The 57,671-nt window shown below is 46.0% G+C and carries 50 protein-coding genes and 1 riboswitch (2 of these 51 only partly in view); of the genes, 13 read left to right on the top strand and 37 right to left on the bottom strand.

Features of this window, described 5'->3' with window-relative positions:
- The 9 genes from MKY73_RS03450 to MKY73_RS03410 form a co-directional block, all read right to left on the bottom strand.
- Positions 1-3,412, bottom strand: the 5' portion of a protein-coding gene (locus MKY73_RS03450; protein ID WP_339305672.1) for an S-layer homology domain-containing protein. It extends 716 nt beyond the left edge of the window; only the first 3,412 of its 4,128 coding nucleotides appear in the window; it begins with the start codon at positions 3,410-3,412; its stop codon lies off the left edge, out of view.
- A 223-nt stretch (positions 3,413-3,635) separates the two neighbouring features.
- Positions 3,636-4,019 (bottom strand): hypothetical protein, encoded by a 384-nt coding sequence (locus tag MKY73_RS03445; protein WP_024631336.1) that lies wholly within the window; start codon positions 4,017-4,019, stop codon positions 3,636-3,638.
- A 217-nt stretch (positions 4,020-4,236) separates the two neighbouring features.
- Positions 4,237-4,470 carry a sigmaY antisigma factor component gene (locus MKY73_RS03440; RefSeq protein ID WP_339305670.1) on the bottom strand — a complete coding sequence of 78 codons (234 nt, stop codon included), beginning with the start codon at positions 4,468-4,470 and terminating at the stop codon, positions 4,237-4,239.
- On the bottom strand, positions 4,463-4,798 hold the full coding sequence (locus tag MKY73_RS03435) for a DUF5345 family protein (protein WP_339305668.1): 336 nt from the start codon (positions 4,796-4,798) through the stop codon (positions 4,463-4,465). The genes MKY73_RS03440 and MKY73_RS03435 overlap by 8 nt, the downstream gene beginning before the upstream one ends.
- A gap of 2 nt (positions 4,799-4,800) precedes the next feature.
- The gene (gene sigY / locus MKY73_RS03430) at positions 4,801-5,415 is read right to left on the bottom strand and encodes an RNA polymerase sigma factor SigY (protein ID WP_339305666.1); all 615 of its coding nucleotides are present in this window, start codon (positions 5,413-5,415) and stop codon (positions 4,801-4,803) included.
- A 21-nt stretch (positions 5,416-5,436) separates the two neighbouring features.
- Positions 5,437-5,682: a hypothetical protein gene (locus MKY73_RS03425; RefSeq protein WP_339305665.1), complete on the bottom strand. Its 246-nt coding sequence runs from the start codon at positions 5,680-5,682 to the stop codon at positions 5,437-5,439.
- A 561-nt stretch (positions 5,683-6,243) separates the two neighbouring features.
- Positions 6,244-6,876: an MBL fold metallo-hydrolase gene (locus MKY73_RS03420; protein ID WP_036607016.1), complete on the bottom strand. Its 633-nt coding sequence runs from the start codon at positions 6,874-6,876 to the stop codon at positions 6,244-6,246.
- A 6-nt stretch (positions 6,877-6,882) separates the two neighbouring features.
- Positions 6,883-7,452, bottom strand: a complete 570-nt coding sequence (locus MKY73_RS03415; protein ID WP_339305664.1) for a thioredoxin family protein — start codon at positions 7,450-7,452, stop codon at positions 6,883-6,885.
- Between the two features lie 2 nt (positions 7,453-7,454).
- Positions 7,455-8,069, bottom strand: a complete 615-nt coding sequence (locus MKY73_RS03410) for a DedA family protein (RefSeq protein WP_339237691.1) — start codon at positions 8,067-8,069, stop codon at positions 7,455-7,457.
- A 160-nt stretch (positions 8,070-8,229) separates the two neighbouring features.
- On the opposite strand from MKY73_RS03410, the gene MKY73_RS03405 reads away from it, so the two are divergent.
- A complete protein-coding gene (locus tag MKY73_RS03405; RefSeq protein WP_339305662.1) occupies positions 8,230-8,577 on the top strand; it encodes a dehydrogenase in 348 nt (115 codons plus the stop codon).
- A gap of 659 nt (positions 8,578-9,236) precedes the next feature.
- Here the strand turns inward: MKY73_RS03405 and MKY73_RS03400 are convergent.
- The 5 genes from MKY73_RS03400 to yyaC all read right to left on the bottom strand — a co-directional run bounded on the left by MKY73_RS03400 (position 9,237) and on the right by yyaC (position 15,774).
- Positions 9,237-11,852, bottom strand: a complete 2,616-nt coding sequence (locus tag MKY73_RS03400) for an O-antigen ligase family protein (RefSeq protein WP_339305661.1) — start codon at positions 11,850-11,852, stop codon at positions 9,237-9,239.
- A gap of 194 nt (positions 11,853-12,046) precedes the next feature.
- On the bottom strand, positions 12,047-13,294 hold the full coding sequence (locus MKY73_RS03395) for an SAM-dependent methyltransferase (protein WP_339305659.1): 1,248 nt from the start codon (positions 13,292-13,294) through the stop codon (positions 12,047-12,049).
- A gap of 96 nt (positions 13,295-13,390) precedes the next feature.
- On the bottom strand, positions 13,391-14,095 hold the full coding sequence (locus MKY73_RS03390; protein ID WP_339305657.1) for a DUF6483 family protein: 705 nt from the start codon (positions 14,093-14,095) through the stop codon (positions 13,391-13,393).
- Positions 14,096-14,364: 269 nt separating this feature from the next.
- Positions 14,365-15,156 (bottom strand): alpha/beta hydrolase, encoded by a 792-nt coding sequence (locus MKY73_RS03385; RefSeq protein WP_339305656.1) that lies wholly within the window; start codon positions 15,154-15,156, stop codon positions 14,365-14,367.
- A gap of 60 nt (positions 15,157-15,216) precedes the next feature.
- Complete coding sequence (yyaC, locus tag MKY73_RS03380; protein WP_339305653.1) at positions 15,217-15,774, bottom strand: spore protease YyaC; 558 nt, start codon at positions 15,772-15,774, stop codon at positions 15,217-15,219.
- Positions 15,775-15,932: 158 nt separating this feature from the next.
- Here yyaC and MKY73_RS03375 point away from each other — a divergent pair, with 158 nt between their 5' ends.
- Complete coding sequence (locus tag MKY73_RS03375) at positions 15,933-16,157, top strand: DUF1128 domain-containing protein (protein ID WP_253440906.1); 225 nt, start codon at positions 15,933-15,935, stop codon at positions 16,155-16,157.
- Between the two features lie 106 nt (positions 16,158-16,263).
- On the opposite strand, the gene MKY73_RS03370 is transcribed toward MKY73_RS03375, so the two are convergent.
- Positions 16,264-16,989: a pirin family protein gene (locus MKY73_RS03370; protein WP_339305651.1), complete on the bottom strand. Its 726-nt coding sequence runs from the start codon at positions 16,987-16,989 to the stop codon at positions 16,264-16,266.
- A 139-nt stretch (positions 16,990-17,128) separates the two neighbouring features.
- Entirely contained in the window at positions 17,129-18,148 is a 1,020-nt protein-coding gene (locus tag MKY73_RS03365) for an asparaginase (protein ID WP_339305649.1), read from the bottom strand.
- 175 nt (positions 18,149-18,323) lie between these two features.
- Between MKY73_RS03365 and MKY73_RS03360 the strand changes: the two genes are divergently transcribed.
- From MKY73_RS03360 to MKY73_RS03345, 4 genes are all read left to right on the top strand, one after another.
- Positions 18,324-19,025, top strand: coding sequence for a phosphatase PAP2 family protein (locus MKY73_RS03360; protein ID WP_339305647.1), 702 nt, complete (start codon positions 18,324-18,326; stop codon positions 19,023-19,025).
- A gap of 134 nt (positions 19,026-19,159) precedes the next feature.
- Entirely contained in the window at positions 19,160-19,417 is a 258-nt protein-coding gene (locus tag MKY73_RS03355; protein WP_017692278.1) for a GlsB/YeaQ/YmgE family stress response membrane protein, read from the top strand.
- Between the two features lie 64 nt (positions 19,418-19,481).
- Positions 19,482-19,889 carry a YtxH domain-containing protein gene (locus MKY73_RS03350; RefSeq protein WP_074096444.1) on the top strand — a complete coding sequence of 136 codons (408 nt, stop codon included), beginning with the start codon at positions 19,482-19,484 and terminating at the stop codon, positions 19,887-19,889.
- Between the two features lie 82 nt (positions 19,890-19,971).
- Positions 19,972-20,337 carry a DUF5665 domain-containing protein gene (locus MKY73_RS03345; RefSeq protein ID WP_017692276.1) on the top strand — a complete coding sequence of 122 codons (366 nt, stop codon included), beginning with the start codon at positions 19,972-19,974 and terminating at the stop codon, positions 20,335-20,337.
- 20 nt (positions 20,338-20,357) lie between these two features.
- Here MKY73_RS03345 and MKY73_RS03340 read toward each other — a convergent pair whose 3' ends face one another.
- The 11 genes from MKY73_RS03340 to MKY73_RS03290 form a co-directional block, all read right to left on the bottom strand.
- Entirely contained in the window at positions 20,358-21,383 is a 1,026-nt protein-coding gene (locus MKY73_RS03340; RefSeq protein WP_339308471.1) for a magnesium transporter CorA family protein, read from the bottom strand.
- A gap of 149 nt (positions 21,384-21,532) precedes the next feature.
- A complete protein-coding gene (locus tag MKY73_RS03335; RefSeq protein WP_047841571.1) occupies positions 21,533-22,306 on the bottom strand; it encodes a sigma-70 family RNA polymerase sigma factor in 774 nt (257 codons plus the stop codon).
- Positions 22,303-22,755, bottom strand: a complete 453-nt coding sequence (gene rsbW, locus MKY73_RS03330) for an anti-sigma B factor RsbW (protein WP_339237721.1) — start codon at positions 22,753-22,755, stop codon at positions 22,303-22,305. Before rsbW ends, MKY73_RS03335 begins: the two co-directional genes overlap by 4 nt.
- An 18-nt stretch (positions 22,756-22,773) precedes the next feature.
- The gene (locus MKY73_RS03325) at positions 22,774-23,112 is read right to left on the bottom strand and encodes an STAS domain-containing protein (RefSeq protein WP_036606989.1); all 339 of its coding nucleotides are present in this window, start codon (positions 23,110-23,112) and stop codon (positions 22,774-22,776) included.
- An 86-nt stretch (positions 23,113-23,198) separates the two neighbouring features.
- Complete coding sequence (locus MKY73_RS03320; RefSeq protein WP_339305645.1) at positions 23,199-24,875, bottom strand: response regulator; 1,677 nt, start codon at positions 24,873-24,875, stop codon at positions 23,199-23,201.
- A 16-nt stretch (positions 24,876-24,891) separates the two neighbouring features.
- Positions 24,892-25,764 (bottom strand): protein-glutamate O-methyltransferase CheR, encoded by an 873-nt coding sequence (locus MKY73_RS03315; protein ID WP_017692270.1) that lies wholly within the window; start codon positions 25,762-25,764, stop codon positions 24,892-24,894.
- Between the two features lie 86 nt (positions 25,765-25,850).
- Positions 25,851-29,576, bottom strand: a complete 3,726-nt coding sequence (locus tag MKY73_RS03310; protein ID WP_339305643.1) for a response regulator — start codon at positions 29,574-29,576, stop codon at positions 25,851-25,853.
- Entirely contained in the window at positions 29,573-30,742 is a 1,170-nt protein-coding gene (locus MKY73_RS03305; protein ID WP_339305641.1) for a fused response regulator/phosphatase, read from the bottom strand. Before MKY73_RS03305 ends, MKY73_RS03310 begins: the two co-directional genes overlap by 4 nt.
- 350 nt (positions 30,743-31,092) lie before the next feature.
- A complete protein-coding gene (locus MKY73_RS03300; RefSeq protein WP_339305640.1) occupies positions 31,093-31,437 on the bottom strand; it encodes a general stress protein in 345 nt (114 codons plus the stop codon).
- A gap of 94 nt (positions 31,438-31,531) precedes the next feature.
- Complete coding sequence (locus MKY73_RS03295) at positions 31,532-32,065, bottom strand: hypothetical protein (RefSeq protein WP_339237732.1); 534 nt, start codon at positions 32,063-32,065, stop codon at positions 31,532-31,534.
- A 68-nt stretch (positions 32,066-32,133) separates the two neighbouring features.
- Entirely contained in the window at positions 32,134-32,643 is a 510-nt protein-coding gene (locus MKY73_RS03290) for a DUF948 domain-containing protein (protein ID WP_339305638.1), read from the bottom strand.
- A 219-nt stretch (positions 32,644-32,862) separates the two neighbouring features.
- Between MKY73_RS03290 and MKY73_RS03285 the strand changes: the two genes are divergently transcribed.
- Positions 32,863-33,027, top strand: a complete 165-nt coding sequence (locus tag MKY73_RS03285; RefSeq protein ID WP_017692264.1) for a DUF1328 domain-containing protein — start codon at positions 32,863-32,865, stop codon at positions 33,025-33,027.
- A 373-nt stretch (positions 33,028-33,400) separates the two neighbouring features.
- A complete protein-coding gene (locus MKY73_RS03280) occupies positions 33,401-33,910 on the top strand; it encodes a hypothetical protein (RefSeq protein ID WP_339237736.1) in 510 nt (169 codons plus the stop codon).
- 91 nt (positions 33,911-34,001) lie between these two features.
- Here the strand turns inward: MKY73_RS03280 and MKY73_RS03275 are convergent, their stop codons facing one another.
- The gene (locus tag MKY73_RS03275; protein ID WP_339237738.1) at positions 34,002-34,889 is read right to left on the bottom strand and encodes a cation diffusion facilitator family transporter; all 888 of its coding nucleotides are present in this window, start codon (positions 34,887-34,889) and stop codon (positions 34,002-34,004) included.
- A gap of 289 nt (positions 34,890-35,178) precedes the next feature.
- Here MKY73_RS03275 and MKY73_RS03270 point away from each other — a divergent pair, with 289 nt between their 5' ends.
- Positions 35,179-35,367: a hypothetical protein gene (locus MKY73_RS03270; RefSeq protein WP_017692261.1), complete on the top strand. Its 189-nt coding sequence runs from the start codon at positions 35,179-35,181 to the stop codon at positions 35,365-35,367.
- A gap of 114 nt (positions 35,368-35,481) precedes the next feature.
- Here MKY73_RS03270 and MKY73_RS03265 read toward each other — a convergent pair whose 3' ends face one another.
- From MKY73_RS03265 to MKY73_RS03245, 5 genes are all read right to left on the bottom strand, one after another.
- Positions 35,482-37,107, bottom strand: coding sequence for an ATP-binding cassette domain-containing protein (locus MKY73_RS03265; protein WP_091038559.1), 1,626 nt, complete (start codon positions 37,105-37,107; stop codon positions 35,482-35,484).
- Positions 37,108-37,322: 215 nt separating this feature from the next.
- Positions 37,323-38,372 (bottom strand): MBL fold metallo-hydrolase, encoded by a 1,050-nt coding sequence (locus MKY73_RS03260; RefSeq protein WP_339305636.1) that lies wholly within the window; start codon positions 38,370-38,372, stop codon positions 37,323-37,325.
- Positions 38,373-38,649: 277 nt separating this feature from the next.
- Entirely contained in the window at positions 38,650-39,684 is a 1,035-nt protein-coding gene (locus MKY73_RS03255) for a cytochrome d ubiquinol oxidase subunit II (protein WP_339257415.1), read from the bottom strand.
- Positions 39,681-41,027, bottom strand: coding sequence for a cytochrome ubiquinol oxidase subunit I (locus MKY73_RS03250; RefSeq protein ID WP_339305634.1), 1,347 nt, complete (start codon positions 41,025-41,027; stop codon positions 39,681-39,683). The genes MKY73_RS03255 and MKY73_RS03250 overlap by 4 nt, the downstream gene beginning before the upstream one ends.
- Positions 41,028-41,410: 383 nt before the next feature.
- Positions 41,411-44,257 (bottom strand): ATP-binding protein, encoded by a 2,847-nt coding sequence (locus MKY73_RS03245; RefSeq protein ID WP_339305632.1) that lies wholly within the window; start codon positions 44,255-44,257, stop codon positions 41,411-41,413.
- 346 nt (positions 44,258-44,603) lie between these two features.
- Between MKY73_RS03245 and MKY73_RS03240 the strand changes: the two genes are divergently transcribed.
- Positions 44,604-45,302, top strand: a complete 699-nt coding sequence (locus tag MKY73_RS03240) for a response regulator transcription factor (RefSeq protein WP_339305631.1) — start codon at positions 44,604-44,606, stop codon at positions 45,300-45,302.
- 47 nt (positions 45,303-45,349) lie between these two features.
- On the opposite strand, the gene MKY73_RS03235 is transcribed toward MKY73_RS03240, so the two are convergent.
- Positions 45,350-45,769, bottom strand: a complete 420-nt coding sequence (locus MKY73_RS03235; protein WP_339305629.1) for a hypothetical protein — start codon at positions 45,767-45,769, stop codon at positions 45,350-45,352.
- A 242-nt stretch (positions 45,770-46,011) separates the two neighbouring features.
- On the opposite strand from MKY73_RS03235, the gene MKY73_RS03230 reads away from it, so the two are divergent.
- The 3 genes from MKY73_RS03230 (at position 46,012) to MKY73_RS03220 (ending at position 49,995) form a co-directional block, all read left to right on the top strand.
- Complete coding sequence (locus MKY73_RS03230) at positions 46,012-47,154, top strand: virulence factor (protein ID WP_339237754.1); 1,143 nt, start codon at positions 46,012-46,014, stop codon at positions 47,152-47,154.
- A gap of 147 nt (positions 47,155-47,301) precedes the next feature.
- A riboswitch (Lysine riboswitch) is annotated at positions 47,302-47,517 on the top strand.
- A gap of 116 nt (positions 47,518-47,633) precedes the next feature.
- On the top strand, positions 47,634-49,112 hold the full coding sequence (locus MKY73_RS03225) for an amino acid permease (protein ID WP_339237756.1): 1,479 nt from the start codon (positions 47,634-47,636) through the stop codon (positions 49,110-49,112).
- A gap of 232 nt (positions 49,113-49,344) precedes the next feature.
- A complete protein-coding gene (locus tag MKY73_RS03220) occupies positions 49,345-49,995 on the top strand; it encodes a class D sortase (RefSeq protein ID WP_339237758.1) in 651 nt (216 codons plus the stop codon).
- 134 nt (positions 49,996-50,129) lie between these two features.
- Here the strand turns inward: MKY73_RS03220 and MKY73_RS03215 are convergent, their stop codons facing one another.
- The 3 genes from MKY73_RS03215 to MKY73_RS03205 form a co-directional block, all read right to left on the bottom strand.
- Positions 50,130-54,653, bottom strand: a complete 4,524-nt coding sequence (locus MKY73_RS03215) for a collagen binding domain-containing protein (protein ID WP_339305627.1) — start codon at positions 54,651-54,653, stop codon at positions 50,130-50,132.
- Positions 54,654-54,816: 163 nt separating this feature from the next.
- A complete protein-coding gene (locus MKY73_RS03210; RefSeq protein WP_339305626.1) occupies positions 54,817-55,944 on the bottom strand; it encodes a transglutaminase domain-containing protein in 1,128 nt (375 codons plus the stop codon).
- Between the two features lie 429 nt (positions 55,945-56,373).
- Positions 56,374-57,671, bottom strand: partial view of an S-layer homology domain-containing protein gene (locus MKY73_RS03205; protein WP_339305624.1) — the 3' portion only. It continues 1,096 nt past the right edge of the window; 1,298 of the gene's 2,394 nt are visible here — the last part of the coding sequence; its start codon lies beyond the right edge, outside the window — the gene reads right to left on this strand; its stop codon occupies positions 56,374-56,376.

The raw sequence follows: 57,671 nt of genomic DNA, 5'->3' as shown, positions 1-57,671 counted from the left end.
CATTAGGCAGTATTATTGCTCGTTCCACATACTCGTTAAATCGGTCTACACTCACAGATTTACCCTCATATGTGGCTGTGATATTGAATTCTAACAGCGAACCAATCAAGCTAAAGCCGTTTATACGGCCTGCTTCCTCCACTTCGGATACGCGATCTGCAGAAGCAGGAGAAATTTGCAAATGAAGAATCATATCTTCAAGGTGGTTATTCGCGCCAAGTTGTTGGGCTAGCATACTAACATCCACCAAGCGGGAAGGGAAGGAATACGTAGCCGCATCTGTCTGCAGCACAAGTACAGCTTCTTGATCTGCCATGAACTTCACTAATCTTCCGGTCAATTCACCATTAACCCGGGCCTTATCGCCGCTTTGCACAGGAAGGGTCACTACGGCACTCTTGCCTTCAACCTGCAATTTTTGCATGACAGCCTGCTCGTCGACGGTCAAAGTCAACACATTCTGCCCATTCAATTGAGTTTTACTCAAGGTTCCAACTGTTTCTGGCTTTCCATTCACCAAGATCGTGACACCCGAGTTGGTTGTTCCTCCGCCTGATGGTGATGCACCTGTCGCTCCACCTCCCGAACCTCCCGAACTTCCAGAACCTCCAGATCCACCTGAACCCCCAGATCCATCAGAACCTCCGGAACCTCCTGACCCATCAGATCCACCATGATTTGAAGCAGTCCACTTCGCATACAAGGTTACATTAGATTTTCCTACGAGCAGAACATCCCCTGCACCATAGCTATGTCCACTACCATCCGCAGCCGTATTCCATCCTGCAAAAGCATATCCTGTCTTCACTAGATTACCTGTGTTACCGAGAATGGTAACCTGCGATTGTGACTTATACATCTGGTCATCTAAAGGTACATTTCCTGATGAAGCCCCGTTACTGTCATATCGAATTTGATAACTCTTAGATGGAACATAGGACATCACTGTAGATTTGGGTGCACTAATTCCATCTCTAAAAGAAAGGTAAAGGGCCCCATCTTTGTTAATCGCCAGTCTGGTATCCATTGCAATTCCTTCTGATACTCCAGCTCCCCCTAATGGTTCCCAGCCATTCACCTCGTCATATTTCATAACGGTTGCTTTATTACCAGTGGCAAAGTCCATATACGCCACATACGGACTTCCTTCTTGGTCAACCACCATGGAAAGAAAAGTGGCTTGGTTTTCAGAGAAACGGGGCTCTCCAACCGCTGTCCATGCTCCCGAGCCCGTGTATTTTACTACGGTTGGCTTAAGTCCATCGTAGCCACCCGTATATGTAGCATACACCGTTTCGTTCTGATCCACAGCGAGCGCAATTTCAGCCACATTTTGTTCAGTAAACGCACGATCGCCAACCAATGACCAAGAATCATCCGCTTCGTTATATCGAGTAACAGATAATTTGAAGCCTGCATTAGTGTCACTGTATGCAGCATACAGAATACCGTTTGGACTCATTGCCAGTACGCCGCCCGCCGCGCCTGCCAGATTGTAACCCGTGTTACCGATGTAGTCCCATTGATCTGACTCGCCATTATACTTCATCACCTTAAGTTCATAACCCGTATTAGGTGCAACATAAGGCTCACCGTTAAGATCGAGTTTCAAATCAAGACTCCTTAAACTATTTTGAGTGAAACCTGTCGATCCTACAATATTCCAGCCCTCCTGCTCCGTGTACTTCATAACGGTGGCACTGCCAATATGATTTCCATCACTAAAGGCAACATATATTGTTCCATTCTGGTCAATTGCTATTTTATTTTTGGATGCAGGACTCTGTGTAAAGCCAGGTTGTCCTACAGGCACCCATCCACTATCTTTGCTATATTTCATTACAGTCGCTCTAAAGCTATTAGCACTATCCGTAAATACAACATATGGCGTGCCATTCGCATCTACTGTAATATCCTGATCAAAAGCCATTTCCTCCGAGAAGCCTGCTTGACCAAGAATATTCCATTTGTCTTCATCTAATTCCGGGTCTGTACCTCCAGAAGAAGAAGGTGTCCAAACCGCATATAGTGTTACGTTAGAAGAACCCATTATTAACGTATCGCCAGCACCATAGCTCGTTCCGCTTCCATCACTTGCTGTGTTCCAGCCAGCAAATAGATAACCCGCTTTTTCCAAAGCCCCTAAGTTATCTTGAACGGTTACGTCTGCTTGTTTATTGTATTGCTGATTATCAATTGGTGCACTACCCGCCTGAGCTCCATTCCCATCGTACGTGACTGTGTACGCAGGTTTCGATCCAAATTTCATTACGGTCGCTTTGGATTGGTTAGATGCATCCTGATAAACCACATAGGGTTTTCCATATTGAGGATCTAGTGCCAGGGCAGGCGTAGATACTACTCCCGCTGAGAAACCCGCATGTCCCACATACTGCCAACCTTCTTGCAAACTATAACTCATAACGGTTGCTTTATAACCGTTTGCATTATCCTTAAAGGCAACATAAATTACACCCATTTGATCCACAACAATTGACGGTGAAGAAATCAAATCTGGAGAGAACCCCCGGTCACCAACGGTTTCCCAGCTTTCTGTCTCACTCTTGAATGTCATTACAGTCAATTTAGATGTTTCGTCACTAAATGCGATAAACGGCCTGCCTGAGGGGCTTAGTGCGAGCACGGGAGAGGATGTAGATCCGGGCGATATCCCTGCTTGTCCTAGCACTTCCCACGTATCAGAGCTATATCTCATCACTGTCGTATTGGAGGAACTGTCCTGAAAAGCTACATATGGTATACCTGCTTGATCAAGAACTAACGATACCGCGTTTTCAACTTCCGGGGAATCATCGTTAATTCCTACCAAACCCCATCCTGTTGATTCGTTGTATGCCATTACTGTTGCCTTACCACTGGCTCCGTCCTTAAAAGCAACATACGGATTGCCTGCCTGGTCTAACGCTAGTGAAGGGTAGTTTGCCCTGTCTGAGGTGAATCCTGCTTGTCCAACCAATTCCCAACCATTTGTTGCACCATATCTCATGACTGTCGCTTTACCATCAGCACCGTTGTCCTGATAACCGATATATGGAGTACCCTGTTGGTCCAGCACGAGTGTAATTCCACTTGCTGATCCGCTCGATAAACCTCTCTCACCAACAAGCTGCCAGCCATCGGAGACACTATACTTCATCACCGTAGCTTTGTAATCTGCACCTATATCCGTATAAGCAATATATGTATTACCTGATTGATCAACCGCCAACTTGGGAGCAGAGGCTTCTCCTTCAGAAAAACCAGCATTTCCGAGCGCTGCCCATTCTTCATCAACAGAAGCATAGGCCTGATCTGCAAACCATGTCGGTAAGATTGGAACCCCTCCCAACATGACTAAACAGGCTAACAACATCACAATAAATTTTTTCCCATTTTGATGAATCCTTTTCATTTTAATATCTACCTTCCTCTCCTAAGTATGATTGATAGGGATTCCCCCTCTGCAATACAAGATATTCTAGCAATTGTCTCTGAACCGATTCTGAACATCATGTAAACGGCCTTAATAATATTGATTTTTCTCTGTTATCGTATTATGTAAGTAAAGAACCTTAGTGATTTACCTATTATTGTAGAAATAAAAAAGAGCCGGCATCAGCCGACTCCTCAAAATTCTAAATCCATGCACGCAGATTAACCTGCTTTATAAAATCCGCCTGAGACATAACATCGTTCGCGGTTTCCTCTTCCTCTTCCACAGCTTGAAAATCTCCGTTCATCAAATGATGAAACAGCTTCTCATTGTGTGTCGCAAGGGCGTAATCTATCAACGCTTCTCGCTCGACCCGCTCAGCTTCCTGCTTCAGCAGAACCTCTTCCAGATCGACGTCGCCGGATGGAACAAAAAAGTTCCGATTCACCTGCGGCACTCGAAGCACGTAATCGAACGCATTGTCCGGATTCCGGTCATAAGCGATGATGAAACCATATTCCCCCACAGGAAGATTCTGCTCAAACGCATCCGCGACGATGACAACCTTCTCTCCTAATCGCAGCATCGTCTAACCTCCTGGTAGTCTATCTTAATATTTATTTGTATAGTCTACTAGAAAAGAATAACGATGTCTAGGAATACTAGAATTAAACAACATATTTGTGCAAAATCTTTTTCCTCTCTATTAATATGTGTTCAAAAAGAACAGTACACAGTACCGAGAAGATGGATAAAGCTAGAAATGGAGTAGCGATTTCTTCTAAATAACCTCTATTAAACAATCATGTTTTCTTTGTGGATCCACCTGGCTTGCGTTGTGATCGAATCACGACAAACCAATATATGATGAGCGGTGTGGGAAATCCGGTGATCCCCCATAATCCCCATAACCAAGGGAAACGTCCACGTCTACGTGCGTCCTGAAAGATCCAGGTGCCTTGAACCAAGAGAAATATGCCAAGCAGTATAAGCCACAATGGAGAAATTTCATGCAATGAATAATGCATTTTATTCATGACGAACCTCCTTCCGGCGCCGTCCTGCCCAGATCACAACTAAAATCACGGCAACAACAGTACCAAAAGCTTGAATACCCAAATATAGAGCTGGAGCAGATACGAGGAATAATGCCCCGAACGTAACGGCTAGCAATCCCACCAACCAGAAACAGATCATCTCGATCCAATTGGTTCGGCGTCTGATCTGTCTTCGTTCTCTGACTTGGGCTTCAAGTGAACCTAATGAAGGTATGTTTGCCGGCTCAAACGCATCATCAAGTACTCTCATGTGTTGCTGCAATCGCTCTACAACCTCTTGTTCCTGTTCATCATCTGATCTGCTCATCCTTATTCCAGCTCCTTTCTTAACTGACGGAGACCGTAGGCTGTTCGTGACTTCACCGTTCCGGAGGGAATACCCAACATTTCGCCAATTTCGTCATATCCGTATCCATAATAATGCTTCAACAGTACTGCCACACGATGTTCAGGCGTCAGCCTTGTCATCGCATCCATGACATCTGTCCATTCTTCATTCCGACTCTCAAGCTGCCAGCGGAATCGACGTACAGCCTGATCACGGATAAGACTAAGCCAGCTCTGCTCTCTCTTCCTGCGTCTTGTCTTGTCGATATAGATTCGGGTCGCAATGGTAATCATCCATGATGAAAAGGCAGACGTGCCATCATATCGATGGATATTCTCCATACAACGAACCATCGTATCCTGCACGGTCTCTTCCGCAAGATTCGCGTCCATTGTAACTTTGACAAGATACTTATACACAAACGTGTAGTTACGTTGTAACAAAGCTGCGAGTGCACTATCATCTCCCGATACCGCTCTGCGTACTTCTTCAAGTTCAGCTGCCTTGATCATGGTCATCACCTGCTTCCCGTTCAATCTGGAGTTAATACGACAGGCTCTGCGGAAACGTTCAATAAAATTTTTAAAAAAAATCAAACCCGACAATTTCCCGGGCAATCAGACTTGATTCCGGTAATCTTGCAGCTTGTCGAACCACGGTTGCTTGTGGGCTCCATTTCTTAACACACGGCTTGTCCATATATTCTGCTGAGACTTCATCACTCCACCGGTCACGCTAGGGTTATGTATTAAAGTTCGCTTGGTACTAGTTTCTCTTTTCACACTTTCCAATATGCGACGGTTTTCATCCATAATCGAATGCTCGACACGCTGTCCCAACGGAATAAATCTTGTTTTCTCCACTTTGATATTCCCCGCTCTCATGATCTATATAAGTTGAACTAAAGATTATTTACACTGACACTACGATGACAGAATAACCTTCCAATCGCTGTTATCCCCAGATTTTTTGATTCCCTTTTCTTAAAGGGAAAATCCGGGGAAAGCGTATGCTTACGAGGCAGCTTTCTTCCAGAAAGCTTTTAGGCGAACACTTCGCTTTTTCAGGCTCTTTCTGTCCTCTCCGTTATTATGTAAATGATTAGCTCAAATTATATATTATTTTCTTTAAAATTCATCAATCTGTGCTTGTTGCTAACTTACTATTGGTCTCAAACTGGATTGTGATAAAGCTCATCATGCATCTCTATGTAGGGTGAAACAGGCTAAATCTGTGATGAAAAAGGGGCTGAAAACAAAAAAAGAACGCAAACCGGGTATAAACCGCAGTCTGCGTGCTTCGCAAGGTTGGGTGTTTCTTGGTAATGCTTCAGTTAGATGATGCCTTAACGCTTGTAACAACTAATTGCTATTCTAATGAAAAAGTTGTCACTTGTCCAGACTTTCTTTACATATCATGTCGGATTATCTTGCGGACACGTAAGGATTGTTCTGTTTCTCATAACCAATGGTCGTTTTGGGGCCATGTCCTGGATACACTTTAACCTCATCAGCAAAGGTATACAGCTTGTTCTGAATCGAATCAATCAGATCCCGTTCACGTCCTCCTGTGAGGTCCGTTCTGCCTACACCCATGCGGAACAGTACATCACCGGCAAAGAGATCGTTATCACAGAGCAAACTTACACTGCCTGGTGAATGTCCAGGTGTATGGAACACTTTAAACGTATGTCCAATCAGATTCAGCTTCTGCCCTTCATCCATGGCATATTCAGCAGGATCTGTCGAAAGTGGTGGTGTCGCCTGCGGCCAATTCAAAGATCCATTTAATTTTGGGGTCGTGAGCCAGTCACTCTCCAAATCATGAAGATAAACGGGACAGCCCTTCAATTTACGGATCTCATCTACCCCGCCCATATGATCAAAGTGTGCATGTGTCAAGAGAATAGCTTCGATCTCCAAATCTTGAATCGCCTTAAGTAGCGGCCCTGGATTCATGCCCGGATCGATAATGACGGCTTTGCCCGGATCATCTCCTTGTAAGAGATACGCATTGGTCTGAAGCGGGCCGAGTGTAAACGTGCGAATGTTAAGCATATTGGCTTAGTAACCCGAAATCAGTTCACGCAGCTCACGGATAATGGCGGCATGTGACTCCGTTCCTTCCCCATAACGTTTGCCAATCTCTTGACGCGCTACAGCCAAATTCTCTTGATAATCTGCTGCTTCACGATCCGGATTAAGGCGTTTGAATTCAACCATGACTTCCTGTACATGCTGCGGACGAGGTCCCCACTGACCAAGCACATGACCACCTGTATCTGCAAAAATAACGACTGGCACGGAACGGCCACCCATCGTCAGGAACTCATCCATCACTTCAGGGTGGTGCTCCATAATCAGAACTTCAGTTGGGATTCCTGAGATTTCAAGCGCCTGGAATACAACCGGAATATTACGCACAACATCCCCGCACCAGTCAGCAGCCAGAATTAACACACGCAGGTCGTCGCGGTGGTTCAGGCTTTCAAAGAACTCACGATCGTCTTCGTTCGACCAAGTAAAGCTATCATAGTTGGCCTGGAATTCACTTTGGTTCTTGGTCATACTCTCGATAAATTCCTTCGGTGGCAGACCTTTACCGAATTTGTGAGACAAGTTGGGTTTACCCATAACTAGACACTTCCTTTCTTTTTGCGAGCATTCATCCATTTAATAAGTACATAAACGATCATAAGGGCGAGAGCGACAAGCAAAATAGGCATAACATATGGCGCCGCTTTCTCATCAATATGCTTCCATTGATCTCCAAGGATCATCCCTAAATATATAAACAATGCAGTCCAAGGTATAACAGCGAGTGTAGTAAGCAAAATGAATTTACCTACGTGCATTTTTGTGATGCCAGCCGGGATAGAGATGGCATGCCTTACCACCGGAACAAAACGCGCCGTGAAAATGACACCTGCACCATACTTGCGAAACCACTCCTCGGAATGGTCGATGTGTTTTTTCTGGATGAGTATGTATTTACCGAAGCGTTCAAGTACAGGTCTGCCGCCATAACGGCCAATCCAGTAAATAAATAACTGGGCAACCACACCGCCCACCGTACCAAAAATCATAGCACCGAAGAAGTTGATATTACCTTGTGAAACGAGAAACCCTCCATACGCCAGCACAATTTCGCTCGGAATAACTTCTAACATTAATCCAAGCATGATTCCAAAGTACCCGAGACTTTGAATCCAATCGAACAATTGGCCGACAAGGTTATGAATAAAGTCCATCTCAACCCTCTTTCTCCATCCTGATTGGCGGTGCCCCTCCGCACCATGGATGTTCGTCCCTATTTTATCACAGGCCTGTATACGTTGCTACTTCAAGAGGTTGGGATAGTGTCCCGTTCGCAGCACTCCGCATATGGTATGGGGAGAGGAGCGTGAGAAGATGTCACACAAGTCAATACCCGGTTCTCCGCCGGTCAAACATACGCAATCCGGTCAAAATCTTCCTTCCGCCAGGGGAATTCGGAGGGCATGCAGCAAGGAATTGTACCGGACAGCCAAAAGGCTAAAGGTATATGTCTCTCCCGAACGGATGAAACAGGCGGAAGAATATTATTACAGTAAGGTAATTGCGAATCTGATCTGGATTGGGGAAAATCGCGACAACCGCAAGAAATTATGTGAGTGGTGGAACTCGGATGTCAGTGCAGAAATTTCCGCGCTGTGGGAAGTAGAGGTCGAACCATTAAAAGATGCGTTTCAGCATGCATTTGGCGGATATCGCCTGTAAATAAGCAGGAATAAAAAACTTCTCTTATAGGTGGAGTCAGAGGATGTCTACTGGGTTAGGGGTACGGTTACGGTTGGAACGGAGCATGGAGCCAATGAACACCACAGGGAGTATGAACAACGCTTGAAGTATGAGCCTTAACAGGAGTGCAACAAAGCTGAGAATATGAGCCTAACAGAGAGTGCGAACATAAATAGTGGGTTTGAATAACGCTTAGTGCAGGAACAGAAACAGCGAGTGTGAGCATAAACGATGCTGTGAAAAACGCTGGCAGTATCTTTACATGTTCATGTTCATGTTCATGCTCATGTTCATGCTCATGCTCAAGCCCACGAGCGGTAACGAATCTGAGGCACCTTATTCAAGGATTTGAAACACTCTCAGAAATTTAAGGAATCTGAAACATGTTATATCGGAATTTTCGGCCTATATAGGGTATCTGTCAGGAGATTTATGGAAATAACGTGTCTGAAGTTCCTTACAATTTAAAAAGGAGCAGCTAAAGGCCAAATAAGACGTCCTGTGTTCCTTAGAAAAATGTATACCATCCCCGCGAGGCAGCCAGTTTAGATTTCAAAATTTACAGATTTTTAGAGACTTTAGAGACGCTGACATCCATTGTTATATCGCTCGGGTCAGCGTCACTATTCACCAGTGAGTCAAGGGCTACGCTTGGTCAACTCTGGAGAAAATGGAGGAGAAGAAGCCCCCGCAAGCCTGCGCAGGTTCTCTCCATAGCCTGGAGCAGGTTCTTCCAGTACAAAATGGCGATCATTGCGATCACCCCCTGCTTTCACTTCCTCAGCCAGCAGTTGATATCGTTCATACATCTGTACACCAGCGGCGGCAGTCTGTCGGGCTCGATCTCTATATCCTGCCTTCCATTCCCGCCGCGCTGCCTGCTCCATCCAATACAAAGCCACGGATTGACCAGTGCCATCATATCGATTCAATGCGATCGCTTGTTCAAAGTATTCTCCAGCCTGCTGCCCTTTGCCGAATTGGGCAGCCAATCGTCCCAATTCGATGTAACTCTGAGGGTGCATCGGGGAATGGGACAAGCCGCTTAGAAGGAGTGATGTTGCTTCTTGCCTCGGGAGAGATCGTGCAAGGGATATCATAATATCGGGTCGAGTCGGATTCGATTGAAAAGCAGCCATAAGATGCATTTTATGTGCTGAAGTGCCATCCGGTTCAGTCAACGCCTGACGGTACTGCAATTCTGCTACGGTGTATCGGGAGGTCAGCCACATTGTTCCACCTAGCCAGAAAAGGATGATCATCACTGCGGATGCCCTTATTAACCGAGCAATCACTCGCTGAAGTATACGAAAGAAGGTACGCATCGGGATAGTTGATCGGCTGAATTGAGTTGATAGGTATCGGATAAGACGAGCTCTGGCTCTGAATTTGAATCTGGATCTGGATCCGGATATGGATTCAGATCTGAAAGGTGTGTATTCCGCAGTTCCACCCAATTGCTTGCCTTCCACTGCTTCGGTCTTCAATGCGGATGCCCATGAACCAAGCCAAATAAAGAGCATCCAGAATAAGGTGAAGCTCCAGTCGAAGTCCATCGCCCCATGCAGGCCAAAAACAAGCACGGCTGGCATAAGCTGCGGTGCAAAATAAAAGGTGCTTCGCAGGGTGAGGAGAAACCACCCTGCGACAAGCAGGATGCCGATCATGCCCGTGTCCAGGGCGAGATCGAGCATGCCGTTGTGGACCTCGCCTCCGACATAAGGCGAGGATTGAATGGCGCGGAACATGTTGCGCCATGTGTCCCCCCCGTGGCCAAGCCATGCGGCCTCGGTCCACAACTGAAGGGCATCCCGCCACATCTGCAGGCGGGATACCCCCGTGCCGACACCTGCCGCTAGGCGATCGGCGGTGGAGGCCACGGCCATCAGTGCGGCGGTGGCTCCTGCCAGCATGATGGCCGTTAGGGCAGCGGCGCGCGGAGCCTTGGCGGCGCCGCTGTGCCATAGGCGGCACAGCAGCAGCGTGCCGAGCAGCGCAGCTGCCCATGCCCCGGCCAGTGCCAGCAGGCCGGGCACGGGTGCAGGCGCCAGCTGGGCAGCAGCCAGCTGGCGGTACAGCCAGGCCGCGCACGCTAGTGGCGCGGCCATGGCCAGCAGTAGCGGCAGGCGGGCACCGCGCCGCTGCACAGCAAAGGCGGCGACCGCGGCGCAGCCGGTCGCCAGCCAAGCGCCGCGCGACTCGCTCAGCAGAAGCGCGGCTTGCGCGGGCATGAGCGGCAGCACTGCCGCGATGAGTCGCCCGGCCGGCACAGGCCGGGCCAAGACTCGCGCGGCGGCGGACAGCCGCTCCAATGCGTACATGCCAACAATGGCACCGTACGCATTAGGGTACTGCAATAATCCGCCGAGCCGTGCTCCGGCGGAGCTGATCTCGGGGTCAGCAGTCCGCATTACCCCGAAGGGCAGCGGCAATACTCCGCACACGGCAAGAATGCCGCTTAGCACAAGCAAGCCGCCGGCCATCTGCCAACCGCAAGCCAACCAACGCGCACCATCCGTGCGCGCAGCCAGTATTGCGGTGAGCAGCGTGAACAGCGCAAGCAGGCTCCAACGCAGCATCTCATCCATACTGCCCTGTCTACTCACCGAGCCTGCCCATGCGTGTAGCCCAAAACATGTCATCATCGCTAGCGGCAACAATATCCGCCAAATCTCTGGAAAACGAAATATTTTCTCAACCATTCGTTCCATGTTCCCCTGCCGCTGTACCAATGACATGGGTATCCGTTCACTCGCCTTCTGCGGACGAAAGACTGTAAGAAATAGCACTATCACAATCATAATCAAACTGCTTCCTGCTGCGATCAGAATAATAGGGTACAGATCCACTGAATAATACAGTCCCCGACTCAGACATCCTGCGAGCAGCAAGATAATGGAGAGTATGCCCAGCCCAACAGTCCATCCCGACCCTGAATAATGTTCACATCTCAACCTTCGAGAAGAACTGCCTGACCCCTCCGTTTGCATAACTCTATTTGTATGGTATGTAGCATCTTTTTTATACATATCATCTTCGTTGTATGTATCTTCCCTATTATATGTACTGTCTCTACAGATCCTACTGCCCCTACCGTCTTCTCTACTGTCCCCATCATATAAATCCCTGTTATCTACATATTCTGTATCATTTGCGTAGTGAATCCCCTCAAACGCCCGTTCCATAAGTTCCTCTCTGGCCGCATAACCTCGTTTATACCTTACAACTCCCTTATCTATCGCCCTATTCTTCATCCTTATTATCCACCCTCCTTCCTTCCACCGCTCGATACGCATAACAAAAAGACAGAAGATCCCGATAAGGGGTCCTTCTGTCTGATACATAACTGACAGTTATGGTGTTGCCTGCTACAACGTATGTGCATAATATTGAACTTTACATTCAAGGACCCTAATTGCAGTATGTCCCTGGAATGGCATCGGCACACTCAGCAAATGTCACAATTCGTGGAATCCTGAACGGTTTCTTTGCTCGATTTTGATTTCCCAATAACCTGCTTGCCATCATCAGGGAGCAAATCAGAACAAGCCCGCTCCAAATATGGATCGGCATGAATGAAATCACGGAAAGCCGTATATTCATTCCACATCTCTGACACTTCACCCGCTTGACCGCGAACAGCACGTATCAATATGTTTTTAGGTGTATTCTCCATGTCGATGAATTCAAGTAATTGTGTCTTGTATCCCATCAGATCAAGCAATTTGGCACGAATTCCATCCGTAGCCAGTGCGGAGAAACGTTCCTTGAGGATGCCATGGGACAACAACGGATTCATCACGGAAGCCTCTACTTGGTCGAACAGTTCATGCTGACAGCAAGGAACAGACAGAATAACAGAAGCCCCCCATCGAACCGCTTTCTCCAAAGCAGCATCGGTAGCTGTATCACAGGCATGCAGTGTTACAACCATGTCCACTTCATTCAATTCATCGTAGTCCGCGATGTCTCCAACCAGAAACTTCAGATCACCATAATGTAATCGATTAGCTAGATCATTACAGTGTTCAATGACATCTGCCTTCAAGTCCAACCCAATAATTTGGAGTGAACGCCGTTGTTGTACAGACAGATAGTGATATAACGCAAAAGTCAGATAAGACTTGCCACAACCAAAATCAACAATGGTAAGGGGACGTCCCTCCGGCAGATGCGGAATGACATCCTGCACCATTTCGAGGAAACGGTTAATCTGTCTGAACTTGTCATACTTGCGGGCCAGCACACGACCTTCTTCGTTCATAATACCAAGTTCAACAAGGAACGATACGGGTACTCCCTCTTCCAATACATATTGCTTCTTGCGATTATGCGACAGATCCACCGCAGTTTTGGAAGCCGATTTGGTCAGAATCGATACTTTATATTTTTTGCTGATCAAAATTTGATAGTCTGCATCGGTAGTACAGAGCAGGCCTTGACGAAACGTCTCTTCGCATAGCAAAGTCATGCGCTCTGCCGCTTCAGCCGGAGTCAAATTCTCGTGCAGCACTTTGTTGTTATAATGAAATGCAAATTGATAATGCAGCTGATTCTTCAGTGTCACCGGCTTGACTTGCACTTTGGTATACGAGACATTGTCCCGTCTGCGCAGCTGGCTCCAGGTCGCTGTAATCAGCGAATTCTGTTCAAAGATGTCTTGTATAAGCTTTCGCAATGAATCCACGGGGTACATCTCACTTTCGGTTTGGTTTGGTCAACCGTTACCATACCACAATTCTGTTTCCTCTCCAAGTGAAGGCAGGTAACAAGCATTGATGCAATCCATATTTTATGAGTTCATCTCTTGACGACTTAGTTCGGCTAACCCCTCTTCAACTTCGTTGCGCGGCAAACCGCCTTGCTCCAGTTGTTCATCCGTGAGTTGGCTCAACCTTTGATAGAACGACTGTGCATCATCTCGGTAGCTTACAGGGAATTCCGGACCAAGCTGGAGCAATCTATACCAACTGTTCTCTGCCTGGTCGTAATGTCCCTGTTGCTCACGATACAGGGCAAGCTGTCTTTCGGTCCGGACAGGGAGCTCATATTCTTTGGTAAGTCCCAATACACCCTCCACCCGTTGCGGTGCATCTAATAACTGGGGATTAGCGCCATGATTCAATGCATACAGGTAAAAATGAAGTGATCTCATCAATCGGATGACAGCCTCATCCTCTGCGTCCATTCTCTCCTGATCCTCTATACCTTCCACTTTGGCCTTTTCTTGATAGATATAGGCTTCTTCTTCAATCAGCCTGGCAGCGTGCTGCAGATTGTCCACTTCAATCATCCCGCGAAAACGGAACATTTCAATAACATCCTCAGCTGGTAACGAGTTCAGCAAAGACAAGTTTAGCCCAAACTGCCTGCGCATCAGCTCATCCAGTTCAGACAATGCCTCGGTGTGCTTACGTTGCTGTTTGAGCGTGAACACTTTACCTATTGCTTCAGTCATTTCCTCCATCATGCGGAGCAGATAATCTTTTCTGAACATGCTGTATGCCCCCTCATCATTCGACCTTATCCATTCAATCGCTCTCCTAACGTCCTATTGTAGTTATTTTAATTCATGCCATGACAAAAAGCCAAAAACAAGACGCATGTCTTTACTCTGGCCATGGACGTGACAAAAACCCCTGCTTATCCCAAAAGGACGTTGCAGGGGTTCGAATGATGTGGGAACCGATAATTCTCCAAAAGGAATCAACACTATCCAGGAACCCAACTGTATTTTAATGAAATCAACATAAATCACTTCATTGATTACTTCGATAATCCAGACATAAATTGCTTAATGACCTGAATTAATTCTTCAGGAGCCTCATACATGCTCATATGACCCGCACCCGGGATAACAGCTTGCACGATATGCGGCTTGTCACTTGTAAATGTACGTTCTGGCGGAATAACAGCATCTTTCTCTCCTGCTACCAGCAATACAGGTAAAGGAGTGGCGGATAGCACATCGCGGCGATCCGGGCGTTCACGCATAGCAAGAGCAGCACCAACAGCACCTTGAGGCGCGGTCTGGTAACCAATTTCCTTCACGCGTGTTACGTGCGTAGATAACGAGTCCACATGTTCAGGTGCAAATAAACCAGGAACCAGTCCATCCACAAAATTCACGATACCTTCCGTTTGAATAGTGGAGACGGCACGAAGGCGTTTCTCTTTGGCTTCTTCACTGTCCGGGTAGGCTGTGGAATGGATCAGGCCAAATGCATTCAACCGCTCAGGGTGACGTTGTGCAATCGAGAGCGCAATATATCCCCCCATCGAGTGTCCCAGAAGGACAGCCTTTTCCACATTCAACTCATCCATTAACTGTAATACATCGTTGCCCATCTGTTCGATGGTATAACTTCCTACAGGTGCATCTGTTTTCCCGTGTCCACGCAGATCAGGTACGATACAGCGATAGCTGCGTGCCAGTTCAGGTACGACCTCATCCCAATACGATGAACTGCCACAGTATCCGTGGAGCAAAATGAGTGCTTCTCCCTTACCTTGTTCGGCATAACAAATCGTCGTTCCATCACACATCACTTTTTCCATATGAATCCCTCTCTCTGCGCGAATTAAATAATTCAGGTTGTATATTATTAAGCCTACATCTCATGAATGAAACGTTTGTCTCCATTTCCATGCTTCAATTGCAGCGTCTGCAATCGTTCGGGACATCTCCATGACCGAGTGAAGCGAGGTCATCTGCAATATAGAATAAGGCCTTGGTCCATTGGCATTAACCACAGCTGCCAGACTGTATTGTCCGACAGGAGGGAGCTTACCTCCAACCGATTGGGCTGGAATGAGTGGGTTATTGGAGAGATAATATGTACCTACGGCATTCTTGGGACCCAGACACGCATCGATCGCTATGATGGCATGGTGTGCAGGAATGAGTGCCAATTTCCTCTCCAGCGTGTCTGCATCACAAGGGGAAGACAGCGTGCCTATCACGTTGCCTATTCCATTCTCTTGCAGGATACTCCCTGTCAGCGGGCCCAGGGCATCCCCGGTGGAACGATCGGTTCCGATGCAGACAAACGTGATTTCATCCGGAGCGTGAAGTTTGAGGATATTCTTGAAAAATAAAACCAGATTCTCTGCAGGCACGCCTTTGCGGGCTTCCCTTCCTTGATGGCGAACCATTTCTCGCTTATACGCTGCCAAGCTGTATTCCCTCCAGTACACTCCGTTTTCCATGAAAACCGATTGTTGTATCCATCATTGTAACCGATGCTTGCTTTCCCCGCAAAAGCATTGGCCTGAGCACTTCCAATCATGATACAATAACAAGAGTTTCCGATACGGAAGGGATGAATTTAACGATGGATTTAACACAAGCAACAGCAGCCAATATGGAATATATGATTGAAGCGATCAAAACCAAACTGCGTATGGCAAGCGGTGCTGCCATGCAAGCTTCGTCATTCCCACTTGAGAAATATGAAGATCTGTTTGACCTGTATGAAATGATTTTGGGCAAGGAACATCTCAGTATCTCCGAAGTGGAAGCTGTCGCTTCTGAACTGGGTAAGCTTCGTAAATCCTAGTCCAAGCAAGCAAAAAAAAGGACCTGTCTTCCACATCACCGTGGCAACAGGTCCTTTTCGCCTATTTTTGTTTCAAGACTATCGTTATAGGAAGTACATCTGATCCTTAAGGCAGATCAACCAGAACAAATTCGGCAGGTTCACTGTCTGTACTCGTAATTTGCAGATCGCAGCTTTTACGAATTCGTGCAGCATCCCCCGGCTTCAGGCTGAAGTTGCCATCCGAGCAAAGAATCTCCACATGTCCACTAATCAGGAAAAGATGTGTCCGTCGCTCTTCATGTTGCGGGTACATCAACTTCTTCCCAGACTCCAAATGGGACAGGTAACAGGTTACATCCTGGGAAATAGGCAATGCGCCTTCGGTTCCCTCGCCCCCTTGCCCGGATACAATCGGACATAGACGATTCAAAGGCTCCTTTGGCTCTACTTTCCGATTCGTATAGGATGGTTTCAGCATACGCTCCGATGGCAAAAACCACATCTGAAGGAATCGTACCGGTTCATCCGCTGACGGATTGGTCTCGGAATGTTCCACTCCCGTACCTGCACTCATCACCTGGACTGTACCCGGTTCAAGCAATTGTTCTGTTCCCATACTATCCGTATGTTTGAGTGTACCTGATATGACATAACTGACAAGCTCAAGATCATGATGTGGATGTTTCTTAAAGCCTTCTTGCGGCATCAGCGTGTTTTCATTATGAGCCAGCAGACAGCCAAAATGGGCGTTGCTCGGATCATCATAATCCGCAAAGGAAAAGCTGAATTCACTGTGTATCCAACCTCGATCCGACGTGTGCCTTTCTTCCGATGTCACCACTTTAATCATGTTCATCCACCTCCAAGGGTTTAGAGCTGCCACATTACTGCGGCAGTCCATGCGTGTATATGAATTGTTTAGATAAATACCAGTTGGTATGTCATCTTTACCCGGGGTCCGGCAACTCTAATCACGCCCCTCCTTAAGGTTATACGCTATCTTCAAGTGAGTGGAGAATGAACTCGCTATCTGCATGACCTACAAGGATACCCTCATCATTACGGATGTCGGAAGGGAACACTTCAGCCAATCGTGCAATGGTTCTCTCATTGGAATAACCGATCTGTTTCAAGATGGATTGGGTAATGAAGGCCCACTCTTCCTCGGAACCATCAAGTACCTTGAAGGTGATTCCCAATCGTTCTTTTTTCAGACCAAAACCGAATACCCCTTTGAATCCACCTTTTGCGACAATGTTATCGTCTTCGAGCAGTACTGAATCTACACGCTCTGTGCCCCCTACCATTAACGGATGTTCATTCATGGCTGATGTAATCGTCTCTACAGCTGTTCTTGTAGAAGGATCGGCGATAAGATCCGGACAAGCGAGCTTCAGATAGGCGTTCGACAATGCTGATAACGGCAAAGAAAATACCGGAAAGCCGCAGCCATCCGTCCCAAGCTTAATTTCTTTTTCCTCAATACCTGCCAGGTCGGCAAACGTTTCGAGAATTTCACGTTGTACGGGGTGATCCGGTTCAGCGTAACTGCCCAAATCAACCTGCTTCATCTGACTGTACCCCAGAATTCCCAGATGTTTTCCGGAGCAGTTATGCAAGATGCGGCGTTTCTCTCCTTGTCCACGTATCCATTGATTACGGCTTTCTTCATTAAGCGGGTAGCTTGGTGCACAGATCAGGCACTCTTCACCCAATCCGATTTTACCGGATAACTGCTCCAGTACCCGAATGTGTTCCGGCTCCGAACGATGCGAAGAGCACATAATGGCAATCTCCTGTGCGGATAGGCCATAGTGACTGGCGATCCCTGCCCGGATTCCTGGAATAGCTTGAAAAGGTTTGGCAGATGAGCGAGTGAACGCTCTAAAATGAGGGTCGCCAGCCGAGTATACGATTCGGCCATTCTCATCCGTAATACTTATGTGTCCGTAATGGGCGCATTCCATGACGCCTGCACGGTATTCTTTAATTAACAAGGCACTCTCCATGCGAGTTCTCTCCTTTGTGCTCCCGATTTCATCTCTGCTTTGCGTCACGACGCCGCATGGGATATCTTAAATAGTATAGTACAAAAGCGACGTTTTTACAGTTTTTTCGACATGCATTTCGGGTATAGCTTAATCATCTATGTTCATGACTACCATAATGAAGGAGAAACTCACTATGCCACGCAAAATGTCTACACCATTCTCATCAGGTTCGACTTCTGGCATGTCGTTACGCCCCCTCTTCAACTGGAGTTTGGCTGGTATGGCTATCAGTGCTTCGGTCGTATTCATCCTGGCAGGTCTGGGTGCCTGGTTGGGCGGTGATTCTATTATTCGTCTGGATGCTGAAATTCAGCAATTATTTTATCTGAATTCGGATTCACGTCTGGATCTATTTCCTTACACTGCATTTATAACCGCGCTGGGCTCATTCAAAATCTCTGCTGTAGCCGCAGGAGGTTTCGCCCTTCTTTTCTTCATACAACGCAGCCCAAGGTTTGTTATATATGGATATGCGATCACGGGAAGTTTTGCCATGATGTGGATCCTGAACACGTTATTGAAAGAATTTTTCAGACGAAGCAGACCTGAACTGGATCATCTGCTGGTCGTTCACGGGTATAGCTTTCCCAGCGGACATGCCATGATCTCCATGGGCTTCTACGGCATGCTCTTTGTCATCTGGGCCATTGAGCAACAGCGACACAACTCTTCTAGTATGTGGCTTCCTGTTCTATGCGGCATCATTTTTATTTTCTTGATTGGCCTTAGCCGCATCATGCTCGGCGTACATTATCCTACGGATGTATTTACGGGATTTGCCGCTGGATTGGCATGGATCTTCTGCATCATTAAAGGTATTAAACAAAGTCACTAAAGAAGGAATTCCTCTGATTTCCAGTTCATTCATCCTCATCTTTATTGTTTCACAGGGTTGCACGGCGTTTATATACGAAGTAAGCAAACGCGAACAGACAACATCCTACATCAAGTTTAAAGGAGGCGGTTGTTATGTGGGGCATCATTATCAGCATTGTGATGGCTGTCATCATCGGTTTGATCGGAGATGCACTTGCCGGTCATAACATGCCTGGAGGCATAATCGGTGCAATGATTGCCGGATTTGCCGGAGCCTGGCTGGGAGCACTTTTGCTTGGTAACTGGGGACCCGTTATCGGCAACTTTGCCATCATCCCTGCCATCATTGGTACAGCGCTCTTTGTTTTCTTGCTGGGGCTTGTGTCCAGACTGCTAAGACAGGCTGCCTGATTCGGGCAACAAGGTGTTCGTTGTTTCGTATTTGTTTCTTAATTTGAAGAAGGAGTGATTAGACATGAATAAAGCAGAAGAGCAATATCCTGTACAGACGGGTTCGACTTTCGCCAAAGGGATTTTCATCGGAGGTTTGCTGGGAGCGGCTGCGGCACTACTCTTTGCACCTAAACCGGGACGAGAATTGCGTGGTGACCTTTCCGAGAAAGTAGGCATGGTTACTGACCGCACGAAAGAAGTTGCAACGGTTGTAGGTGATAGAGCTTCCGAACTGGCTAAAACGGTCTCATCCAAAACTTCCGACATTGCAAAAACAGTAAACCAAGGCCGCAATGATGTCATGGAATCTGTGAGAAAAGCATCAGCGGATGTGGCTAATGAAGCATCCCGTGCATCTGAAGAAGTGGCTGCCGCTTCCGTAGAAGCGAAGGAAGATGCGCGTAAAGAACTTAACTCGACTAGCCTGTAAGGCGATATAGATCGAGTGACCAATAGCCAGCTGCACTCCAGCTGGCTATTTTTTATCCAATGCGAGTTGAGGGGGAATAATTATGAGTAAAGTTACAATTAACGGTAATACTCCAATTACGGGGGGAACACCGGCACAGCAGTACGATACAAGTGAGCATCCTTTTGAATTGCGACACGAGGTAAAGCGATTGAACACACGTCTGGACCAGATTGCGGACAGTCTGGAGAGAGCACAGATCAAAGATATTATTGAGAACTACAGCAGTCCCAAAAAGCGGATTATTACCAACTTCACAGCAGGTATGGCACGAGGGCTCGGTCTGACCGTAGGTACCTTTGTTGTTCTGGGTCTGCTCGCGTTCATTCTCAGCCAATTCGTCAATATGCCGATTGTCGGACAATATATCGCTGACTTGCTTGGTTATATTGAAGATTACAAAAACTAAGAGAACTAGCCAACAGCAGGCTATCCTTTACCCTTTTGTATTGCTCCATTTTTCTCTCTCTCTTCAGCTGAAGGCTGTGAGGATTTCACTTTGAGCAAATCTCCTGTCCATCCTTTCATCATCAGCCATACGTACATGCCAATCATGCTTAGGATAATGGCAACAAGGACCAGAACAACTCCCCATGATTTATCGATAAAGGGCAGGTTCTCAAAGTTCATTCCCCATATCGCGCCGGCTGCCGTGGCAGGTATGAACACAGCGGTGACAATGGTCAGTGTTTTCATGATCTCATTCCCACGCACACCGGAGATCGCATTATCAATGGAGATTAATGTATCGATCTCTTTCTCGTAGTGTCTAAACAATCGTTCCATTCGCTCCACGCGATGTTGGAGCTGTTGGAAGTATCGATTTTCATTGATTTCATCAAGGTAAGCCTCATGTGAAGCGGCCATCAGTTCCGAGTAAGGAATGAACAGATTACTCCAATACAATAATTCAAATCGAGCGGCGAGAATCTGGTCCATCAAGGTGCGAGCATTGCGGGATTCCATCTTCCGTTCCAGATCACGCAGGTTCATCTCAAAATGATCCATTCCCACATGGTAGTAATGCAGTATAGCTCGAAAAAGTACAAACATCCCATCCCTGGCCTCGCTGCATTGCTGTAACATATGAGCACGTTCATCTGTCTTCATTATCCCTCGTGTATTGTCATCCATATTCAATGTAACCAGGTTCTTGCGATCAACGTAGAAAAACATCTGATTATCTTGGCGTTGGTCATCTCTCTCATTCTTGATCGCATATAACAAGGAACCAAATATGACTGGCTCTGTACCGTTCACAAAACGGACGGACAAATAATTTGATTCGACTTCCGGAATTTTATGAAGCCAGTACTGCATATCCGGAAATGCCTCTGTCAGTTCCTCCACAGCATTGTTCATGTTAGCGGTGTCAGGTGCAACCCAATCCCACCATTGCCAATGGTCCGAACAAGATAACTTGTCACGGCGAGCTTCCAACTTGATTTGGTTCATAATCACTTTATCCACTCCTGCACTTATGTTCGTTCATGCATACCCATCTTTTTGATCCAAAATTTGATCCCAAAAAGGACACGTATGCATTTCAGTGCAATGACGTGTCCTTATTTATGCCGTACTCAACAAGATTAGGGTTCCATTTTTCATAACATTGAAGCATTCGACATGATCTGTTTCAATTTCTCTGTAGCTCGCTTCTGAATACGAGATACGCTCATCTGTGAAACACCAAGCTTCTGGGCTATAGCCCGCTGAGATTGGCCATCCTGAAAGGCTAAAATAAGTACCTGCTGCTCTTGTTCCTTCAATTGTCCCAATGCCTGTTGCAAGTCCATCCGTTTTTCGACCGAATCATAGTCATTAACATCTGCACTAATCAGTTCACCCAATGTTGCTGCACTGTCGTCCTGAGATAAAGGAGAGTCCAGTGACACATAGTGATAACATTCCCGACCAGCCAGAACTTCAATCGTTTCTTCTGCAGTCAAATCAAGGTATTCAGCAATTTCGTTCACACCGGGTGAGCGCTCCAGCTTCACGGTTAACTCATCAATGGCATGCTGCACAAGTGCTCCCTTTTCCTTGATCCTCCGGGGCACCTGAATATACCAGGATTTGTCTCGCAAATAGTTTTTCATATGACCAATCATACTTTTCATGGCATATGGTTCAAACGGAATACCCAGGTTGATATCGTATTGCTTAAGCAAACGAATCAAGGCCATCTGCCCGGTCTGATACAGATCTTCGTATAGATCGGGGCGATTCCGCGCAATTTTACCTGCTGCCATCTTAACCATCGGTTCATATTTACGGATGAGTACTGTTGCAATTTCATTATCTTGGGTCTGCTGGTATTCCCAGATCAAACCAATAGCTTCAGACATGGACTCTGGGGGAGTCACTTTTTCATTCATACTTTCTCCTCACTTCTTGCAAGACGTTTTACGAGTACTACTTTCGTACCTTTGCCCGTCTCACTTTCCACACTGACATCGTCCATCAAGGCTTGCATCAGGTAGAACCCGAGTCCGCCAATCTGTGCTTCTGTCAATTCTTTGTCGTGAAGACCAGCACGTGATACAGCAGGGTTCATATTCTCGAAGCTTGCACCTTCGTCCTTGACAGTAATGGACAATGTATCGCCATCCACTTCGAATACAACTTCAACCATGCCGCCTTCGTGTGAGTAGGCATACAGTACAGAGTTGTTACAGGCCTCGGATACAGCAACTTTCATATCCTCAATGTCTTCATAAGAAAATCCCATTTTTGATGCTACTCCATAGAGATTGAGTCTAACAATATCAACGTAATCAGCTGTCGCCGGTAAATTAAGGGTGACTCTTTGAACTTCTGCATTCATTCCTTTTTCGATCCTTTCCTATTGGGAATTCTTCTGAGTGACAAAGAATTTGGCGATGCCCGTCATGTCAAAAAGTTTCTGAATTTGCGCAGGAACTTCCTGTACTTCGAAGCGAGCTTCCATTCCATGTCTTGCCTTCAAAACAGATAACAGGATACCAATCCCTGTACTATCGATATACTTCAGTTCTTTCATGTTGATCACGAGATCCTGTTCCTTGTTATCCACCAGCGGCTCCATTACCAAGCGGAAGTCAGGAGCAACCGACAAATCCAGTTCGCCAGTCAGATACACCGTGCACACGCCGTCCTGTGTTTCAGTTCTTGCATTGAATTTTTCATTTTTGTTTGTATTCATTAGACATCTCTCTCCTGATCAATGGTTTCCTTACCTAATAACCCAACTTCAGCACGAGTGAAACAAAAAGGAGTTTGGAATTTGTTTCAATTGGCCTGATTCATAGCAGAAGGGCCTGAATTTAGCCTTTGTCGTTGTTTCTGAAACTGGGATATTTTCTGTTTAACATTGCCCATTTTGACTGGTTTACTAATATAATCATCCATACCTGCAGCCATACAGCGTTGCTGAATACCTTCCATCACGTTCGCAGTCATAGCTATAATGACCGGCTGATCGGACGGGGACAGGCTTTCTCGGATCCGCCGTGTACATTCCAAACCGTCCATAACAGGCATCTGCAGATCCATGAACACATAGTCATAGGGAGATGGGCTACCCTTCACCATATCGAGCGCGCTCTGCCCATCATCAGCAATGTCTGAGAGCAACCCAAGTTTACCGAGCATAATCGACATCAACTTCTGATTAATTGGATGATCATCCACAATCAATACCGTTGGATATTTATTCTCATTCTTCACATCCGTGAGATTCTCTTCCCCACTCCTCTGGACAAGTTCAGTTTCGACATAGCGTTTTGCCTGAATGGTAAATACAAACGTCGCTCCCCGTTGCTCTGTTGTATCCAGATAGATCTGTCCACCCATCATTTCAACCAGAGTCTTGCAGATTGCCAATCCCAAGCCAGTTCCACCGTATTTACGTGTCATTGATGTATCCAGCTGGGAAAACGGCTGAAACAGGCGATCAACTTTGTCTGAAGCGATACCTATCCCGGTGTCTTTAACAGCAAACTCCAATGCCAGGTGTCCATCCTTTTCTTCCTTAACAGACACGATCAGATACACTCCACCGTGATCAGTGAATTTAATCGCATTGGCAATAAGATTCAACAGAACCTGACGCAACCTCGACATGTCTCCGTAAATTAATTCAGGAACAGAATCTTCCAGGAAATAATCCAGTTCCAGATTCTTTTTGCCTGTTTCAGCAGCGAATAATCCCAGCACTTCACGGATACAGGAGACGATTTCAAAAGGATGTTCTTCCAGTTCCATTTTGCCGGATTCCATTTTGGTAAAATCAAGAATGTCGTTGATGACCGTGACCAGTGCATCCGCGCTGCGACGAACGATGTCTGCATATTCCTTCTGATCTTCCTTCAGTTCCGTCTCCATTAGCAGATCCACCATGCCGATAACTCCGTTCATTGGTGTACGAATCTCATGACTCATCATCGCTAGGAATTCGGTCTTTGCATTAGCTGCAATTTCCGCTTCTTCCTTGGCCTGAATGAGTTGTTGATTCATCTTCTCCAGTTCCTGTGTCTTCTGGTGAAGCAGCATCGTCTGAGTCTTCAGTCGTTTATTGGTGATAAACATCTCCACAAAGCCCTCGATTTTGGATTTCAAAATCTGAGGAATAAATGGTTTAACCATGTAATCAATGGCCCCGGCTGAATATCCGGCAAACAAATGCTCCGCTTCTCTGCTATTCGCAGAGATGAATATAATCGGCACATCCTTGGACTTGTCCCGTGCCTTAATTAATTTTGCTGTCTCAATTCCGTCCATTCCAGGCATCTGCACATCGAGAACGATAACCGCAAATTCGTCTTTCAGCAGACAGCGGAGTGCCTCTTCTCCGGAAGTTGCCTTAACGAGTTTATATTGTTCCGATTCCAGAACTGCTTCAAGAGCAAGCAAGTTCTCAGGGCGGTCATCTACCAATAATATGTGGATTGGTTCATTGAGCCCCATGGCTAACCCTAACCCCCTATTTGATCTTCCGGTATATTTTTTCGGTCCGGTCTAACGGCTCATAGGTATCACTGAACTCTGTAAAATGTATCGATTCTTTTGACCCCAGAACCAGAATACCAAAGTGGCTCAAACTCTCATGAAACAGCCCATGCACATGGTTCCGCAGTTCATCATTAAAATAAATCATGACATTTCGGCAAAAGATAACATTAAACTCGTTAAATGACCGGTCTGTTGCCAGGTTGTGCTCGGCGAAAATGATGTTCTTCCTTAGAAAAGGATGAAATATCACCGAATTGTATTTCGCTGTATAGTACTCGGAGAAGGCTCTGGTACCCCCTGCCTCCAAATAATTTGTAGTAAATAGTTTCATCTTCTCAATACCGTATACGCCTTCTTTGGCCTGTTGCAGAGAGCGATCATTCATATCCGTTGCGTAGATTCTCGCCTTGTCATACAGTCCTTCCTCATGCAACATGATGGCCATGGAATAGACTTCCTCTCCGGTAGAGCAACCCGCATGCCATATTCGGATATACGGGTAGGTTCTCAGGATAGGAATAATCTTTTCCCGAAACATTCGGAAAAGCGAAGGATCTCGAAACATTTCCGTTACAGGGATGGATAAGTTCTGTACAAAACGGTCAAACGCGGAACGGTCATGAAGAACGCGCTCCTGCAAGCCGGATATGCTCTTAACACCTTCAGCATGTGCATGATGCCAGATTCTTCGTTTCAGGGACGGCAGTGCATAGTTTCTAAAATCATATCCATACAAACGGTGCATGCCTTCCAACAGCAACTCAATCTCGATCAGCTCGCGTTCTTCATCTTGCGGCATACGGACCAAATCTGCCCCCGTCTCGGTAGGTTCCCACGGTGTCATAAATTCTCTCCACTTCTTCATTTGTTACTTGCGTATTCGTCGTATTGTCTTTCATTACCCAAACAATGAACTTCCGAATAATGAACTTACGAATATAACCATACGCGCATTAAGGATAACAATTGATCTGTCTGAATCGGTTTTTTCACATAATCAGATGCTCCGGCCTCAATACATTTGCCGCGATCCTCTTTCATGGCTTTTGCCGTGAGCGCAATAATAGGCAACTTTTCAAACTGAGGGATCTGTCTGATTCGTGTCATCGCTTCATAACCATCCATTTCTGGCATCATCATATCCATAAGTACCAGATCAAATTCCGGATTTTTCTCTAAAATCTCCAGAGCCTCACGGCCATTTTCTGCAAATGTTACATCCATACGATAGCCTTCAAGGACACTTGAAAGAGCGAATACATTACGGATATCATCATCAACAAGCAATATCTTTTTGCCTTCAAACAACGTTTCCTTGTTGTGTAACTTCTGCAAGATGCGACGCTTGTCTTCCGGCAGATTGGCTTCTACCCGGTGCAGGAACAATGTGGTTTCATCCAGCAGACGTTCCGGTGACTTCACATCCTTGATAATGATGGATTCCGCATATTTGCGCAGCTTCATTTCTTCCTTGGAATCCAGTTCTTTACCTGTATAAATTATAATCGGCAGATCGTTCAGATATTCATCATCCCGAATCTGGTCGAGCAACTCAAAACCGGTCATATCCGTTAACATGAGATCCAGTACCATGCAGTCATAACGCTGGCTGTGTAATTCATTCAATGCCTCGCTACCTGTGGATACTGCTGTAATTGCTACATCATCATGACCAATCAATTCAATGATGGCTTTACGCTGAATTTCATCATCTTCCACAATCAACAGTCGTTTCAACTGATTCTCGGTATATGATTTGATATGCGAGAAAGCTTTATCCAGTGAATCCTTGCTGGAAGGTTTTTTCAGATACGCAATGGCGCCCATCATCAAACCTTGCTTCATATCATCAATGACTGAAATGACATGTACCGGGATGTGACGTGTTGCCGAACTGCTCTTCAGTTCACCCAGAATGGTCCAACCGTCCATAACAGGCAGTTGAATATCAAGGATGATGGCATCCGGCAGATATTGACGGGCCATTTCCAGACCTTTATCCCCTTGAAGGGCAACAAGTGCTTTGAATCCTCTTCCTCTCGCCATATCTATCAAAATATGTGCAAAGTTCACATCATCCTCAATGATAAGAAGAATTTTGTCACCTTCCATAAGATTATGCCGATCATCTTCGATCTGCGTGACATCCGTAGTATGGCTAGGAGACAGATCTGTACCCACGCTTCGCTCCGGATCAGGAGATAGGATCGACTGATGACTTGAGAGCATGGTCCGTGTTTCGATGGATTGTTCATAAAGCTCCTCCGAGGATACAGCTGCTTCTTTTGAAGCCCCATCCTCCGCCAGTGCTTCCTCTTCATGATTATCCGGCAGGTACAAGGTAAAGCAGCTACCCTCGCCTTCGGAAGATTCCACCTGTATTGCGCCACCAAGCAAGCGTGCCAGCTCCCTGCTAATGGACAATCCCAGGCCAGTTCCACCGTATTTGCGACTTGTGGTCCCATCTACTTGCTGGAATGCTTCAAAGATCAGATCCGTCTTATCTGATGGAATACCAATGCCCGTATCTTTCACACTAAATCCGAGATATGCCTGATTGGTGTTCATATATCCCGGCAATTCTTCCGGTTTCATCCGTCGTCCAATCAGACTAACCGAACCACGATTGGTAAACTTAAATGCGTTTGACAACAAGTTCCGCAAAATCTGTTTGACACGATGACTGTCTGTGTACACCCATTCCGGTAAATCGCTGTCGAATTCGATGTTCAAGTTCAGCTCTTTTTTATTTGCCATCGGTCCAAAGTTTTGCTGAACAAAGCTGGTCAGCTCTTCCATTCGAACCGTCTCATAATTGATATCCATCTTACCAGCATCCACTTTGGACAGGTCCAGAATCTCATCAATCATCTTCAGCAGATCCGCACCCGACATGTAGATGGTTTGCGCATATTCCTGCTGTTTGTCAGTCAGGTTTCCACCCTTGTTCTCCGACAATAACTGAGACAAAATGAGTAGGCTATTCAGTGGTGTACGAAGTTCATGTGACATATTCGCCAAAAATTCGGACTTATACTTGCTCGTCATCGACAGTTGCGTAGCTTGTTGTTCCAACTGTGTCTTTGTTTTCTCAATTTCGTCATTTTTCTCTTCGACTTCACGTACCTGCTCTTCAAGTGCCCGCGTTTTGGCAATAAGCTCCGTGTTATAATGCTCCAGTTCTTCTTGCTGACGCTGCAACAATTCCTCCGAGCGTTTAAGCGCCTCTGTCTGCTCCTCCAGATTCTCATTGGAACGACGAAGTTCTTCTTGCTGTGTCTGTAATTCTTCCGATTGAACCTGCAGTTCCTCAGTCAGTGCCTGGGATTCACGCAGCAGCTCCTCCACACGCAAACGACGTCGAACGTTGTTCAAAATTACACCCAGGTTCATAATCAGTTGTGTGAATAACTGCTTGTGCAGTTCATTGAAACCTTCAAAGGAAGCCAGTTCAACTACACCAATCAGTTCATCTTCAAACACGACAGGATAGATCATGATACCCGCAGCACGTGTTGAGCCTGAAGCTGAACCAATATGCACGTAATCTTCAGGCGTATTTTCCAGAATAATCGGTGTCATATCCAGCGCGGCTTGACCAATCAGACCTTCACCGATGCGATACATTTCCTTACCAACATCTTCATTCTCTTCGAATGCGTATGCACCGTAGCGTCTCAGCTCGTCGGGATGTTTCTCCTCATCGACCAGATAGACAACACCCAACTGAGCACCAAGCACAGGTGTGAACTCACTGATAAACATCTGTGAAATTTGGCGAATGGATCCAATTCCACGGAGCAACTCCGGAACTCTTGCAATATTCGAACTCATCCAATTCTGATCCTGTTGGGCCTGTACATAAGCTCTTTCGATCTCCAGTTTTTCTTCCAGATCGCTAGATACATCCTTGAACACCGTCGCAATCTGACCGATCTCGTCCGTAGACTTGACCTGAATGCGCCGGATGGTCCGGTAACGGCCTTTACCAAAGCTGGTTATCATCATGGATACAGTGTTCAGCCCCCGTGTAATACTCGGCAGCACCCACATAATGACACCTAATGCAAGCAACAACCCCGCAATCATGATGCTTATCGTAATCTGCACTGCTCTTGTATACGCTGCGTTAGCACTCTTAATCTCGGCATCAATCTCTTGATCCTGGTATCGGGAGAGGGCATTTAAACTATCCACGGCTTCTTTCTGTACCGCGAGTCCTGTTGAATTACGGTAGTTATTTGCATCTTCTGCCCGTCCTTGAGACATCAGGCTAATCTGTCTCGTGGCATAGTCTGTATACGCACCCCATGCAGTATTCACACGATCCACCAACTGATGTTCAGGTGCACTGTCCGCCCGATTTCTCACTTCTTCGAGGTTACGATCCCCCCGCTCCTTCATGTCTTTCAGGTCACCGTCCGCAGCAGCAGTCGAATTATTGGGATTCAACAACAAGTTAGCCAGCACTTTAGCAATGTCATTAACCTCTCCACGCGCTGCTGAAGTGAACCGTACTTTGAGATAACGTTCCTGATACATCTGATCAATCTGTTGATTACTGCTGTTTAGCCGTTCATAACTCACAAACGTGAGCACGATCAAAATAGCCATCAGAGCGGTAAATCCAACCAGCAGTTTATTTCTAATCTTCATTCAGTAACCGCTCCTTTTTCCAGCGTAATCCAGACCAGACACTTGTCATCATCACGTTCCTGTGAAATCTCGTCGTCAAAAAACAGTGTCTGCATGGCATCTTCATTCCATTGATGTGAACCGCTCAGTTTTCCGACCAGGAATTCATGTTGTTCCTCCTGTCCACCCTGAACAGTTTCCAATAATCCATCTGTATAAAGCGCGATATGTCCATCGCCCTCGTAATGGATCGTTTGTGGCTCAATATCCATTTTGTCAAATAACCCAACTGGACAGCAGACGCTGTCAAAAGTAGTGACGCTGCCGTCATCTCGGAAGAATAATGCAGGCGGATGTCCTGCGTTGACATAATCAATACGCTTCATCCGTGTATCCACAACCAGGTAAATTGCTGTGAAATAGTACTGTACCAATTGTTTCCCTAAATGGAGCTGATTGAAGCGACGGTTCAACTCCTGAATAACCTTCTCTGGATCGACGTAGGTGGTCACTGTATCTTTCAAGACAGAAGCGATAAACATCGTAAATAAGGATGAAGATATTCCGTGTCCCATCATGTCGAGCAGCAATACCCCATAACGCCCTTCCCCTAGCGGATACCATGAATACAGGTCACCCGCAAGCTCAAAAGAAGGTTTATAGATGGCATGCACTTGGAACAAAGGGTCTCTAATTGCCGGAGTTAATACAGCATTTTGAACCATTGCTGCCAACTTGAGTTCATCCTGAATACGCTGATCTCGCTCTTTATGCCAATCCTTCTCCTGTTTCAAACGAAGTGCGAGTCGAATTCTGGCCATCAGTTCGACTTTATTAATCGGTTTGGTCACATAGTCAGATGCACCTGCATCCAATGCTTCGGCAAGTTTCTTCGAGTCTCCGATGGCAGTCACCATAATAATCGGTATATCTTTCAAATTTTCAAATTTCTGCACAATACTGCATGCTTCGATGCCGTCCATCTCGGGCATCATCATATCCAGCAAAATCAGATCAATATCCGACGGTTTTGGACGAACTTCGTTGCTTTCCTCCCCAATTCCCAACACTTCAAACATTTCCATGGCGGAACTCGCCGTTACAATGTCACGATAGTTCTCTTTTTTAAGAATTTCTCGAATGATAATGACATTCGTCGGATTGTCGTCAACAATAAGTATTCTCATTGATATCTCCTTATCTGTGGCGTCCGGGTTTGTCGATTCTTATTAGGTAAAAACGAACGTTAATTATACAATTTTTTCATACAAAACGGCAGTAGACATAATAATTCCTAGTATAACTATAATCGTAAAAACAAAAAAACTCTATCAGTAAATGGCACCATCACGGGTAATCTTCACCGCTTTTCGCCCTGTTTTTGCAGCGTCCTGATCCCGCTTCCAAACTTGCAAAAACATAGATAAGGAATGGGGAAAGCCCCATTCCTTATCTATGTTTTTGATTAAGCATTTTACCTAAGTGATTGAGAAGCTTGTCCATGTTCAGCAAACTTCAACTTCTAACGCTATATTGATTAATCTTTCTTTTTGGCAATGACGAGTACTTTACCTTTGTCCAACTCACTCTCGTAAAAGTCAGCTTCGGCTTCAGTGAATCCCATCGAAACAATTTTGGCCCGGAGTTCGTCACCACGTGAGCGGAACAGATTCGCCAAGGAATCAAATACGCCTTCTTCCTTTATGCCAATTTCTTTGGCATCTGCTGTATCGGCAATTCGATCTGTACGATCCTTCTCATGGGCGAGAACAAAGATATGATCAGCAAGGTATCCGGTAATCTGCAATTCTTTCACCGCTTCTACCGCTTGGACTCCGTTTTCTACCACTTTTGCATAAGCTTGCTCATTGGTTGAATTCATCGTTTCCACTCTCCTCTGATTTCATCTTCTGTATCGAGCTACTTAGTATATAACCATACTATATGGGATTGAAACGATTTGGTATGAACCAATATCAGGATACGGTATCATCAAAAAGATCAATGCCATCAATCTGGCTGGAGCCTGACTTCATATATACCTTTAACGCCTGATCTCCACGGAGAAATACTTCTCCGTCCTCGGCCACATAATATGGTTTCCCAAGAGCATGATGGATCGCTTCAATCTTCATCTCGATCCTCTCTCCGTTTAACATGATGTGATCTTCAGATGCATCGATATGCACATATTGAATGACATCTGTATCTTCACACAAGCCAACCTTCACATCACGAAAGTGATATTCAGGACATCCCAGATAAGGATCTTCCTGTTTATACACCGCCTGGCCCTTCTTGGCCGACAAGTCATCTATGGTGTCATCCAAAGAAATCCCATTCAGAGTCCGAAAATGCTGGAAAGTCTCGGATCGATCAACAGCCAGAGTCACCTCTGATGCCTTCTCTTCCATTGCCGTCCATTGCATATCGTGAGCAGCGGGTACCGCTGCCGGTTGAACGGAAAAGGGAGAAATTACGCTAAACATCACAAGCAGTAGTTTCATCATGATTCTCACCCTTTCATCAGGTTCATCACCGCTCTGAAGGTTTCTTCATGGATTACAAAGCGATCATGTTATTTACGCATTCGTTGCCATACATTCGCGGCAACATCGACATACTTCATCCAGTTCTTCCCGCCCTTAGCATCACCATTATATGTAGCTTCATAGGATTGCAAGGTACGATCTGTTGATGTATCAGGTGGTGGCGTTACATGAGACGGTTCAGCGTGCGTTTTATCTGCGGCATGGTTTCGTTTCGTCTGAAATTTCGCCATCAGTGTCGTGGAGACTTGTTTAGCTGCTGCCGTTACTTCATTCAACACTTCTCCCAGATTCTCAACAGATTCCATAACAGGATCAATTTTTTTCATTTTGTGCTGTACATCCGCGGTAATATCATTGGCGTGTCTTACCGTTTGCTTCACTTCATAACTAAGTTCATCAATGGTCTTCTGTACCTCCTGCAATGTCTGTGAGACATTGTCCAAGGAACCCTGAGCGGATTTCAAGGTACGAATTAAAAAGAAAACAAGGACTGCAAATGCCACTGCAATCAGGGCCACGCTAATTTGATAGATCATAGAAGAACCTCACTTTCCACATGTGCATCAGTTTGTTATTGCTATAGTTACCCGGCGTTTTCCCGGACGAAACAAAATTTCATGTTACTTCAAATATGCTCACGCTTGGAAAAAAAACCAATGTTTCAACTGGATAGCCCTCGGTTAAAGTTAGACTACACAGGGCGGTGAGGTGAACACAACTCACTCCACAATCAAGTTACGAAAGGATGAAACCTTATGTTGAAATGGTCTGTATTATTTCTAATTATTGCACTGGTAGCAGGTATTTTTGGATTCTTCGGTATTGTTGAAGCAGCTGCTTCAATCGCGAAAGTACTCTTCTTCATCTTTGTTGTACTGTTCGTCATCTCCCTCATTACGGGACGCAGCCGAATGCGATAAACTCAGCTCTAATTGGACTGAGTCATATTAACGAATACATACAAAAGCCGATCGTGCTACCAAGCCGATTGGCTTTTGTGCGTTTTTTAGGCATAGGTCAACTTTTCTATATTATGTATTGCACTCCCTCCTGCTTTATTCCAAACTGCACTCCCATGAATTTCATAAAATTAGGACCTTTTTGAGATAGCCAACCCGGTTTTATCCCACCGAAGTATGATATTTACAGGCTTGCTATATACCCACATATGCGCCAGTTGACACTGGAGAATGCAAGAAAATATTGTTATAATTTGTGATTCATAAGGTAGCTCGCTTGGTTACTTTTAACACAGGACAACAAATTACATACCTAACCGAGGAGGAAAAACAAATGAAAAAAATCGTAAGTTTTGCCGCTGCATTAACGTTGATGGGTTCGATGGCTGCTGCTGCTGGTGCTGAGGAAGCGGTTACCGGAACGGTGACTCCCGAAAATGGAACAGAAGCTACAACAACGACAACAACTCCGGCTGTTGAAGTAAACAAACCTGCTGTAGACACCGTAGAAGGTACTGCTGAGACAGTAACCGGTACAACAACAGACACTACAGGCGCAACAGGTACTTCGACAACAACTGAAACTCCAGCTACAACTACAGATGATAAAATGTTTGAAGAGCCACTTGTAAAACCAGGCGATGAAGTTCTGGCACCTACAATGTTGCTGAACCTTCTGGAGCGCACTTGGTTCTATGATGCACCTAACGGTAAACCAATCGGTGCATTGAGCTCCCAAGTCATCGATACAACAGGTGAAGTGGTTGACGGATTCGACGGTGGCGAGTGGGTGCAAGTGTACACTTGGAAAGGCAAAGCGTGGATCCACGTTGCCATTCAATAACATCGTATAATCGTTCTAACGATAAGTAAAGAGGACAGCCCGCACAATCGCGGCTGTCCTCTTTTGATTTTCCAGGATGTTCACTCCCTGTTCAAGGGTTCCCTGTGACTTCTTCTGTCTTTGGTTCAACATGTACATGTACATGCATGATGTTATGCGATCGTTTCAGACGCTCTTCCACTCTGTCACAGATTTGATGGCCTTCAATCAAGGTCAAGCCTCCGTCCACTTCGATAACCACATCCACAAGTACATGACTTCCATGCACACGTGCCTTTACATCCTTGATTTTCTCAACACCGGGAACACGAGCTACGGAGGATCTGAGATCCGTCAGCTCTTTTTGATCAAACCCATCAGTAAGACGATGTGTAGAATCCCGAAAAATCTCCCAAGCCGTCTTGCAGATCAACAGACCTACAGCAATGGCAGCTACCTTATCCAACCATGGAAGTCCAAACTGCGCACCTATAATTCCAACGGCAGCGCCTATGCTGACCCAGGCATCTGAACGATTATCTTTTGCCGCTGCCATCAGAGCCTGACTATTAATCTGTTTAGCCAGACGGTGATTGTAACGATACACGCCTAACATCACCACAGCGCAGACTACAGCCACAGCTGCCGCCCAGAGGTTTGGAGCAACAAAGGCTCCCTCATACCAGGAGCGAACCGCTTCAACCAATACTTGCAGCCCAACCATAGCCATAATAAATGAAGCCACCAAAGCAGCAACAGTCTCCGCTCTAAAATGACCATAGGCATGATCCGAATCAGGTGGTTTCTGGGAGATCCGAAGCCCGATCAATACAGCAACAGATGCCACAATATCCGTAAGGTTATTAAAACCATCGGCCAACAAGGCGCTGGAAGCAAATACATATCCACAGATCAGCTTAAAGGCAGACAAGACGAGATAGGCTACAATACTAACCCAAGCCCCTCGCTCCCCTTTTCGAATTTCTTCATAAGCGTTCAACCGGGCGACACTCCTTTAACGTTTCGTATTACGGTTTTTTCATGTTACCAAATGCGGAGCGTGTGGGTCTACAGAAACAGTGTTGCCAGGCTGCATTGCTGTAGGCAAGCCGAAACAAAGTTGCCAGACGGCAGGGCTGTAGTTAATGAGAAAGAATGTTGGCCTGGGTAAAACCAAAGGTTTTGAGCATTTTATCAGGTTGCCCTTGTGGGGCTTTTATAAAACGTATAAAATAGGTACATCCCGTCCAATTTGGACGGCTCACTGTAAGACCGGGAGGGAAATAACGATGAGCGAAAATAACGAACCGAAAAAGGTCAGTTTGCAGGATGCTATACGCCAAAAGCTGGCGCAAAAGAAAGAACAAGCAAATTCCGGTAACCAATCCAGCGCCTACTTTGAAGGCGGACCCAAAGCGATGAAGAGTCAAAACAACAAGAAGCCTAACAACCAACGTCGCCGTACTGGTGGATCTTAGGTCTTAAGGCCGCAGAGAAACCCATTAGATTACAAAAAGAACCGCAAGCCCTCTTCACAGAGGCTTGCGGTTCTTTCGTATTTCTATGAAAATGCGCCGTAGATGATGCTTCGTTTAAGCTTCTACCGGATACATTTTATTGCGCAGTTCTTTGATTTCATCACTTTCCAGATACTCGTCATAGCTCATTTGGCGATCAATGATGCCATTCGGCGTAATTTCGATAATCCGGTTAGCAATGGTTTGAATGAACTGATGGTCATGGGATGTGAACAGCATAGTACCGTCAAAGTCAATCATACCATTGTTCAGCGCTGTGATGGATTCGAGATCCAAGTGGTTCGTAGGCTCATCCAGAATCAATGCGTTAGCACCCGTCTGCATCATTTTCGCCAGCATACAGCGAACTTTCTCTCCCCCGGAGAGTACACTTGCCTTTTTCAGGGATTCCTCACCAGAGAACAGCATACGTCCCAAGAATCCACGCAGATACGTTTCATCCTGATCTTTGGAATATTGACGGAGCCAATCCACGAGCGTCATGTCTACACCATCAAAATATTTGGAGTTGTCTTTCGGGAAATAAGCTTGAGTTGTGGTTACACCCCAAGTGTATTCGCCGCTATCCAATTCCGTTTCACCCATCAGAATATCAAACAGTAGTGACTTGGCATTCCCGTTTGGTCCAACAAATGCAATTTTATCCCCTTTGTTCACGACAAAGCTGATATCATTCAGCATTTTTACACCATCAATGGATTTGCTGATGCGATCTACGGTCAACAATTGTTTACCGGCTTCACGCTCAGGCTTGAAGTTGATAAACGGATATTTACGGTTCGAAGGACGAAGGTCATCCAGCGTGATTTTGTCGAGTTGTTTCTTCCGGGAAGTTGCCTGTTTCGATTTCGAAGCATTCGCGGAGAAACGTTGAATAAAGGCTTGAAGCTCTTTAATCTTCTCTTCTTTTTTCTTGTTGGCATCACGTTGCAACGCAAGTGCCAATTGGCTGGACTCGTACCAGAAGTCATAGTTACCTACGTACAGCTGGATTTTACCAAAGTCGATATCCGCAATGTGTGTACATACTTTGTTCAGGAAGTGACGGTCATGGGATACTACAATAACAGTACCTTCATAGTCCATCAAGAAGTTCTCAAGCCATTGAATGGATTCGAGATCCAAGTGGTTGGTAGGCTCATCGAGCAACAGGTTGTTTGGACGACCAAACAATGCTTGTGCAAGCAGGACACGAACTTTTTCGTTACCACTTAGTTCATTCATTTTCTTATCGTGCATGTCACGGTCGATACCCAGACCGATCAGGAGTGCCGCTGCATCCGGCTCAGCATCCCAGCCATTAAGCTCTGCAAATTCACCTTCAAGCTCACCTGCACGCAGTCCGTCTTCTTCTGTGAAGTCTGCTTTGGCATACAGTGTATCTTTTTCTTTCATAATGGCATAGAGGCGACTATGGCCCATAATTACCGTTTCGAGAACCGGATACTCATCATATTCAAAGTGGTTTTGCTTCAAAACGGCCATACGTTCGCCCGGGGTGATGTGCACCTCTCCCGAGTTTGACTCAATTTCACCGGACAAAATTTTCAAAAATGTTGATTTGCCGGCTCCATTGGCGCCGATGAGGCCGTAACAGTTTCCTGGTGTGAATTTGATATTTACATCTTCAAAAAGTGCACGTTTTCCGTAGCGGAGCGTGATGCCGCTTGTACTGATCATTAAGCATACCATCCTTTATTGGTTAATCTGCATACTGCATGAATAGCAAGTTGCGTAAATCCTGGATTCAATATCCCGATGCCTATTCTGGCACCATATTATAACACAAAAAAGCGGCAAATTCGAAAATTGGCCGCTTTTTACTGATTAAAGACTTGGTAAAAATACTGTTCATGCGGGTATACCCCTACATTAACATATTTGGCTCCCTTTTGTTAGTCCTGTTTACCTTCTTCATGCCGAATGCGAAGCGTTTCGCCATGGCCAAGCACCCGAATCCGCTCTTTACCAATGCCTAGCCGTTCACGTTCAACTTCCAGACGATCCAGTGCTTCCTTAGGCGTATCATCTGCCAGCTTGAATGTGCCGTAGTGCATGGGCACCATAAGCTGAGAGCCGGTTTCAACGAACCCCTGTAGTGCTTCTTCAGGTGTCACATGCTGAGAAGTCATGAACCATTCCGGATCATAAGCACCGATGGGCATCAGGGTAATACCAATGTCAAAGCGCTCTCCAATCGTCTTAAACCCCTGGAAATAACCTGTATCCCCTACAAAATACAACACAGGCGGGCCACCCGAATCTTTGGGTGATTTGTTCTTCCCTGATTCCACCGTGGATGAATGATCCTGATCGCTCTTTGTTGCAGCACTTTCCGCTGCAGAAGTCGTTGCTAGATGATGCTGTTCCAACACATAACCGCCCCAGTGGGACGTGTTGGTATCGAACAGCGTCCGGCGCGTCCAGTGCTGTGCAGGGACAAAGGTTATTTTGACTCCGCCGAGTGTAATATGTTCCCACCACTTCATCTCATGGCACCGATGGAAACCTTTGCGAATCATCTTGCGCTTCAGACCATCAGGTACGATCAGCAATGTCTTGGCGGTAATCAGCTTCCGCAGGGAAGCCAGATGCAGATGATCATAGTGGGAATGGGATATCAGAATGACATCCAATGGTGGAATATCCTGAATCGGAATCCCCGGGGCACCGAGTCTTCGTTGAAATCCCATTTTTTCGGCCCACACCGGGTCAGTCACGATGTTCAATCCATAATATTGAATGAAAAACGTGGAGTGACCAATCCAGGTAATACTCGTGTCCTCCCGATTGGCATGCAGATAATCCAGTTCAGGCGGGTGTTTGGGCACGGTGTAGGAGTAGTCCTTCACTTTATTGCGCCGCTGCTCCCTCCATTGCTTGAATTCCTTCAGCGTTTTGTCCGTACTTACATTATCAATATTGTTATAACGGATTTTGGGCATGAAAGGGTCATCCTCCCTTCCTGATTTCTTAACAACAGATTACCCCAAACGGGAATGCACGTACCAGTTAATCAATCCTTCGGATTTTTGCATACGGCTAGATATATGAACAGAAAGACAATCGCAGCCATAATAATAAGTGGCGGGGCATACATAATCGTGAATGTCTCAAAAAAACTCAACCCGGTTATACCGGGTATCCCCGTGACACCCTCAGAAGATAGTGGATACAGCAAGGGAGTCATAAGTAGGAACATGTTCAGCAGCATGAACAGACTCATCCTTTCTTTTTACCAGAATTACCACGTACATAATTGGCATCGAACAGGAACAGCTTCATAATCAGCACAAGCGACGGAATCAGCACGAGCAGCCCCAGGCTGAACGCCGTAATCAGCGCAATCCCCATCGTACGATTAGTAAAGCTGTCATAGATATTAATGTAGGGATACAGGATATACGGAAGGTGGGATCGCCCGTAACCATACCAGGCAAAGGCAAACTGAAGCATGACAGCGATAAAACACCAGCCCAGATATTTGCGTTTCCACACCAGCGACACCGCAATGACAAAGCAGATAAACGAAGCAATGAACATCCATGAGATATTCACCATCTGCTCAAAATGTGCGGGATTCTGTTTGTTAATCTGCAGAAATGCCAGAAAACTCGCAAAAATGGTAGGCAAGCTCCACAGCAGTGCATACTCTCGAAGCACCTCAAATGCCGGCTCATCCCCTGCCCTTTTTGCATAATAGGAAAGAAACATCGCCGAGATATACAGCACACTGACCAGTGCAAGCAAAACAACCGACCAGGTATAGGGATTCGTCAAAAATTCACGCCAGCGAAAAAACACCTCTTCGCCCACCTGCTCAATGATTCCGCCCTCGGATATCGCCAAAATGGTGGAGAATACCGCCGGAATGAGCAAGCCCGTCGCTCCGTACAATGCCATGTAGATCCGGCTGTTCTGCCCATGGTTGCCATAAGTATTGTATGCGTAATACACCCCCCGGATGGCAAGCAGTACAATGGCCAAAGAACCCGGAACCAGCAACGCAGTCCCATAGTAGAAGGCGCTGTCCGGATAAAACCCGACCAAGCCGACCACAAAAAAGATCAAGAACACATTCGTCACTTCCCACACGGGAGACAGGTAGCGCTGAATGATGTTATGAATTTTGTTCTCGTGCCCGGTCAAAATACTGTAAAAGCTGAAGAACCCAGCACCAAAATCAATTGAAGCGACAATCAGGTAACCGAACAAAAACGTCCACAATATCGCAATGCCTGCAATTTCGAAGCTCAATGTACAATCCCTCCTTCAAGCCCCAGAGACGCCAGTTCCTTCTCTGCTTCCTTGTTGCGGAACAGCTTGCTGAGCACTCGAATGCACGAGAAACATAGAATCAGATACAGCATAATAAACAACACCAGCATCCATCCTACCGAAGTCGACGTCGTAGCTGCTTCCGACACCTTCATATACCCGCGTAAAATCCAAGGCTGTCTGCCAACTTCAGCGAACATCCACCCTAGCTCGATAGCAATCATGGCCAGTGGCCCTAGCAAGACAATGCCGAGCAACAGCCATTTGGGATATGGCTTGCGCCCTGGCAACCACCGACGCAGTACATATAACACAGGAATCATCAGGATGATCACTCCGGTTGTGACCTTCAGATCGAACATATAATGAATGGACAGTGGTGGCCTCAGATCCGCTGGAAATTCTTCGAGACCTTTCACTTCCGTATCAGGACGATTCCCCGCCAAAATGCTGAGTGCATAAGGAATCTCAATGGCGTATTTCACTTCATTGTTCTCATCCAAAATGCCCCCATAGACAAGCGGTGCCTCTTTCATCGTCTTGAAATGCCATTCTGCGGCAGCCAGCTTCTCCGGCTGATATTTCGCCAGGAATTTACCGGAAGAGTCCCCGATCATGACGGTGCTGATGGCAAAGACAAGCGCAGATACCGTCGTGAGTTTTAGTGCTTTTTTGTAATACACATGATCCCGTCCCCGAAGCAAACTGAAGGCGGCTATCCCCGCCAGGATACCTGCACTTAGAGTGTAGGATGAGGCGAGTACATGGGACACCTTGGTTGGTGTTGCCGGATTCAACATGGCAGCAATCGGATGAATGTCCTTCATGATGCCATTAATCAGGGTGAACCCCTGAGGCTGATTCATGAAGGAGTTCACCGTCGTAATGAAAATCGCAGAGGCAGATGAACCAAGAGCTACCGGAATCAACAACAGCATATGCGTGTATTTTTTTTTGAAACGATCCCATGTATAGAGGTAAATTCCCAGAAAGATCGCCTCGATAAAAAAGGCAAACGTCTCCATAAACAGTGGCAGGGCAATGGCCTGACCCGCTACCCGCATAAACATCGGCCACAGCAGACTAAGCTGTAATCCGATCGAGGTGCCTGTAACGACACCAACGGCAACGGTGATGACAAAACCTCGTGCCCACCGACGTGCCAGCAAGGTGTAATGCATATCATTGGTTCGTAGTCCTCGCCACTCGGCCAAAGCAATCATAAGGGGAACGCCTACTCCGATAGAGGCAAAAATAATGTGTACGAACAGGGTCAGGCCGGTTAGTATCCGGCTGAGCAAAACAGGGTCCAGGGATGACATGGTTACACTCCTCTTTCACATAATCGTTATGTACGACAGCAGTTACTCTGCTTGAACGTGTATCTCAATAACTCATAATTCGGATGATGCTTTTCACAACGGCATATAGCACAACCACAGCGGCAACCAGACAGACGATGATGAGTGTTTTCTCTTGTTTACGGAACATATTCCTGCCGTCCTCCTTTTGCATGGGATGCAAATTATGGCTCTATAGACAGTTTGCAAAAGAAGTTGTTTTTTTATCCGGGAAAATTGAAAAACAAAAAAAGCCTTTCCCTTTATCACGCTTACGCGCTCAAGGGCAAAGGCTCTATCCTAGGAATCATAATTAAATATGGATCATTAAAAAGTGAGACACATCTCTTCATCCATCATTGCATTCAAACCAATACATCCTGCTTGGGCAGTCTTACCTTGAATGTACTTCCCTTGCCCGGTGCTGAGATAAAGGTCAGCGTTCCCTTGTGATCCTCTACAATTTTACGGGAAATGTACAACCCGATTCCTGTTCCACCAATCTGCCGATGGTCCGAATTATCCACTCGATAAAATTTGTTGAATAACATGTCCTTCTCTTGCTCCGCAATCCCTATTCCATAATCACGGACATCAAGACATAGCCACTCCTCTTCTTCCCATAACGTAACATCAATACGATCGGCTCCTGGAGAATACTTGACTGCATTGCCCACCAGATTATGCAGAACCTGAACCATCCTGTTCTGGTCCGCGTAAGCAAAAAAGTCTCCATTAAACGTATGCACGTAGATTCGTTGGGCAGACTTCATATTCCACTGTTCAGCAACCCCTTCTACCAACTCAACCAGCGGTACATACGTCATATGGTAAGTCATGCCCTCATTATCGAGGCGCTGAATATCGAGTACATCATCGAGCAGACTGCTCAACCGCTTGCCCTCGGAAGCGATCGTCTGCATGAATTCCTGCTGCTGAGCTGCTGGAAGGTCGTACATCATCATGAGTTCCACATACCCCATAATGGTGGCTACAGGCGTTCGAAGCTCATGAGATACCACGCTGATCAGTTCATTCTTCATCCGATCCAGCCGTTCTTCTCCCGTCCGGTCCCGGAAGACCAGCAGAAAGCCATGGTTTTTCCCCGGTACATCCATCTGCTTCATATATAACGAGAATACACTTTTCTCCGCATTGTTAAATATAAATTCAGTCTCAATAAATGCTGTTTCACCATCCAGAAATGCTTTGGTCTGTTCCAGCAGATTGAAATTATCCGTTAATACCATCGTATCAATCGCCTGCGCCAAATCTTCAATAGATCTGCCCAGAAAATCACCCAAACCAAACATCTCTTCGATCCTGCGGTTGACGATGGTTATGGTCCCTGTTCGATCTGACATCACGAGCCCCTCCCGTACGGATTCAATGAATTGCTCACTGATATCTCGCTGTTCCTGAATGGCAATCTTTTCATTGAACAACTCCAGGTTCAGCTTCTCCAGCGCAAGGGCATGACGCACACGATCTTCTTCTGCTCTGGTTCGCTCCGTAATATCCTTGATAAACAGGTTATATAACGTCTCATTCTTGCCAAGCTGAATTTCTACAATTTTGTACTCAATCGGAAAGACGGAACCATCCCGGCGAATCCCTGAAATTTCATCTACGATCGTATATCTCTTACCTTCAACATAAGCGAATCGCTCCAACAATTTCTTGATCTCGATGCAGCTTGCCCCCTGGAAAAGAGACGGTGCTTCCTTCTGTTGGATCACTTCTTCCCGACGTAACCCAAACATTCTTTCAGCCTCTGGATTAAACTCAACGATCTGTCCATTGGAGTCCACAGCGATAATGGCATCAATAGAGGATTCAATGATTGCACGTTTGACCTCTTCACTATTCTTGAGTTCCTTGGTGCGTTCTACGACCCTGTCCTCCAGCGTTAACTTGTCATGACGAATCTGTTCGAATTGTTCCAGCAGTACATCGGCCATTTTACGCAAATTACCAATCAGGATCTGTACTTCGGTTACATGGCTGGTGGGCCACTCCAGCTTCCCGTTTCGAAACAATATTCTCGGCAGAGAACCTGTCATTCTGGTCAGTCTTAATAGTGGGCTAACGACTTTTCTACTGAGAGGAGCCGCTACAATCATAGAAGCCACAATGATGATGAACAGGGATTGCAGCGTAGTCAGATATATCGATTCAATTCGGGGGTAATACTTGGACGAGTCAGTCACGATAAATACCCGATAAGGTGTTATATTTTTCATTTTTGCTTCGTAGATAAAGATGGCTTGTCTCCAATGATTCAATACATCGCTGTAATGGATATTAGCAGAACTTTTCAGCATGAGGTTATCCTTCGACTTCAGAATATTGAACCTGTCCATGTCCAGGTACCCACCAGGCTGAAGTGTATTTAAACCAGAAGCGATGGCTGTATCATTCCGATCAAGCAGTATCACATTCACACCCAATAGATGATGATAACGCGCCATATTTTGTTCCATATTCTCGGATGTAACATACTCTTCATCAAGATCCTGTACAACCGCACTCGATGCGTATTTCATCTCACGTAATATGGCATCATTCATTTGACTCAACTGTCTTTGGCTATCGGCGGATAACAATACGAGAGAAACAAATACCACGAAGGCAACTACGTATTTAAACGCAATCCTTGTGAGTGGAATGGTTCCCGTGCGTTTTAATCTTTGCTCACCCATAGTGATCCAGAAATCCACCACAATACCTGCAATTAGAGCATTCACCATGCCAATCACGGCAATATACATATACTCATACTTCAAATCTTCTATATCCAAGCCCAACACATAATGCCCGCAATAGATAACCGGAAGTAACATCACTACCCAGAAGACAGCATTTGCCTTGATTAGGCTTCCGTTCTTCCAACGAATCTGCCAACCAAGCATCCAGAGCAATTCAATGAAATGCGCCATCATTACGGTTAAATTCCGTGGCTCGAAGCCGGCAATGATGTTATTCAACAGATGGATGACTGTAAAGGTGACCAATCCATAGATAGCCCCATGCAAACGAAGAGCAATGAGTACTGCTGCGCTGCCCGCCATAATTTGCACACCATAGAATAACGTCAGTGGAAAAATAGTGCTTAGTGAGCCTAGCATAATTAAAATGCAGGTCCCAATCCAGGGAATCTGCAGCTTCGAGATCACCCAATCCAGTATCTGTGTCTTCTTTATATGATCCATTAGCAGTTACCCTCATGAATCATTTTTTCTTCTTTTTTCAACAACAACGTTAGTTCCCCCTATAAATTTAAGCGGATACAATATTACTTTTTTTCCCCTTAACTCGTTCTGATCTATTATACTGTAATTAGTAGTTGGTGTAGATTTGGGAAATTCTGAGTCATCGGCAACCTAATTGCATTCATGCTAAGATGTTGAAGCTCAATAAAAAAAGTTTATTCCTTCTCTACATATACATCCTATATTTTGGAATACAAACATTAAAAAATTTGCGGCATTTATTCGCAATTCACCTTGTTTTTTTAGTAGTTTCTTAACATATTATTTTCACCAGGAGTGTGACCCTATGACGATCAAAGTACTTCTTATAGAGGATGAGAAAAATCTGGCCGACATGATTGCTTTCTTTCTGGAGGAGGAAGGATACATCACTGAACGGGTTCAACATGCCCGCGAGGCTCTTCAACTGTTTCCACAATTCCAACCGGATATTGTTGTAACGGATCTCATGCTTCCTGAAATGGATGGAAATGATCTCGTAGAAGCCTTTCGCCAGCACTCCACTGTGCCTATTCTGATGATCTCGGCAAGCACTATGCTGAACGATCGACTGCGCGCATTACATAATGGTGCGGATGACTTTCTGTGCAAACCATTTAGTTTGAAAGAGTTGGATGCACGGATTAAAGCACTGCTGCGAAGATCAATCATTTCCTATCAGGATAAACCGACAAAGGAAGACAAGCAGGCAGAGGTTACTGGGCATGTGAATGTGAATGAGTACAGAAGAACCCTGTTTGTGGATGGTGTTGAAATCGAGGTCACTCATATTGAGTTTGAGATTATGAAGGAATTGTACCGAAATCCGGGTAAAGTGTTCACCCGCAATGAACTGATGGATCGAATCAAAGGCTCCGAACGCGCCTATCTGGATCGTACCATCGATGTTCATATCTCAAGTCTGCGTAAAAAAATTGAGCCTGACCCCAAGAATCCACGTTATATTAAGACGGTTTGGGGAACAGGCTATAAATATGTGATCTAATCACGATCATAACAATTGAAGTTAAAACCTATAGCCACATCCCTCTTTTATCTCATGGATAAGATGGGCGGTATGGCTATTTCTGATTTGTGGACAGACGATGAATGAAACCAATTCTCCATATCCTTGATGAGATGATCCGGGTCTTGCTCGTTCCAGAGAAACATCTTCATCTCACCTGTGCCTGTAATCTGTTGCAGGTGTCGCTTCCGAATAAGGGATTTGAAATCAGTAATAACCAGTAACGGAAGTTGTGGCATAAAAGCCCGAATGGCATTTGCTGCTGACACCGCTTCTTCGGCAATCTGATAATCAACAATACAATACCGGGCATTTTCCCAACTTCCCCGATGTGTTTCTATCGCAGAACCAGATGTTGAGTCCTCCATCCAGTTCCTGAACAATTGAATAATATTCTCATATGCAATACGACGTTTACCATCCGAGAGCACGGTAATGGGTTCCATAAGTATAACCTCCAGTTGTTTCTTCCTATTATTGTGCCAATTTTCGTTTAAAAATGTTTGTGAGTGAACATGAAAGAAGTGTTAACAAATTTCGCACTTCTTCACACTAAGTGTCAGATATGCCCATATCGCTTCTGGATAATTTCGCAGATCCCACACATTGATGTAAAATAGAGAAATACCCGTGTGATTTAATTAACGGGAGTTTAAGGATGAATTTGGTATTATAGGAGGTTACACTGATGAATATTGTTTCCATTGAACCAACACCGAGTCCAAATACGATGATGCTGCATCTCGATGAACGTCTGGAGGACGGAATTCGCAGAACATATACACTGGACAACGAACGATCCGCCCCGGCGTTCATTCGCCAGATGCTTCATATTCCCGGCGTGAAGAGTGTATTTCACACGACCGACTTCGTAGCGCTTGATCGCAAAGGAAACGCAGACTGGTCTGTCATTCTGGGCGAAGTCCAGAATCGTCTCGGACAGGAAGGCATCAATCTGGACTGGATTGAGTCTGAGGACGGATCTGGCGAACACTTCGGAGAAGCACAGGTATTCGTTCAGTTCTTTAGAGGGGTACCCATGCAAATCAGGGTTAAGGCCGGAGCCAAAGAAGAACGAATCTCGCTGTCAGATCGTTTTGTCAAAGCCGTTACCGAAGTTGCCAGTGCAACCATGATCAAAGAACGTAAACTGAGTGATTACGGCGTTCGTTACGGCGAATTGCCAGACATCGCACGCGAAGTTGAGCAGGAGCTGGAAGCGGCCTATCCGCCAGAACGACTGGAGCAGGTCATCCAACAGGCGATTGAACATGGCACCAACTCCGAAGAATTTATTGAGCGTCGTCGCGAACTGGATGGTGCCGAACTCGAAGAGGCCTTGCGTAACAGTGACTGGAATGTTCGCTATGCTGCCTTGGACGGCATGGAGCCTACAGCAGAAAGATTGCCGCTTGTAGCTCAAGCTCTGCATGATGACAAAATGCAGATCCGGCGCTTGGCCGTGGTATACCTGGGTGACATTCGTACACCGGAAGCAATGGAACTGCTGTATGAAGCGCTCCAGGACAGTTCACCTGCGGTACGCCGTACGGCCGGGGATACCTTGTCTGATATCGGCGATCCTGCCGCCACACCAGCCATGACAGCAACATTATCGGATAAAAGTAAACTTGTCCGCTGGCGTGCTGCACGTTTTCTATATGAGGTCGGTACAGAAGAAGCAGAGCAAGCGTTGCGAGTTGCAGCCGATGATCCCGAATTCGAAGTCAGCCTGCAAGCCAAGATGGCTCTGGAACGAATCGAATCCGGCGAACAAGCTGCCGGAACGGTATGGCAACAGATGGCCGGCCGCAACAAAAAAGAGGAATAGTCGTCCCTCAAACCTCACATCCAACAATTGTTATTGCACTGGAAAAGCACGCGCGTTATACTGGTTGTCTGTTTACTAAACTGAACACACCGTGTTAAGTTGTGTTGTTCATAATTTCATAGACAATAGATACACCTCATCCATGAATGGTGAGGTAGAGGTCGCGGGTGCGATCAGTACGCTGAAGGAGGCGCTAAGGAGCCGCTTATGAGATCAGCCGAAAGGTGCACCCGCCGAAGCTTACTGGACGTTCCTTATACGGTCCGGTGGGCTGGGGCTGCTGTCGAAAGGCGCAGAACTGTCACGGAAGTACATTTCCTTTGTATAAAGGTATGAATTCTTCTGTGTTGAGCTATCTTAATCATCTGGGACATGGTGCGGACATTGAAATATTAAAGACCGCAGGCTGATGCCTGTGGTCTTTTTGTTTAGGAAGCAATTATCGCAAACATCAGTATATCGAATGAAGGAGTGTTTCCATGCAAGACCGCAGTAACCCAACAACAACTAGACCTTCCCTGAAAAAAGGATTACGCGCACGCCATATGACGATGATCGCCCTCGGTGGCTCAATTGGAACCGGGCTGTTTCTCGCAAGTGGTACCGCCATCTCAACCGCAGGCCCCGGCGGGGCATTAATTGCCTATGCGGCCGTTGGCATCATGGTCTATTTCCTCATGACCAGCCTGGGTGAGCTTGCGACCTTTATGCCGGACTCCGGTTCATTTAATACGTATGCCGCACGTTTTGTCGATCCCGCCCTCGGGTTCGCCATGGGCTGGAACTTCTGGTATAACTGGGCGGTAACCATCGCAGCAGAGCTTGCTGCCGCAACAGTGCTCATCAAATACTGGTTCCCCGACAGTTCGTCCATGTTATGGAGCTTACTGTTCCTCGTGCTGATCTTTGCCTTGAATGTCCTGTCCGTCAAAGGATACGGGGAGTCCGAGTACTGGTTCGCCATTATCAAGGTAGCTACCGTTATCATCTTCCTGGCCGTTGGTGTGCTTATGATCTTTGGTATTATGGGCGGAGAAGCCGTTGGTTTCAGCAACTTCACCATCGGTGATGCGCCCATTCATGGCGGATTCTTCGCCGTGTTAGGCGTATTCATGGCTGCGGGATTCTCATTCCAGGGTACCGAGCTTATCGGAGTAGCCGCCGGTGAAAGTGAAAACCCGCGGGAAAATGTACCTCGTGCCATTCGGCAGGTATTCTGGCGCATTCTGATTTTTTACATTTTGGCGATTACCGTGATCAGTCTGATCATCCCGTATACTCATCCGAACCTGCTCAAAGGGGATCTGGAAAATATCGGGGTCAGCCCGTTCACACTCGTGTTTGAAAAAGCAGGACTCGCCATTGCGGCTTCCGTCATGAATGCCGTTATTCTGACTTCTGTACTCTCTGCCGGAAACTCAGGCATGTATGCTTCAAGCCGGGTTCTCTATGCCCTTGCCCGAGACGGTAAAGCCCCTCGTTTCCTCGGTAAGCTGAACAAAAAAGGCATTCCCATGAATGCCTTGCTGCTTACCACAGCCGTTGGCATGTTGGCATTTCTTGCCTCCCTGTTCGGCGATGGCATTGTGTATACCTGGTTGCTGAATGCATCCGGTATGTGTGGTTTTATTACTTGGCTAGGTATCGCTATCAGTCATTATCGCTTCCGTCGTGCATATGTTGCACAAGGCAGGGACCTAAGCGATCTGCCTTACCGGGCACGTTGGTTCCCGTTTGGGCCGATCTTTGCCTTTGTCCTGTGTATTATCGTGATTATTGGACAGAACTATCAGGCATTTACGGGTGACGAGATCGACTGGAGTGGAGCCATCGTTGCCTATCTGAGCGTCCCCCTGTTCCTCGTGTTGTGGCTTGGTTACAAATGGATCAAAAAAACCAAAGTGGTGCCGCTGAAGGAATGTGATTTCACACCTACCGATGCACCAAGTAACAAATAGTAGCTCCGACGTACTATCATCTACAGATACAATTGACTTTATATAACAAAACCTCCCCGTGGCGTTGCAGTTTTCATTCTGTAGCGATACGGGGAGGTTTTTTGGTGACGGCCCCTTCGAACATTCCTGTACCTCTTCGTCCTTTCGTCTCCTGTCCATATTTTGTATAGGTCTGTAAGTGAAAATAGATAAAGGTATACTATTTTTCTTGAACAACGGGAGTTGATGCATAATGAAAAAATTCTCTATCCTGCTCATTCTGCTGGGCATGCTGATCATCAGCTTTCCTTTCCTACGGGACACGTATTATGACTGGCAGCAAACCCGTGTGATGAACGATCTGGAGCAACTGCAAGACGGCTTGTCCAAGCTGAATCACGCCTTCGAACAAGGCATACAGGATGCAGCTTCCGCCGAGCCAACTACTGACAATACAGATATAGTGCAAGACGAATCTTCGGATACGTTGGGGGTACTCTCCATTGACAAGATTGATGTCCGCTTGCCGATTCTGGAAGGTGCCACGGAAGCAAACATGAAGGTAGCTGCAACCCACCTTGTCGAAACCAATAGAATCGGTAACAAAGGTAATGCCGCTATTGCCGCTCATCGCGCCCACAAAAAAGGACGATTGTTCAATCGCCTGGGAGAACTCCAGATTGGCGATTCAATGGAAGTCACTCTGGCAGATCGAACGATCATCCATTATAAGATAGATCGGATATCCGTTGTGGAGCCGAATGACTTGTCCGTGCTGGAAGACCCCGGACTTGGACAGGTCCTTACCTTGATTACCTGTGATCCACTCGTCAATCCAACACATCGGTTAATTGTAAGAGCCATTAAAGTAAATCCTGACGTTGCTGGATTTGATCTTCCTTAAGGTTCAACCGAAATAAAATAAAACACCCTCTAGTATATTCACACCGTGACTCTGGGTCACTTGTGAAGCTAGAGGGTGTTTTTATCTGTTTTATCTGAAAATGATCTATTCCTGCATTACGTGCTGCGTGCAATCTAACGCTGAAGCAGTTGTCTACGTCGGAAGTAAACGTATCCCACACTACCCACTGCCATCAGCATCATGCCTGCCACAGTGAAAGCCCATGTGCTCTCTTCGCCTGTCTTCGGCAGCATTCCCTGTGATGCAGAGTTTCCGGTCTGCTGTGATGCAGCATTCCCAGTTCCCTGCGATCCATCTGTATCCGTTCCCGCAGAAGGTGCCAATGCGCTATCCCCATCCGTTGTATCTGTATCCCCCGCTGGAGGTGCAGTGTCGTCACCGTTGGAGACGCCAGGCGAAGGAGGAGTTGCTGCGTTATCTTCATCTGTTGGAAGCTCGGTTCCGTCTCCAGGTTCAGTAGGTCCAGTAACCACTGTACCTGGGACAGACGTTCCTGGTGTTTCCGGTCCCGGTGTTACTGGTTTCTCCGGATCTGGTGTTACACCCGTAGTAGGTGTCCCCGGATTATACGGTCCACTCGATCCACCGCCTGATACCGGGATAGCCTGATTTGTTTTTTCTACAACTATGGCTTCGGTTTGTATGTTCGTAATTTCAAATGGTACAGGTGTTGTGTCCAAGATATATCCGTTAGGTGCTTTTATTTCAACCAACTGATATTTATTGACATCCAGGTCTTTAAGTACAATTTCACCTTGCTGATTGGTTGTCAGTGTGGCTTCATCCAGACCTGTTACCTTGTGGAACTCCCAATTCCCATTTGCATCCATCAATGCAGTTTGAGCCCGTAATTCAAACACTGCACCTTGTAGATGCTGAGTTCGACCCGCATTGGTTTTAATCAATTTCACGGAACGATTATTTTCTTTATTTTCAATAGTCAATTGCATTTCCGGTTTGATAATAGATACAAGCGTCTCCGGCTGTTCAATGACAAAACCTTCTGCCTTGGTCTCTACCAATGTATATGAACCATAGGTTAATCCATCGAATTCAATGACCCCGTTCAGATCCGTTACTTTCGTATCGATGATCGCATTGGAGTGATCACGCAATTCGAATTCAATTCCACTTAATACGGACTGATCCTTCGCATTGACTTTGGTAACGACAAGTTTGCCACCCGTCCCTATGGCATTCGACTTCGTCAGTGTAATAATCTGAGTCTGATTCTCTACGATGGTGAAGGGAATCGGGGTAGCATCCAACTGATAAAACTCGGGTGCCACAACCTCTACCAATTCATAATCCCCAGGTAAGAGATCACCTTTGGCGATTTTCCCATCTTCCCCTGTCGTTAACTCGTCTATTTTCTCTCGGGTTGCACCATTGTTCGAGTACAATTCGAACGTTGCACCCTGGAGTTTCTTCGAGGAGTCCACCGCATCTACCTTGGTTAATTCGAAGCCTTGTCGAATCTTTTTATTTTCAATGTCAAAGGCAATATCCGCATCCTTGAATTCAATCGTTTTACCTGAGGCAGAGCCATACTCTGGATCAACCATGTATCCTGCCGGTGCAGATAATTCTTTTAACTTATAAGGTATACCGTTGGTTAGATTGTTTAATCGATAGTTTCTGGAGCTTTCAACCACACCATTCTCGTCCGTTGGTTTCAATGTTTCCAGGAGCGTAGTTCCAGACGCATTATAGATTGCGAATATGGCTCCTTCCAGTGGAAGCCCAGTATCACTGACTTTGTGGATTCTAATCTTGCCCAGACCTGTAGAGGCTCCTCCACCCGCTCCAGCCAATGAAACTTTGATACCTACCTGATTGCCTTCTCCCACCACTGAGGAGGACTGACCTGCAAATTCAACTTTATTCTCAATTCGGGCGCCATGATCGGCATTAATATAGGACTGATATTCCAGAATGAACGCCGTATGGATATCTTTATTGAAGGTGAGGGTAAATGTATTACCTTCCACGGTCAATTCATAATCTGCCGGATCAACCAGTCCAGCTTTGTTGGATACATTGCCTGAATTGTTGGCAGGCAGGTTCGTTGCATATAATTTTAAGGAGTCCGCCAATAAAATTTGATTCTCCGACAAGGTATCTGTTAATAGAGCACCCGCTGGAACATAAGATTGACTTGGATTGATATTTACCGTCCATGATGCTTTATCCGTTGTACCGATCTGTTGACCTGTTTTTAGAACATACACACCCCCGTGAACTGGCGTGATGCTCGCTGATCTGTTAAAGCGCTCTTCACCGCCCTCACCATCGGTTAGTACGGCCTGGTTGGCATACGTACCTTCCACGGAATAAGGTCCGTCCAGGCTCGTTTGATACTGAATCCGATAAGCTGCTTTACCGATGTTCCCCAGATCCAATGTAAAACCTTTACCGTCAGGGTCCAGCTGGAATTGACCAGTTGTGAGCGGAACTTCGCTACCTACAGCAGTAACATTATTGGCTCCCTGTAACTCTAACTCATGAACTTTTAATGAACCGTCTACAAAAGATTGGTTACCCGTGTAGGCATCCTTGAGGATAGCCTCCTGAATATCAAACAAGTTGTAGTTTACATCAATTGTCCACGTGATCGTTTTGTCTTTGGCGCTGTATTCGCCCTTTTTGTTACCATTTTGAATGGTGTACTCTTGCGGTTTGACCACAGCCGATTTAGTAATCGAAGTCTGTGCTACATTGGACTCTTCCCAATCGACCTTGGCCGAGTTGCGATATTCATTATCCGTTGGCATACCTGCCGTCGGATCAAAGCTTGTCGTATAGGTAATGACATGTTCCGTGTTAATGGTAACGCCGTCCTTAAGGCGAACGGAGAATCCTTTTTCATACGTAGGATCAGCCGGGTCTGGAGTCAATTCAAAGTCGTCTTTGTTAACCCCACTCACTTGAAGACTACCCGGAATTAGCTTCATGTGTCTGCCTTCATAATTGTCGGTAATAACGATATCCGTCATGTCCTGCAAATCACGGTTCAACACCATCTGCCATTCGATTTCTTTGGTGTTGAAGTTTTCACTTTTTACGCTTTTGGCAAAAATGACTTCCCGAATGTCTTTTTGGCCTGTTTTGGAAGTACCATCATACATATTCACTGTGTTCGTAATGGTATCGTTTGTATAGACACGATGAATGGATTGTGTATCATATTCGATCTCATAGGCCTTGGTAATGTCATTCTTAAAATGTAATCTGAAGCCATCATCAAATCCTGTATTTATCGTTTCAAGTGTGTATTCATTCGGATTCACCAGCGTTCTGTTCGAAGCCGCTCCGCTCGCATTAATATCAACTTGGTATACGTTGACGGAATTGTTGATCAGTTGTTGTTTGGCCGTATCAAAACGGTCTTCAATCCATGCATTCGCTTGCATGATTTCTTGCTGATTGTAGTTATATTGTACTTTCCATGTGATTGTCTGTGTTACCGGATCATACGCACTATCTTGCCCTGACTTGTTCAAAGGCTCATTAAAACTCACACGAACTCGGCCAATATCCGTTTCGTTATGCTCACTCTGATCCGTTGTAAGCGCAACCTGGTTTTGAACCTCCACATTGGTGAACGGAGCAGTGGTTGGTGCTTTAACACTCGTCGTGTAGGTTACACGATAGGCCTTATCCGTGTCTCCCAATACAATTGGAAACTGTGGTTCCGTTTGAACTATTGGACCTTCTTTTACAGATCCATTCAATTGCACTTCCAATTCACGAATTTCGATATTGCCCTTGAGTTCAAGGTTTGTTGGCAATGTATCTGTAAGGACCGCATTTTTCAAATCCTTCTCGCCTTGGTTAAAATCTACAGTCCATATAATTTCATCCGAGTTGAAATTGTCTTTGTTTGCGCTTCCCGATTTTTTCAACTTATCTACGGCTGTGTTGGCAAAATGCACATTAATGATGCCCTGCCCCACAGAGCTAAAGTCTATCTGTTGTTTCAATCCATCTTCCATTTTGCTCTCATCAAACTTAATCCACACGTAGAAGTTGCCTTCCAGCTGCGCATGCTCGATCAGTTCATTAAAGGTAAAGATGATTGTGCCATCTGGATTCACCACATACTCCCCAACACCGCCATCCAGATCGCCCTTAAGCTGTGATCCAATGATGAATTTATCCGGCAAGTTGAAGGTAAACGTGGAACCATCGCTGTAGTTGTGGGTGTCATTTGCAAGCCCCCATGTAAAGACGACAGCCACCTCATCCTGAATGCGTGGACGAATATCCTCAATCTTATCGCCTTTGATATCAATCGTTCCATTTCCATTATCTTGCGGTGCCTGATTGTACATCTGCACACTCGTAATTAATTGCTCTGTAATTACCGGACCTGCGGCTGCACCAAGCAGATGCATCGTATTATCCTCCTGATCTTCCGGAGTACTGACATCCTTATCTTCTTCCGGAATGGCAGGATCTTCTTTCACTTCTCCCGAACCTGCCGAACCGTCTTCTACCGCTGTATCACTGATTGCACTGGCTGGCAAATTAGTTAATTCATCCTGAGCATGCATCGTTGGTGTTAAGATCCAACCCTGCATCATTTGTGTGACCAGCAACAGAGCAATGATCACTATGCTCACTTTTTTCCTCATTTTTTGCATATCCTCCTCGTACGTAATGTTGGCATGCGCCGAAGAATAGAATAGCAAAGCGACATATACAAAAAATAGACAACACTAAAACCCTCGTCGTTGAACACAAATTGAACGCAAAAAAGGATACTCCTCAAGCGGAGCATCCTGCTTATAACGATGTTTATAACGTCCAGTTAATTTTGACGCGCAGATCCGTAGTACCTTCCATTTTGGACACATAATAAGATATCGATTTCATGCCAAGCTGGTACAAATCCTGTAAATCTTCGATCAGTCCAGCCTCCGTACCCTTGTACCTGAACGTGAGCGAGGTTCCACCTTCCTTCAGGGTACCCTGAACCTTGGTCTTCAGCGCAGCATGACCTTTAACGGCATCCTGTTCATCATAAAGGGAATAGTCCAGTGCATGGTACAGCTTCTGATAAGCGGCTTTTTTGCTATCTCCAGCCTTCACGAGCTTTAATAAAGCTTCTCGATATGGGGCTGGCGCAGCGGGGTACTTGCTTTTGCCTGTCCAGATATGGTCACGTGCCATCTCATCATCACTCAGCAAATAATAACTGTGGCTTACCTTACCTTTCCGGTCAGGAGTAGGATCATCCCAGGTGGTGTCCATGTGATACCACTTGCCGTCCAGGTTCACGATATTCCAGGCATGAAGCTGCCCGCCTGCTGTACCTTCCACAATCCGGTTATCGATGCCTACTCGCTCCAGCATTCGATAAGCCAGCAATGAGTATCCCTGACAGACGGTACTGCCTGTAACAAGCCCGTCGTAGGCCGTATATTTCTTGAGCGAAGTATCGTAGGACAGGTTAAGCACAATCCAGTCATGGATGACCTTAACCTTCTCATGATCCGTCATGCCGGGTTTGATGATTTCTTTCAACACATTCGTAACTTTACGATTCACATAATCGGTCTGTTCCTTGGTCTCCCGGTAGGAAAGCGTCACATGTACTTCGGCCGATACATTGGAGCCTTTATAATTAAATGCGTAACTTTTAACGGTATATTGGATATAGGGGTCACTCTTCATTGCCTCATCGATGGAGGTTTGTAATTGTTTTTTGAGGCCTTTCACATTGCCTTTGTATGTAAAAACAAGTTCCTCCGTCCGCTGTGACATTGCGGTAAGCAAGGTCTGGCGCAAATCCGTTGCCGTGGATATATCCGATGTCCCTGATGCAGCGTACAGTTGATCCAGATCAACCGTACGTGGTAACGCTACAGCAATCAGACAGCCTGCCAGCAGTATGGTGATAATTCGTTTCCCGTTCTTACCCATGAAAGGAACCCACCCTTCTTTGCAAAGTTCTCACGCCTTATTGTATCACAAAAGGCTCTGGCGTCATTCTTCTATATCATTTCAACTAAAGAATATTTACACTAACACTCCGATGTCAGAACAACTTTCCGATCGCTGTTATCCCCAGATTTTTTGATTCTTTTTCAAATGGGCAAATCCGGTGATAGCATATGCTTCCGATGCAGCTTTCTTTCAGAAAGCTTTTAGGCGCACGCTTCGCTTCCTCAAGTTATTTCTGCCCTCTCCGTTATCGTGTAAATGCTGAGTTGAACTTATATAATTTTTGTAAAAATCAAATCAAAAGAGACCTTCTATGGAAGGTCCCTTTGATCTTCAATTCGTTGAATCACGAGTACCCGTTATCTTCATCCTATGATTCGGACGGGTGTAATATGTGTGATTCCTCGTCTAATACAGACGATTGCCACTCATAAACGTATCGGTCTTGCCTTGAAGTTTGGCAAGTCGTTCCAGTACCTGTGAAGCTTCAGCTACCGTCACTTTGCGTGCAGGCATGAATCGTCCTTCAATCGAAGGAAGTAATCCCAGCTTCAGACTAAGGGAAACCGCCCCTTTACTCGAAATGGCACTGGCATCTGCGATATTGGGAAGATCCGATGGCAATGTGTAGAATCCGGCTAGCTTCTCATAGCGCAGTATGCGTACAAGCAGCACCGCCAATTCTTCACGGGTCATCTCTTCTTGCGGGTTCAGATTCTGTTCTGGGTCCGCTCCGGCAAGCCAGCGTTGATCGATTAACACCTTGATTGCCTTATAATAAGGGCTGTCAGGGGTCACATCAGCGTATAGCTTGTCATCTCCGTCCCCACTATAATACAGATCCATATTTGGGTTAATCGCTCTTGCCAAATAGTTAAACCAGTCTCCTCGAATGATCACCCGATCCGGGAATACACGTCCCTGCTCATCCGCTAGCAACACGCCATGCTGTGTCATATTGCGAAGCGCATCTTCGGCCACATGGCCTGAGATATCCGTAGGTTCTGTCTTGCTTGCAGCACCTGTCTCCCCGTATTGAAGCTTCCACTCTCCCGTGTTAGCATCCAGTACTTCATAAGTGCCATAGATGGAATTCTCATCACGGGTTGGCATATAAGCTAGGTTAACTCCCACCGGAATAACTTGACCATTATTCAGACCATACCCGCCATAACGGGAATATGCGAGGATCAGCTTGAACTCCTCCAGATAGAGCGCCTTGGCCTCTTCATAACTGATGGCTGGCTTATAATCTGCTGGCAATTGTTCAGGCGTTGCTGCAATGCGTGTATAGAACTCGTTCACGGTTCCATCGTTCAACACCTGCACTTGTGCTGTATCATCTTTCACCGGAATTCCATTCAGATAGCGTTGGAACATAAACGTACGAGCATCGTCTACCTCAATAACGTTAGATAGCTGGAACTGCTCCGTTGCATCTGGAACTAGCGCAATCACCGTGTTCATCGCCAGTTTCTCAGCCTGCTTCCGGGTCACCATTTTGCCTGCCTTTTCCTCAGCTGGCTTCTCCTGTCCCATCTCCGGTCCCATTCGTTGCATCATCGTATAGCTGTAAATCTGCCCGGTTACTGCATCTACCTGTGCTGAGATATCCCGCATGAACATATAGGACATATTGGCACTTCGATCGCTCCAACTCAGACTCCATACCTGATTGTTCGGACTTGAGTAATGTCCCTTGCTCA

The organism is Paenibacillus sp. FSL R5-0519 (genome assembly GCF_037974275.1).
Lineage (GTDB): Bacteria > Bacillota > Bacilli > Paenibacillales > Paenibacillaceae > Paenibacillus.
Note: the sequence above shows the minus strand (reverse complement) of the source record. Positions and strands in the feature narration are given on the sequence as shown.

Excerpts from the sequence above, each read along its gene's own strand:
- rsbW (WP_339237721.1), bottom strand. The coding sequence starts at position 22,755 with ATGAATGCAGAAGTTCAAAGAGTCACCCTTAATTTACCGGCGACAGCT.
- MKY73_RS03375 (WP_253440906.1), top strand. The coding sequence starts at position 15,933 with ATGGATTTAACACAAGCAACAGCAGCCAATATGGAATATATGATTGAA.
- MKY73_RS03305 (WP_339305641.1), bottom strand. The coding sequence starts at position 30,742 with ATGAGAATACTTATTGTTGACGACAATCCGACGAATGTCATTATCATT.
- MKY73_RS03310 (WP_339305643.1), bottom strand. The coding sequence starts at position 29,576 with ATGAAGATTAGAAATAAACTGCTGGTTGGATTTACCGCTCTGATGGCT.
- MKY73_RS03230 (WP_339237754.1), top strand. The coding sequence starts at position 46,012 with ATGAATATTGTTTCCATTGAACCAACACCGAGTCCAAATACGATGATG.
- MKY73_RS03360 (WP_339305647.1), top strand. The coding sequence starts at position 18,324 with ATGCCACGCAAAATGTCTACACCATTCTCATCAGGTTCGACTTCTGGC.
- MKY73_RS03315 (WP_017692270.1), bottom strand. The coding sequence starts at position 25,764 with ATGACACCGTGGGAACCTACCGAGACGGGGGCAGATTTGGTCCGTATG.
- MKY73_RS03445 (WP_024631336.1), bottom strand. The coding sequence starts at position 4,019 with ATGCTGCGATTAGGAGAGAAGGTTGTCATCGTCGCGGATGCGTTTGAG.
- MKY73_RS03410 (WP_339237691.1), bottom strand. The coding sequence starts at position 8,069 with ATGGACTTTATTCATAACCTTGTCGGCCAATTGTTCGATTGGATTCAA.
- MKY73_RS03250 (WP_339305634.1), bottom strand. The coding sequence starts at position 41,027 with ATGTCATCCCTGGACCCTGTTTTGCTCAGCCGGATACTAACCGGCCTG.
- MKY73_RS03215 (WP_339305627.1), bottom strand. The coding sequence starts at position 54,653 with ATGAGGAAAAAAGTGAGCATAGTGATCATTGCTCTGTTGCTGGTCACA.
- MKY73_RS03320 (WP_339305645.1), bottom strand. The coding sequence starts at position 24,875 with ATGGGGCTCAATGAACCAATCCACATATTATTGGTAGATGACCGCCCT.
- MKY73_RS03405 (WP_339305662.1), top strand. The coding sequence starts at position 8,230 with ATGTCACACAAGTCAATACCCGGTTCTCCGCCGGTCAAACATACGCAA.
- MKY73_RS03290 (WP_339305638.1), bottom strand. The coding sequence starts at position 32,643 with ATGATCTATCAAATTAGCGTGGCCCTGATTGCAGTGGCATTTGCAGTC.
- MKY73_RS03245 (WP_339305632.1), bottom strand. The coding sequence starts at position 44,257 with ATGGATCATATAAAGAAGACACAGATACTGGATTGGGTGATCTCGAAG.
- MKY73_RS03285 (WP_017692264.1), top strand. The coding sequence starts at position 32,863 with ATGTTGAAATGGTCTGTATTATTTCTAATTATTGCACTGGTAGCAGGT.
- MKY73_RS03280 (WP_339237736.1), top strand. The coding sequence starts at position 33,401 with ATGAAAAAAATCGTAAGTTTTGCCGCTGCATTAACGTTGATGGGTTCG.
- MKY73_RS03295 (WP_339237732.1), bottom strand. The coding sequence starts at position 32,065 with ATGATGAAACTACTGCTTGTGATGTTTAGCGTAATTTCTCCCTTTTCC.
- MKY73_RS03435 (WP_339305668.1), bottom strand. The coding sequence starts at position 4,798 with ATGAGCAGATCAGATGATGAACAGGAACAAGAGGTTGTAGAGCGATTG.
- MKY73_RS03210 (WP_339305626.1), bottom strand. The coding sequence starts at position 55,944 with ATGGGTAAGAACGGGAAACGAATTATCACCATACTGCTGGCAGGCTGT.
- MKY73_RS03370 (WP_339305651.1), bottom strand. The coding sequence starts at position 16,989 with ATGATTAAAGTGGTGACATCGGAAGAAAGGCACACGTCGGATCGAGGT.
- MKY73_RS03220 (WP_339237758.1), top strand. The coding sequence starts at position 49,345 with ATGAAAAAATTCTCTATCCTGCTCATTCTGCTGGGCATGCTGATCATC.
- MKY73_RS03225 (WP_339237756.1), top strand. The coding sequence starts at position 47,634 with ATGCAAGACCGCAGTAACCCAACAACAACTAGACCTTCCCTGAAAAAA.
- MKY73_RS03335 (WP_047841571.1), bottom strand. The coding sequence starts at position 22,306 with ATGAATGAAAAAGTGACTCCCCCAGAGTCCATGTCTGAAGCTATTGGT.
- MKY73_RS03415 (WP_339305664.1), bottom strand. The coding sequence starts at position 7,452 with ATGGGTAAACCCAACTTGTCTCACAAATTCGGTAAAGGTCTGCCACCG.
- MKY73_RS03345 (WP_017692276.1), top strand. The coding sequence starts at position 19,972 with ATGAGTAAAGTTACAATTAACGGTAATACTCCAATTACGGGGGGAACA.
- MKY73_RS03325 (WP_036606989.1), bottom strand. The coding sequence starts at position 23,112 with ATGAATACAAACAAAAATGAAAAATTCAATGCAAGAACTGAAACACAG.
- MKY73_RS03240 (WP_339305631.1), top strand. The coding sequence starts at position 44,604 with ATGACGATCAAAGTACTTCTTATAGAGGATGAGAAAAATCTGGCCGAC.
- MKY73_RS03265 (WP_091038559.1), bottom strand. The coding sequence starts at position 37,107 with ATGATCAGTACAAGCGGCATCACGCTCCGCTACGGAAAACGTGCACTT.
- MKY73_RS03440 (WP_339305670.1), bottom strand. The coding sequence starts at position 4,470 with ATGAATAAAATGCATTATTCATTGCATGAAATTTCTCCATTGTGGCTT.
- MKY73_RS03340 (WP_339308471.1), bottom strand. The coding sequence starts at position 21,383 with ATGAACCAAATCAAGTTGGAAGCTCGCCGTGACAAGTTATCTTGTTCG.
- MKY73_RS03350 (WP_074096444.1), top strand. The coding sequence starts at position 19,482 with ATGAATAAAGCAGAAGAGCAATATCCTGTACAGACGGGTTCGACTTTC.
- MKY73_RS03260 (WP_339305636.1), bottom strand. The coding sequence starts at position 38,372 with ATGCCCAAAATCCGTTATAACAATATTGATAATGTAAGTACGGACAAA.
- MKY73_RS03420 (WP_036607016.1), bottom strand. The coding sequence starts at position 6,876 with ATGCTTAACATTCGCACGTTTACACTCGGCCCGCTTCAGACCAATGCG.
- MKY73_RS03390 (WP_339305657.1), bottom strand. The coding sequence starts at position 14,095 with ATGTTCAGAAAAGATTATCTGCTCCGCATGATGGAGGAAATGACTGAA.
- MKY73_RS03300 (WP_339305640.1), bottom strand. The coding sequence starts at position 31,437 with ATGAATTCAACCAATGAGCAAGCTTATGCAAAAGTGGTAGAAAACGGA.
- MKY73_RS03235 (WP_339305629.1), bottom strand. The coding sequence starts at position 45,769 with ATGGAACCCATTACCGTGCTCTCGGATGGTAAACGTCGTATTGCATAT.
- MKY73_RS03385 (WP_339305656.1), bottom strand. The coding sequence starts at position 15,156 with ATGGAAAAAGTGATGTGTGATGGAACGACGATTTGTTATGCCGAACAA.
- MKY73_RS03270 (WP_017692261.1), top strand. The coding sequence starts at position 35,179 with ATGAGCGAAAATAACGAACCGAAAAAGGTCAGTTTGCAGGATGCTATA.
- MKY73_RS03355 (WP_017692278.1), top strand. The coding sequence starts at position 19,160 with ATGTGGGGCATCATTATCAGCATTGTGATGGCTGTCATCATCGGTTTG.
- MKY73_RS03365 (WP_339305649.1), bottom strand. The coding sequence starts at position 18,148 with ATGGAGAGTGCCTTGTTAATTAAAGAATACCGTGCAGGCGTCATGGAA.
- MKY73_RS03395 (WP_339305659.1), bottom strand. The coding sequence starts at position 13,294 with ATGTACCCCGTGGATTCATTGCGAAAGCTTATACAAGACATCTTTGAA.
- MKY73_RS03400 (WP_339305661.1), bottom strand. The coding sequence starts at position 11,852 with ATGAAGAATAGGGCGATAGATAAGGGAGTTGTAAGGTATAAACGAGGT.